This is a genomic window from Janthinobacterium psychrotolerans, from assembly GCF_001677885.1.
Taxonomy (GTDB): Bacteria; Pseudomonadota; Gammaproteobacteria; order Burkholderiales; family Burkholderiaceae_D; genus Janthinobacterium; species Janthinobacterium psychrotolerans.
The window spans coordinates 111,669-166,032 of record NZ_LOCQ01000054.1; the positions used below are offsets into that span (position 1 = coordinate 111,669).

Genomic DNA, 54,364 nt, shown 5'->3' on the forward strand with positions numbered 1-54,364 from the left:
AGCAAGTCGTTGAATTGCCGTCCCGCCACGGCGCCCCAGCACAGATGCTCGGACACCAGCGCCGGTGCGATGCGCTCGCACAGCCTTTGTACCCGCTGCAGATGATCTTCGGAAAAACCGCGTGCCGAGCCCAGGCCCAGGCCCACGCCGTGCAGGCTCAGGCCATAGTCCTGGCGCACGGCCTGCAGCACATGCCAGTCGCGGCCCGAGCAGGACAGATAATTTTCGGTGTGTACTTCCAGCCAGTCGACTTGGGGCCGGCCGCCGAGAAAGTCGCGGTAATGCGCGGCGCGCAGGCCGACGCCCACGCCGCCCAGCGCGTGGACGGGCTGCGCCATGGCTTGCCGGCTTATGACTGCTGCTTGGCCGCAGCGGCTTTCTTGCCTGCCTTGACAGGCTTCAAGGCGCCGCCCGCCTGCTCGCAAGTTCCCTTGGCAACATACGCCCATTCGGTCGGCAAGTTGTCGCTGGCGGCCTGACCGGCGCAGGAATGGGCGCCGTCGGACGAGGCGCAATCATTCTGGCCGGCCTTGGCGACGCCATAGCATTTTTCCTTGTCGCCGGCGGCGGCATCATGGTCGGCAGCACTGGCAACCGAGGTGGCGCACAGGCCGGCCAGGGCGGCGGCAACGAGAGCGTGACGTTTGTTCATGGCAGTCTTTCGTAAAAGGAGTCGTATCCGATTTTACGCTGTCGCAGAAAAAGAAGGGAAGATCCTGCATGCACAAGCGCGCCGCAGCCAGGCCGGCAGCGGCGAAAGTGGCCTCAGCAGCCGGGGCTGCCTCGCAGAATCAGGCCGTGGTATTGATGCGGTTGCCCAGGTGCGAAGGCAGGCTCGGTGCGGCCGGCATCGGCGGCAGGGCTTCGATCAGGGCGGTGGCGGTCGAGCTCTGGATATCCTGGGCTTTTTTCAGGACGGTCATGCCGACTTCTTGACGAATTCCAGTTTCAGCCATCGTGGTTGACAGTTGTGCAATGCTTCCGATGTCCATGAGTCTCTCCTATCAGTGTCTACCTGGATTAACGGCCAGCCGGCGAAATACTTGAGGATTATTTTGACAGCGGTTTTTCCAGCCGCTGCAGCACCCAGCTTAGCACGCCGGCGCGATCATTCAAGTCCAGCCAGGCAACGCCGGCGCGCAGGTCGTGCGGCGCCGGCACGTCCGACGCCACGGCGATCACGGTCACATCATGAGGATACAAGGGCGCCTGCCCTACTGCCGGGCGAAACACTTCCATTTTAGGGATGGGGTCGGTCTTGAAGCCTTCCACCAGGGTCAGGTCGGCCGGTCCCATGCGCGCCAGCTGTTGCGGCAAGGTCGGTTCGGGCGCGCCGCGCAGCTCATGCACGATGGCAAAGCGATACGGCGACGCCACCAGCACTTCGGCCGCGCCGGCCATGCGCAGGCGGGCGCTGTCTTTTTGCGGTGGTTCCAGCGCCAGGTCATGGTGGCTGTGCTTGATCAGATTGACGCGCAGGCCGCGCGCCGCCATTTCCTGCACCAGATATTCCAGCAAGGTGGTCTTGCCGCTGCCGGAACGGCCAACCACGCCCAATACCGGGTGGGCAGGCGCGGGGGCGGATGTCGCATGGTCCATCGTGGGCTTCCTTCCGTGAGATCGCCCATTATACCGGCCAGCCCACTTGCGGCCAGGCCACTACAAGCGCTGGCTTGATGCAGACAAAGGGCCTCAGCCTTCGTGCGCCCTGTCGCCGGTGTCAAAGCCGTCAAGCCAGTTGACGGCGCGGCCATCGCCATGGTTGTCCTTGCGCCGGCGGCGCGCGATCGATTGCGGCGCCTTTTTGCCGTGGGTGGCGATGGCGTTGCGGGCGCTGCGGGCCAGGTGGCGGTGCGCGGCCACCGCACCGGCCTCGGCATCGGGCATGGGCATGGCCGGCCTGGCAGCGTCAAACCCGTCAAGCGCATGCCGTTCGCGCAACTCGTCCTCCCAGCACCTGCGCTGCGCGTGGACGCTGCCGGGCAGCGCGGGCGCCGGCCGTGGCAGGTCCAGGTCCAGCGCCATGCCCAGTCCTTTGGCGGCGGCCACCCGCGCACCCATGGCCGGCAAGGCGCCGTCGGCGCCACGGCAAAAGCGCTGCAGGATGGTTTTCAGGATCGAGGTATGGTCGAACAGCTCATGGCAGACGCTGCCGGCGCTGATCAACGGCGACACCAGCAGCATGGGCACGCGCACGCCATACTGGCGAAACGCGGCGTCGTCGTCGACGGCGGCCGGTGGCGGCACATGGTCGAAAAAGCCGCCATGCTCGTCGTAGGTGATGACCAGCAAGGTGCGCTCCCAGCTTGGCCCGCGCGACAGCGCCTGGTAGACCTGCGCCACCAGCGCCTGGCCGGCGCGCACGTCGGCCGGCGGATGATCGTCGTTGGCAAAGAAATGCGGGTCGATCCAGCTGACCGATGGCAGGCTGCCGGCCAGCGCATCGCCGACAAAGCCATAGCGGCGCCCATGCTCGCCGAACGGTTCGTAGAACTCGGACGAGCGGTAATGCTCGTCCGTCAGGGCCAGGGTCCACGGCTTCCAGAAGGAATAGAACTTCCAGCTGACCATATGGCGTTCGAGCTGGCGCACGAACGATTTGTTTGCATACAGCGGCACGCGCTTGCTGTCCTTGCTGCCGGCCGCGCGGCCGCTGACGGCGTACAGGCGGTTCGGCCAGGTGGCGCCAGGCACCGAACTATGGCAACGGTCGCAGACACAGAACTCGCGTGCCAGGAAATCGTACATGGGCAGGTCGGCGCCGTTGTAATAGCCCATCACCAGGCCGGGATCGGGGTCGTCGGGGTGGTGCAAGGCATAGTCGCTGACAAAGCCGCCGTTATGGCCGTGCACCTGACGCGCCACCGACGCGCCCGTATTGCGCGGCTGCTGCGACGGCTGCAAGGCCGTGCGCTGCAAATGGTGAACACCATACGCCTTGCCCGCATGCAGGTTGACATGCTCGCTGCGCAAGCCGTCGATCTCGCCGCGCCCGCCTTCCAGGCTCAGATAACCGAGCATATGGTCGAACGAGCGGTTTTCCATCATCAGCACGACGATATGGTCGATGCGGGCCAAGCTGTTGATTGTCATGCCTCCTCCGGTGCGCGCCCGCGGTGGCGCGTCCCAGGTTCGACTGGCGCCACACCAGCGGGTTCAGGGGCTCACGGCATTGCTTGACATGCAACAATCAACGGCCAGCCATCAGTACGGCATGCGGTAGCGATAGCCCTTGAAACTGAAGATGGCCGCCTTCGGCTGCAGTTTTTCCAGCACCAGGCCCGGCGCCACTTCCTCGCCCTCGTGGCGCAGCACCTTGTCGATCAACAGCAGGCGGTCGGCCGGATCCTTCGAATAGATATAGCCACCGAGCGCTACCGGCGGAATCTGCCGCTGTATCGGTTCAGGCAAATCGCGCAGGCCGGGCGTGGCTTCTTCGGCCGGGGCCGTTGCCACGGCTGGCGCAGGTGGCGGCGTGACGGCCTTGACCATCGGCGCTGGCGGCGCTGCCTTGATGACCGGCGGCGCGGCCTTGACAACCACCGGCGCGGGCGGAACAACCGGCACCGGGACCGGCGCGACAGCCACCGGCGCCGCTGCCGGGACCGGGACCGGGGCCGGGGCCGGGGCCGCCACCGTCTTCGCCTGCCACCACCAGGCTCCCGCCGCCGCGCAAGCCAGGCTCAATCCCAGCCACAACGGCCAGCGCGGCGCGGCGCGCGTCGATGCCGCCGGCTGCAGTTGCACCTGCGGCGCATGGATGGACGGCAACTCGCCAAGCTGGCGCTCGGCTTGCGATTTTTTCAGTGCTTCAAGAATATAGGACATTTATTTCCCCACCACCGCGGCCGCCACGGCTGGCGCAGGCGACAGGCGCGGCTCCGTGTTGTCGCCCAGCTGCATCAGGCGCATGAATGTTTTCGGTCCCGGCAGGCCATCGGCCTTCAGGTTCTGGCTGAGCTGAAATTCGCGCAGCAGCCGCTGCATGTCCGCATCGAGCGGCAGGTTGGCGGCAGGCAGAGGCAAGCCATGCAGCTGCGCCAGGCGCGCCGCCAGCCAGTCCACATCCGGCCCTCGCGCACCTACCGGCACTTCGTCGCGCCAGTTGCGCGGCGCACGCCAGAACGTGACGAAGCTGCCATCGCTGCGCTGTGCCAGTTCGGCCACGCCGATGGTGACGGGCTGGCCATCGATGTTGACGCTGGCGGTGTCGCCCTGCACTTTGGCCAGCAGCGCCGGTTGTTCAGCGCCGCCATCCTTGCCATGCAGCACCAGCATGGCGGGACGGTCGAGCACGCGCAATTCGGCCATGCCGCCACGGCTTTGCAGGCAGCGCAGGCCAGCGCGCGCGGCCGCCTGGCAGGCGTCGCCGGCCGGCAAGTGTTCGCCCCACAGTGCCGCCAGCTGGCGCAGCACGGCATTGCGGTCGAGCACAACGCCAGCCGGAGCCGGGACAGGATCTGGAGCCGATGCTGCAAGCTTGGCAGGCGGCACGGCCGCCACTGGCGCGGCGGCCTGTTGAACCGGCATAAAATGCCAGGCCAGTGCACCGCTGAGCACGGCGCCGGCCAGCACGCCGCCGGCCAGCTGCGGCCAGCGCCAGCCGCCAGCCATGGTCGCCGGCGCGCCAGCGCCCGCTTCGCCAAATACCTCCGCCGCCGCGCGCCGCAGGATCTGGCGCGTTACTTGCGGCTGGTTTTCCACATAAGCGCCCAGCAGGGCGCGGTCGCACAGCAGGTTGATGCGGCGCGGCACGCCATGGCTGAGCTTGTGGATCCGCGCCATCAGGCGTGGCCCGAACGGCGCGCGCGCCGTGCTGCCGGCCACGGCCAGGCGGTGGTGGATATAGCTGGCCGTCTCCGGCTCCGACAGCGAACCCAGGTGATAGCGCGCGATCACGCGCTGCGCCAGTTGTTCCAGTTCGGCCCTAGCCAGCATGGCGCGCAGTTCCGGCTGGCCGATCAGGATAATCTGCAGCAGCTTGCGCTCGCTCGTTTCCAGGTTGGTCAGCAGGCGCAACTGCTCCAGCACCTCGGCCGACAGGTTTTGCGCCTCGTCGATGATCAGCACATTGTTCTTGCCCTGCGCGTGGCTGGCCAGCAGGTGCGCATTGATGGCGTCGACATGGCTCTTGACGCTGGCCGTCGCCGCTCCCGCAGCGGCCGGCGGCGCAATATGGAACTCTTCGCAGATCGACAGCAGCAACTCCTCGACCGACAGCTTGGGATTGAAGATATAGGCCAGCTGGCAGTTGTCGGGGATCTGCTCCATGAAGCAGCGGCAGACGGTGGTCTTGCCGGCGCCGATCTCGCCTGTCAGCAACACAAAGCCGCCGCCGCTGCCCACGCCATACAGCAGGTGGGCCAGCGCTTCGCGGTGGCGTTCGCTCATGAACAGGTAGCGGGGATCGGGGGCGATCGAAAACGGCGATTGCTTGAGCTGGAAATAATGCGTGTACATGGAGACCCTGCGGTGGAACGATCAAAATGCGCAAAAACAATGGCAAACGGCCATACCTAGCGGGTTTGTGCCGGCGGCAATGGCTTGTACTTGGCGCAATAGACTTTGGCCTTGGTGCGAAAGTAGACAATTTTACTGCCAGGCACCGAGCCACGGACGGGATAGGCGGAATAATCGAGTTTGCCGAAGCGCAGGCCGGACGCGGCGCGGATGGCCGGCTCCAGCTTTTCCGGCGTGGTATCGGCCACCACGCCCATGAACACCAGGGGGCTGGTGTCGTCGCTGACGATCACGTCCGTTACTGGCGCACCCCACAGCACGGCGTCGGTGCGAAACCAGTAGGCGCCGCCCTCGTGCTTGTAGGCCGGGCCAAAGGCCGTCAGCAGATAGGCATAGAAAGACTTGTTGTCGATCTGGTCCAGGCACAGCACGGCGTTGCCCACCACCTGCCCGAAGGTCGATGGCGGCGGCTTGGGCTGCGCCTGCGCGGCCAGCGCCGGCAGCAGCGCCAGCACGGCCAGCGGCCGCCAGGCGGACGGCAAGCGGTGCGCGCGCATGGCTAGCGCTTGCGCTCTTCTTTCTTGACCTTTTTCGCTTCCTTCTTTTCCTTCATGGTCTTTGCCGGTTCCTTCTTGGCTTCCTTCTTGCTGTCTTGTGCCTTGCTCATGGTGTACTCCGTACGTGGGCGGGGATGCCTCGGGCATTATGACACTGCGCCGTGGAAATGCACGCAATCGCCCCATAAATAAGCGGCCGCACAAGGCGGCCGATGCATCAGTGCAGGCAGAGGCGGCGCTTGGTCTTGTCGATCAGCGCCGTATCGTAGGGATACAGGTTTTCGATAAAGAACAGTTCCGTTTCCGCCTCGTCTTCCAGGCACATGGCGATCATCACTTCGCCATCGCTTTCGCGGCCCAGGAAATCCTTGGGCCAGCGGTTCTTGCGATGCGTGCGCATCAGTTCCATGCCCAGCGCCGCCAGGGGCTTTGAGACGCCGGCGGCCAGCGCCGCTTGCTGCCAGTCATCCCAATAGTCGCTTGTTGCTGCCTTGTCGTTCATGTGCTCTTCCAGCTTCCGGTGTAAAAGGCGGACTCTACTCCGGACGGCGCGCGCTGCCAAGCAGGTATTTGCGGGCGGTACGCGGCCAGCGGCACTGCCAGCATGAAAAATGGCCTTGAACAAGTCCACCTCAATACCATTATTAATCACAAGATAAAACCTTTTAAAACAAATACTTATATCAATAAAAGAGAACCGTGAATACGCCAGATACAATACCACTTATATACCTGTTGACAGTCTCTCGCACCAACCCTATAGTGCTTTCAGCTTTTTCGCCGGCCGCAAAACAACAAGGCAGGCGCCATCCACCAGGGCTGGACCACACATGATCGAATACATAATCGGCGTCGACGGCGGCGGCAGCGGCACCCGGGTACGCCTGGCGCACCCCGACGGACAGGAACTGGCGCAGGGCCACAGCGGTCCGTCGGGCCTGGCGCACGGCATCGCGCACGCCTGGTCCGCGGTAGCGCAAGCCGTCGCGCTGGCCTTTCACGAAGCCGGCCTGTCGCAGCCGCCACTACGGCAGCTGGCCATCGGCCTGGGCCTGGCCGGCGTGCACAACAAGCAGTGGGCCGCCAGCTTTATCGAGCATAACCCCGGCTATGCCCTGGTGGCGCTGGAATCGGACGCCCTGACCACCCTGCTCGGCGCCCATGGCGGCCAGGCTGGCGCCATCGTGGCGATCGGCACTGGCAGCGTGGGCGAAGTGCTGCATGCCGACGGCAGGCGCCAGGAAGTGGGCGGCTGGGGCTTTCCGTCGGGCGACGAAGCCGGTGGCGCCTGGATCGGCATGCGCGCGGTCAACCATGCACAGCAGGCGGTCGACGGCCGCGTACCGGCCAGCGCCTTTTCCAGCGCCATCGTCGACGCCTGCGGCGGCCACCGCGACGCCATGCAGGCCTGGCTGGCGGCAGCCACGCAAACGACCTATGCGCAACTGGCGCGCGTGGTGCTGGAACATGCCGCCAGCGACGCCGTTGCGCATGGCATGCTGATGGAGGCGGGCCGGCAGGTCGCGCTGATCGCCAGCGCGCTCGATCCTCAAGCCACCTTGCCGGTGGCGCTGTGCGGCGGCCTGGCGGCGCCCCTGCGCGCCTGGCTGCCCGAGACCCTGCTGCAAAGGGTGGTGCCGGCGCAGGGCGACTCGGCGGCGGGCGCCTTGCGCCTGGTGCGCATGACCTATACGCAAGGGAGCCAATCAGATGAGTAGTACTACGATCAAAGGCAATATCCTCACCCCAGCCGGCTGGGTCCACGGCGCCATCGCCTTCGGCGAGCGCGTGACCGGCGTCAAGGGCTCGTCGAGCCACCCGTCGCGCAACGACGAGGACTATATCCTGCCCGGCTTTATCGACCTGCACGTGCATGGCGGCGGTGGCAGGGACATCATGCAGGGCGGCGACGCGGTCCATGCGATCGCCGCCATCCATGCGCGCCACGGCACCACCAGCCTCCTGGCCACCACCATGACGGCGCCGGCCGAAGACATCGACATGGCCTTGAGCGCCATCGGCGCGGCGGCCAAACAGCGCCGGCCGAACGCGGCGCGCGTGCTGGGCGCCCACCTCGAAGGCCCGTATATCAACTCGGGCAAACTGGGCGCGCAGCCGAACTACGCGCGCGCCGCCACCATGGCCGAAATCGAACGCCTGCAAACCCTGGCGCAGCTGCGCGTGATCACGGTGGCGCCGGAAATCGCCGGCCACCTGGACCTGGTGCGCCAGCTGGCCGAGCGTGGCGTGCGCGTGCAGATCGGCCACACGCTCGGCTCGTACGAAGACGGCGTGGCAGCGCTTGAACACGGCGCCTCCGGTTTTACCCACCTGTTCAACGCCATGAGCGGCCTGCATCACCGCGAACCGGGCATGGTCGGCGCCGCCCTGGCCCACGCGCAGTATGCGGAACTGATACCCGACCTGCTGCACGTGCATCCGGGCGCCATCAAGACGGCGCTGCGCGCAATTCCCCACCTGTATTGCGTCACCGATTCGACCTCCGCCACCGGCATGCCGGACGGCGAATACATGCTGGGCCGCCACATGGTGCAAAAGTGCATGGGCGGCGTGCGCCTGCCCGACGGCACCCTGGCCGGCAGCACCTTGACGCTCGACCAGGCGCTGCGCAACCTGGTGGGGCTGGGACTGGACCTGGCCGACGCCTCGCGCCGCGTGTCGACCAATGCCGCCGATTACCTGGGCCTGCAGGAACGCGGCCGGCTGGCTCCCGGCGCCTGGGCCGACATGGTCGTGCTCGACCGTGACCTCAATCTCAAGGCCGTGTATATAGAAGGAGCATCCTGTGACCTCAATGATGCTTGAAGAAGCCATGTCCGCCGCCGACTGCGTCGCCCTGCAACTGGCCAGCGACACGGAACGCTATGCGGAACTGGGCCGCAAATTGAGGAGCACGCAGTTTTCCACCGCACTCACCATCGCACGCGGCAGCTCGGACCACGCCTGCAATTACGTGGCCTACCTGATCATGGCGCGCCTGGGCCGCGTGGTAGCGTCTTTGCCGATGTCGCTGGTGACCTTGAACAAGTCGCCGCTGAAAACCCGCGACACCCTGGCCATCTCGATCTCGCAATCGGGCCAGAGCCCGGACGTGGTCGAACCGATCACCTACTTCCGCGATGGCGGCGCGACCACCGTGGCGCTGGTCAACGATATCGATTCGCCGCTGGCCAACGCCGCCGAATGGGCGATGCCGCTACGCGCCGGCAAGGAAAAAAGCGTGGCCGCCACCAAGAGCTTTATCGCCAGCCTGGTGGCCGGCGCGCGCATGGTGGCGCAGTGGCAGAACGACCCGGAACTGCTGGCCGGCCTCGAAGCGCTGCCAGAATCGCTGCTGGACGCGACGCGCGTCGACTGGTCGCCGGCCGTCGAGGTGCTGGCGCCGGCGCGCAACATCATGGTGGTCGGCCGCGGCATCAGCTTCCCGGTGGCGCTGGAGTCGGCGCTGAAGTTCAAGGAAACCTCGGCCCTGCAGGCCGAAGCGTTCAGCGGCGCCGAGATCAGGCACGGCCCGATGGCGCTGATCGAGGACGGCTATCCGCTGCTGATCTTCGCCACGCGCGGCCCGACCCAGGCCGGCCTGCTGCAACTGGCGCAGGACATGCGCGGACGCGGCGCGAAAGTGCTGCTGGCCGCACCGGCCGACGTGCCTGATCGCGACCTGACCCTGCCCGTCGCCGCCAACCCGGACCTGGACCCCATCCTTGCCATCCAGTCCTTCTACGTGATGGCGGCCCGGCTGGCGCAAGCGCGCGGCATGGATCCGGATGCGCCGCGGCATTTGAGCAAAGTCACCAGGACCAGCTGAGCGCCGGGGCGCACGCCAGGCGCCCTGCCCGGCCCGTTTATGTGACAATAGGCCATGTTGATCATGCTGCCCCTCTTGGCCCCGCGCCTGCGGAGTGGCAGAATGCCTGTTTTTCGCAAATATCCCTGCCCCCAAGCACAGCCGCCGCGCGATCCGCGGCAGAGCGTGCCGGAGCGTCTTTTTGTTATTGATTGAAGGATTGACCATGTCCAATTTCCGTCTCGCCCGTATCAGCCTGCTCCTGGCCGCCATCGGCCTCAATGTCCTGCCTGCCCTGTCGCACGCCCAGGATGCCAAGCCAGCCGCCGCAGGTACGCCTGCCGCCGCGCCAGCCGATACCGTGCGCCCTGAAATCTTCAAGCTGCTCGATCCGACGGCCGTCAAGGCATCGATGGACGCCAAGAACTACGCCGACGTGCAAAGCCGGATCGACCAGGCAGCGGCCATTCCAGCCCTGACGCCATACGAAACCTTCGTCATCAACCGCCTGCGCGTGGCGCTGGCCTCGACCACCAACAACGCGGCGATGGCCATGCCGGCGCTCGAAGCGGTGATCGAATCAGGCAAGCTCGACAAAAAATCGATGGGCGACTTCATCCAGGCGCTGGCCAACTACCACTACAACGCCAAGGATTATGCGAACGCGATCAAGTGGTTCACCCGCTACCAGACGGAAACCGGCGACGTGGCCACCGTGCGCCCCTACATCATCCGCGCCTACTACTTCAATAACGATTTCGCGCGCGCCAAGCAGGAACTGATGGCCGACCTGACCGCCAAGCAGCAGGCCGGCCAGGCGCCGACCCTGGAAGAACTGCAATTGCTGGCCAATACGGGTTCGAAAAGCAAAGATCCGGCCACCTACCTGATCGCCATGGAAAACCTGGTGCGCTACTACCCGTCGGACGACTACTGGACCGACCTGCTGGGCCGCACGCAGGGCAAGGCCGGCTATTCCGACCGCTTCGCGCTCGACGTGCTGCGCCTGCAATACAAGGCCGTCGGCACCATGTCGCCTGAAGACTACAGCGACATGGCCGAAATCGCCCTGACCGACGCCTTCCCGACGGAAGCGAAAAAAGTGCTCGACGACGGCTACGCCAAGGGCGTGCTGGGCAAGGGCGCCAACGCGGCCAAGCACAAGAAACTGCGCGACCAGGCCAACAAGGCTGCCGCCGACGATGCGAAAACCATCGCCACCGGCGAAGCGTCGGCCAACAAGAGCAAGGACGGTACCGGCCTGGTCAACCTGGGCTACGCCTACGTGACGATGGACCAGTTCGACAAAGGCATCGACCTGATTCAGAAAGGCATCGCCAAGGGCGGCCTGAAACGCCCCGAAGACGCCAAGCTGCGCCTCGGCTATTCGCTGGCCATGGCTGGCAAGAAAGACGAAGCGATCAAGGTGCTGGAAACGGTCAAGGGCGGCGAAGGCGTGGGCGACCTGGCCCGCTACTGGATCCTGTGGCTGAACCGTCCTGCCACGGCAGCGGCGGCACCGGCGGCAGCCCCTGCGGCCCAGTAAGTTTCAGCCATCACCGACAACAAAGCGGCCCCGGTCAACACCGGCGCCGCTTTTTTCATGCCTCTTTATTCATGCGGCACCCCATAAAAATGATCAACCCGACTCATTCCGAAGACAAGCTGACCGCTGCCTGGCAATTTCCTGACGCTCCCGATACCGCCTGCTACGCGACGACGGATGTAATGAACGGTGCGCCGGTCCAGCAGGTGTACCATGATTACGATGGGGACTGGCAATTCCATGGCGCGTCCCATGACGACACGGCGAGTTCGGTCCAGATAGTCAGCCTGGCGGAGATGGTCAAGCATCACGACCTGCTCACGGACCTGCACGACTTGCCGTACGGATGGCGGGCGCAGTGGAACGACGGCGCGAGAAACTGGGATCGATTCAAGGACCATCCGTTTCCCACATTCGCAGACCATGGCTATTACCTGGAAGATGCCGTCTGGCTTGCCCGGTATCTGACGGACATACAGCCGCCGCCCGCCGAAGTGCGCGAGCATCTCGGCATCGCCTGCCACGTGAAAATCGTTTTCCGCTTCGCCCCGGAAGAGGCCGACCGAGGCGATGACCAGTGCGAACGGTTGTGGGTGGAAGTGACGGCGATCGACCAGCAAAACGATGGCTATCTCGGCAGAATCGACAACCATCCGCATCATGCAGCGGCCAGGCACGGCGATCTCGTCTCATTCCATTCCTTGCATGTGGCCGGTCTTTACAGCAAAGAATGAGTCGCGGCCAAAGCTTGCAGCTGCCATTACCGCAACATGCTATAAGGGTGTTCGATTACAAATGGACTCGATATGCTCGACCACGTTTCCCTGACCGTTGTAGACCTGGAGCGCGCGGAGCGCTTCTATGACGCCATCTTCGCCGCGCTCGATGTGCCCAAGGTGGGCAGCGACCATGCCGACGCCTGGATAGGCTATGGCGAGCGCAGCGATGCCGACTATCCCGGGCGCAGCTATTTTTCCGTGCGTCTCGGCCCCGCTCCTGACGACGCGCCGCGCCGCCACTATTGCTTCAAGGCGCCGTCGCGCGCCGCCGTGCAGGCATTTTGGCGAGCCGGCCTGGCACACGGCGGCCTCGACCTGGGCGAACCCGGCCTGCGCGACTATCACGCCAACTATTATGCCGCCTTCCTGTTCGATCCCGACGGCAACCGCATTGAAGCCGTCTGCCACCGCGCTGGTGCCGGCTGACAGGAGGTGAAAGCTTCTGTCGATTGCCGGCCAAAAGAAGCAAGCTGGTAGCGGCCGGAAGCGCAGGGAGCGTGTCAGTTTGCTGGTTCAGTTCACGGAGATTTTATGCCATCAATAATTTCGCATGCTGTTGTTCCACTCGCAGTCGGCCTTGCCCTGGGCAGCAAAGCGATTCCGGGTCGCCTGCTTGTGATCGGCATGATTGCCGCGATGCTTCCTGACGCAGACGTCCTCGCATTTCACTTCGGCGTTCCCTATGCCCACCAGCTGGGACACCGGGGCATCACGCATTCCCTGGCATTTGCGCTGCTGCTCGCCACGCTTGCCTGGATTTTTGCCAGGCAACTGGCTGCATCGCGCAAGCACGCATGTTTGTTCATGTTTTTTGCCACCGCTTCGCACCCCTTACTCGATATGCTGACAAACGGTGGACTCGGTGTCGCCTTGATTTGGCCGTTTTCAAATGAACGATTGTTTTTCCCGCTACGCGTCATAGAAGTAAGTCCTATCGGTATTCGACGGTTTTTCAGTGCCACCGGCGTCCGGGTTCTTCTGTCCGAGCTTCAGTGGATATGGATACCGTCGGCCATCGCCGCCGTCATTATTGTTGCCTGGAGGCGGATTTTTTATGCGTCAGAATGCAGAACGCCACAGGGTCCCGTCTCATGAGCCATGCGCGATATCGCCGCACGGCCAGGCGCGGACATTCCTTATCCACAGAGAGAATTGATGAAGTTTCTTGATGAAGCCTTTGATCGCGCGTGCAGTCGTTACAGCGGCAGTAACTTCGATCAGCTCGATGAAGCTGACAAGATTTTGGTCACGATCTGGGGCCTGGAAGGCGACGTCAATAACGGCGGCTTCGACCAATACTATTTTAATAGTTCAGGCGATCTTGCCTTCCATGCGCCGGTGGCGCTACGGAGAATCGGCGCTCATCACATGGCACAAATTGCCGATGACGCAAACAAGCTGTTTGGGCCAAACGGCCCCGCACGCAACCCTGACGAGCGCGAAGCTCAGTTGCTCGCGATGGCGACGAACGGCAGCGAGCCGCACCGTTGGGACGAGCTTACGCGGGCGTTCCAATCCTACCCGGACGACATTTCTGCGCTGCTGGCGGCCTTTCTCGAAGCACGTAGTCATATACCAAAATGACTGCCGGCCCCGCTGTTGGCTGAGGGTACCGTCAGTGGTTGCCTTGGGGCCGAATGCAGCCCGATGCTGCCGTTAGAAAGAAAATATGAATACCAAAACTCCTGCTGATTCAACCCAATGTCGCGCGGCCCTTCGGCTTGCCGTTTCGCTTGCGTTCGCGACAGCCCTGGCAGCGTGTGCCAGCAGCCCGACTATAGGGACCGCTATTACCCAAGCAAAGCTGGTGTATGTAGAGGACGCGACCATGTTCCGATCACGGCTTGATGAGACGCGACTGGCACAGACGGGATGCACATATGAAAGCCGCGATCCCGCCGCGATGCTGGCACTGCGACGTCTGCTCGGGTCTGAGCAATTTGAGAATGAGTCCATCGTCCAGATGATTGAACCGCGCTATGCCTTGTACTTTGAAAAAGAGGACGGCAGCAAGCACTCGCTTCTTCTCGACCGCCAATACAGCGATTCACTACGACGACACGGAACATTTGACGCAAAACCGATAACCGTCGGAGGCAATTTCGCTTCGCAGTTAGTGCAATGGGCAGTGCAAGCGAACATCTCTCAATCAAACCCGCACTGCAACAGCCCTATTCTCCGTAAAACCATGTAGACAGCGGTTGAATACGTTTTCGCACCTGACGTGCAATAGCGCGTAACCGTCCGATTAGGGGCGAATCCAGCCTGCAGATGCAGCCGCTAGATTTGCATCCTGACCACCTGCTATGCTGGGCCGAACGGTCAGATTCGGCCAGAAGCGGCCACCCGCACCAACAGTCGTCACACAAGCGTGACATTTGGAATATTTACACGATTGAACTGCACCATATGAGCATGTTGAGAGCAAAAGGGAACCTACAAGATCTTATCGCCGACCGCGAGGTCAGAGTCATGGCACTGTCTGGAAAATGGGGCACGGGCAAGAGCCACATGTGGGACAGCCTCCGCAAAGCGTCAACGGATAGCCATATACAGGGGGCACTGTACGTTTCCTTGTTTGGCGTCGCCACGATCACCGAGTTGAAGCTGAAGCTTGCCCAATCAGCGGTGCCAATGATCAAAAAGAGCGGTCCTCAGGCAGATGCGGTTAGGGGCGCGATTAGCGCCATAAAGAACGGTGCACAGGGCTTTTTCAAACTCGGCACAGCCCTGGACGAATTCGCCCTGCTTGCCGTCCCAGCCATGGTGCGAGAGAAGTTCATCGTAGTCGATGACATCGAGCGCAAACATGAGAAACTGACAATCGACGAAGTCTTGGGCTTCATCGACGACTTCACACGGAACTACGGCTGCAGGATCCTGCTGATACTGAACACCGACCAGCTCGCCGACAGGACTGTCTGGGAGAAATTCAGAGAGAAGGTCATTGATGAAGAGTTGCGGCTGGACACGACGGCGGCCGAGGCCTTCGACATCGCCATCCAGCTCTCGCAGAGCCCGTTCGCAGCAAAGATCAAACCGGCGGTCGAAGCCTGCGGCATCAGCAACATCAGGATCATTCGCAAGGTCATCCGCGCGGCAAATAAAATCCTTGCCGCGCATTTGACGCTTCCGGATGACGTCCTGGACCGCGTCATTCCCTCCACGGTACTGCTTTCCGCCATCCATTACAAGGGGATCGAGGACGGCCCGACCATGGCCTTCGTTCTCGACTCCGAGTCTAATGTGGGCCGCCAAATCGCACGACACGAGCGCGAGCGCCGTGGCGAGGAAGCAAGCGATGAAGACAAGCTACATGCGCGATGGATGCTCCTGCTTAATCGCCTCGGCATCGCGTACTCCGACGAATACGAAAAGCTTGTGTCCGACTACCTGAACGCCGGCCTTGTTGACCGTTCGGCAGTCGATGCGATCGTCGGTCGCTATTATCGGGAGCGGCAACGCGCCGGAGCAGAGGCACGCGTGCGCGAGTTCTTCCAAACCACGATATGGGATCCTGAACTAATGCCCGCGCAGATCGTGGAGGCAGCGGGTGTATTGCTCGCCGATGTGCCGCATGTGGACTGCTATAGCGTCAGCTCACTGCATTATTACCTAGTCGAATTGCAGGGAGGGGCGGCGATTGCTGAACAGATGGTATCCTTGTGGGTCGATCAACTGCGGGAGATGGCAGCGGCGCCTGGCGCGAATCCCAGAGAATTCGTACTCGATAACTGGACGGGACGCGCATTGCACCCTTCGATCGTGGCCGCTTTCGCAGAGGCGCGCGTTCGCGTCGAGCAGCCTAGAACCCTGTTGGACGTATGCCTGTACCTTGCCAATAGTGACGGATGGAACCATTCCGATGAGGCAGTCATGCAGGCAGCGACCGTGGACGACTTCACGCGCACAGTCTTGAGCATCCGTGGCCAACAGCTCAAGGTGTTCATGCTCAAGAACCTCGACATGTACGCCAACCGTGGCACTTACGCGCGGCACTTCGGTTCTGGCCCTCAGCACTTCCTTGAAGCATGCAAGAGAATTCAAGTCGAACGCGCCGGAACGCGCTGGGCGAGCCTGATCGAGGATTTGTTCAAAGAGGCGAAGCTTGATACCGACCTCAATGTGGGGCAACCGGCCGCCGACACGACAGCAGTTAATGAAGCAACCAGATAGGCTGGGGCTCACCTTGGGAACAGTCCGCTTTGGGGCGGAAGCTACCATTCAACGATGGGCCATGGCGCTTTCCTGCTTCATGCGCGAACCAGCAAAATCTGTCACGAGCAAAGTCAACAGCAAAGGCTCTCCGGGCCAAGCGGGCCTGAAAAATGTCGAGGGCAAGGCGCGGCGACGAAGACAGTACGCATGTACGGCGAGGAGCTGCAACGCGGCCATCGGCATTTTCTCGGGCTCGCGTTTCCGGCCCGCTGTTGATGGTGACATAGCCAAGAACTTCGCCAAGCTGATCTCGTTTTAGGAAGACATGCGCACACGCGGGCGCACGCCGCGCAGCGTTTGGCTCAAGCGTTCGGAAGGCACGGTCACGCCGGAAGAAGCACTGCGGCTACGCTTGCGGCCGGGCGCGCCCGTGTACCGCTTTCAGCGCATCGGCTATGCGGACGAGTTGCCGATGTGCCTGGAATACGCCACCATCGCGGCCGGCTGCCTGCCGTCGCTGGCGTCGGTCGATCTGTCTGGAACAGGCCGGCAACCGCCCGGTGCGGGCCTTGCAGCGCCACCGGACGACTGGTTGGCACCCAGGGTTTCAATCACCGCTCGCCGCAGCATGGCCAGGCCGAGCTTGCGTATGACCTGGCGCCGGCGTGGTGGGGCCGCGGGATCGCCACGACGCTATGCCTGGAGGCCAGCGACTGGGCGCTGCAGGCGCAGCACTGGCTGCGGGTGCAGGCGGTGGTGCTCGACACGAATGCGGCGTCGATACGGGTACTGGAGAAAGCGGGATTTGAACGCGAGGGCTCGCTGCGCGCGTGGCGCAGGGCGCCGGCCTGTAGCACACCTGGCGCGGCGCTGACGGCGGCAGGAAGTGCTTACTTGCCGTCTTTGGGCGGCAGGAAGCACGCTTCGACGATCTGCAGGTCGTTGTCCTTGGCAAACTCGCGCACGAAGTGGAAGGCCATCGGTTCGATCTCGCGCAGCTTGCTGTTGACCACCACCGACTTGACGCCATTGACGATGGTCGGGCGCACGTAGGGAGAGTATTGCAGGTGCGCATTGCGCCCACCACCCTCGGGGTTGAAACAGGACATCACTCCGCACAGGCGTTCGGCCCAATCACTGGGGCGAAATTGCTTGCCATTGCTGGTGAGACCAAGGATGAAGAACTCGTCTGAGAGCTCTCCTTTGTTTTGAGATAACTCGGCCATGTGGCTTGTCGGGACTGGATTGCGTGAATGGCCCCGGCGGGTAAGCCGGGCTGGTAGTTCAGTGCGTCTTGCGGACAGTCAGTATTATATCTTATAGAAGACTTGGGTTCTAGCGCGATCTGCGGCGCCTTGACGGCCGCATGCAAAAAGGGCCGGCACATCCGCTGCGCCAGCCCCTTATTCTAATCGAATTGCACTTGCCGCATGCTGCGCATCAGCCGAGGAGGACGGCGCCCGACAACAGCAGCAGCAACAGCATCCACAGCAGCAAGGCGCGCCAGACCAGGCCGACCGTGCTTTGCAGCGCGCGCGCGCCCGGCTCTTCGCCAGGCAGGATATCGCTTTCGCTGTCGCTGTCGTCGACCGCCATGTCGGGCGTGATGACCACGCGCGCCGCGGTTTCCGCTGGCGTGCCCAGCCGTACGCCCATGGCGCCGCCGCCGGCCGTCAAAATGATGCCGATCGCTTCGTCATGCCAGCGGTGGGCGAAATTGCGCCAGGCGTAGATGGCGTCCTCGAAGTTGCCGACCACGGCAAAGGCGACCGCCGTCAGGCGCGCCGGTATCCAGTCGATCCAGTAAAAGGCGCGCGCGGCGAACTGGCCGAACGCTTCATTGCGCATGTGTTCGGGTTCGTTCCAGGCGCGCGCCAGGTATTCGGCCACGCGGTACATCACGGCGCAGGCAGGCCCGACCGGCATCATGAACCAGAAAAACACGCCGAACACATTGCGATGGGTGGTAATCAGGGCGCGTTCGACGGCGATGCGCGAGATTTCGCCGGCATCCATGCCGGCCGTATCGAGCTTGGTCCAGTCGGCCAGCAGCGCGCGCGCGGCCGGCTCGTCACCGGCGCTCAGGGCCAGCTGTATCGACGTGAAGTAATGGCTGTAGTGGCGAAAACCGAGCGTCAGGTAGACGATCAGCACGTTCCAGGCAAACATCACCAGGGTCAGCTCGTAGTATTTCAATACCCAGTAGACGCCGGCCGTGGGGATCATCAGCAAGCCCATCATCAGGAACCAGCCGATGCGGCCGTGGCTGGCGTGGCCAGCGTTGAACCAGGTCTCCATGCGCATCGCCATGCTCTTGATTTCGGCGTAGATGATATTGTCCGCGCGCAAAGGCTTGAGCTGCTCGATCAGTAGTGCGCAAAGTATGGAGAAAAATGTCATCGATGGTCCTTTTTGTCTTTTACAGCAATACCGCAATGCCCGCTACGATAACGCAGTGCAGTGCTGGAATCAAACTTATTACAATTGAAGCTGATATTCGGACAGTTGTCTACGCGCGCAACAGGTGAAAGAGGTTACGCAGCATGCCGGCGGTGGCGCCCCAAATGTAAAATCGCTCGTAGGGCATGGCGTAGAACGAGCGGCGCCCGCCAGGCAATTCCACCGACAGGCGCTGGTGATTGACACCGTCCATCAGAAAGGCCAGCGGCACTTCGAACACTTCCGCCACTTCCGCCGGATCGGCGCGCAGCTCGAACGGCGGCGTGACCAGCCCCACCACCGGCGTGACGCGATAGCCGGTGCCGGTCAGGTAATCGGGCAGCTGGCCCAGCACTTCCACGTGAGCGCGCGCCAGGCCCACTTCTTCTTCCGTTTCGCGCAGCGCCGTGGCCACTGCCGAGACGTCATAGACTTCGCTGCGCCCGCCGGGAAAGCTGACCTGGCCGGCATGGCTGCTCAGGTGATCGGTGCGCATGGTCAGCAGGATGGTCAGGCCTGCCGGGCGCTGCACCAGCGGGATCAGCACGGCGGCCGGCACCGGTTCGGCGCGGGCCGACAAAAAATCCTGGGTGATCTCGGGCTGCCAGTCGGGCGGCGACAGCAGGCGCTGGCGCAAGGCCTCGGGTGTCATGCGCGCCGCATCGAGCGCGGCTTCGCCGGCAATCGAATCGACGGCCAGCTTTTTCGGATCAAACGCGATTGTTGCCATGCTAACAGCCTCCAGCTCCAGAAACGAAAAAGGGGCACCTGATGGCACCCCTCTTTACCAAAACAGACGCTAGTATTAAGCGCTTGCTTTCGCCACAACGCGGCGGTTTGGCAGTTTTTCCTTGATACGCGCCGATTTGCCCGAACGCTCACGCAGATAGTACAGCTTGGCGCGGCGAACATCACCACGGCGTTTCACTTCGATCGAAGCGATCAGCGGCGAGTACAGCTGGAACGTACGCTCGACGCCTTCGCCGGACGAGATCTTGCGAACGATGAAGTTCGAGTTCAGGCCACGGTTACGACGGGAGATAACGACGCCTTCGTATGCCTGGGCGCGCTTGCGCGTACCTTCGACCACGTTGACGCTGACGATCACGGTATCGCCTGGTGCGAAGTCAGGAATCGATTTACCCAGACGGGCGATCTCTTCTTGCTCTAATTGTTGAATCAGATCCATTTTTAACACTCCGAAAACCATCATGCCGGCGCACTGTGGATAGCTGGCTATCCGCCCGGTAGAGGATGGGTAAGACACAAAAGGGCAACATGCCCGGCACTACGGGCCAGCCTGCGGCCTTCCGGAGAAGGCTTACAGGCTGGCCAGGAATTGTTCGTCGGTCTTGCTGAGCAAGCCGGCGGCACGCGCGCTGATCAACAGATCGGGGCGCTTTTTCGCGGTCGCTTCCAGCATGCGCTGGCGGCGCCACTTGACGATCTCGGCATGGTTGCCCCCCATCAGGACGGGCGGCACGGCCACACCTTCATACGTTTCCGGCCGCGTATAGTGCGGCGAATCGAGCAAGCCGTTGACAAAACTGTCTTCGACCGCCGACGCCTCGGTGTTCAACACACCGGGCAACAGCCGGATCACCGCGTCCATCAGCGCCATGGCGGGCAACTCGCCGCCCGACAGCACGAAGTCGCCGACGCTGATTTCCTCGTCGACGCAACGGTCCAGCAAACGCTGGTCCACGGCTTCATAGCGGCCACACAGTATCACCAAACCAGGTTCGGCTTTCAGTTGCGTGACACGCTCATGCGTCAGGGCGCGGCCTTGCGGCGACATGAACACCACGCGCGGCGCGGCAAGACCGAGGTCTTGCTGGCGCTGCTTTGCGGCGTTGATGGTCGCTTCGAGCGGCCTGGCCATCATCACCATGCCGGGGCCGCCGCCATACGGGCGGTCATCCACGGTACGGTGATTGTCGGTCGTGAAATCACGCGGATTCCACAAGGACAAGCCACATCTTTGCTGCTCGAAGGCGCGCCGGGTGACACCCGACTGCGTCAGCGCGGCAAACATTTCCGGGAACAGGGTCACGACATCAAATTGCATCGCCGCCCCATCCTGAAAGTCTGCCCGGCGCAATCAGCGCAGCCGGCTTAATAATCAAGGCCCCAGTCCACCGTGATCTTGCCGGCGGTCTTGTCAACATTGATGACAAACTGGCCGACAAACGGGATCAGGCGCTCGGGCGCCTTTTCAACGGACTCATCGGCAGTGGCGACAGGCGTGACGCGCAGAATCGACTGCGGACCGTTGCTCATCATGTCGTGCACTGTGCCGAGGCACTGGCCTTGCAAATTCTCTACTGTCAGCCCGATCAGATCGGACCAGTAAAACTCATCGGCATCCAGCGTCGGGAAATGGCTACGCGGAATTTGCACGGCAACGCCTTTCAGCGCTTCCGCGGCATCCCGCCCGACCACACCCACCAGCTGGGCCACGACGTCGCCGCCGTGTAACTTCGCCTGCCTGACTTGAACGTCATGCAAGCTCGGTTTATCAAGCCACCAGGTTTTAACGCTTAACAATGCATCCGCGTCGTCGGAGAAAGGAGTGACCCTGATTCCGCCAGCGATGCCATAGGCACCGGAGACATAGCCTACCTGTACCAGGTCATCGGGGACTTTCACCCCGGATGCAGTCTTGACCGTCAAACCAGTGATCTGATATTAAGCTGCTGCTTTGCCGTTGCTGGCAACCAGGCGAGCGACGGTTGGCGACAATTGTGCGCCAACGCCTTGCCAGTAGGCCAGACGGTCTGCGGTGATACGCAGTGGAACTTCGCCACCTTGCGCCATCGGGTTGTAAAAACCGATACGCTCAATGAAGCGACCATCGCGGCGATTGCGCGAGTCAGTAGCGACGATGTTGAAGAACGGGCGCTTCTTGGCGCCTCCACGAGCTAAACGAATAACGACCATAATAATTCCAAATAAGTGTGCTGAGGCGGAAAAAGCCGCAAATTATAGCGCGCTTTACCGCCATGCAGCAAGCGTTATGATGACGGGCGTGTAATTTGGGCTAATCAAACATTATGACCAGTCAGCGCCAAAGACGCAATAGGCGCGTGCGCTTATGGCCCGTCGCTGACCCGTCGCGCCACACCGCAAGACTGTTTTAATCACCACAAACGACCCGCTTTGACCGATACTGACCTTCCTTACCGCTGCGCAACCGGAACGCCATGACCACCACGACGATCTTGCAACACTCGCACAAGAACAAGGCTGTTACCTCACTGCTGGCCTTCCTGCTGGGCATGCTGGGCGCGCACCGCTTCTACCTGCACGGCGCCGCTGACCGCTGGGGCTGGATGCACGCCGCCACCCTGCCTGCCAGCCTGGCGCTGCGCCAGCTGTTTCCCGACGCCGACTGGTTCTACCAGCTGCTGCCCTTGACCGTTTCCGCCCTGGTCGGTTTCCTCGAAGCGCTGGTGCTGGGCTTGATGCCTGATGAAAAATGGGACGGCCGCTATAACGCCGGCTCCGGCCGGACCTCGGACACGGGCTGGCCGCTGGCCGTGGTATTGGTCGCCACCCTGATGCTGGGCGCGGGCACGTTGATCGCCACCATGGCGCGCTTGTTCGACCTTTTGTATACGGGCGGCGCCTACGGCTGACAGGCTGGCCAAACCCGCGCACGACTGTGTTGGCAAGCAATTATGCTTTTCCTCTATACTGCGGTGATTACCAGCCTCGCTGGTTGCTTACTGGAGAAGATCATGATTCGTCGCCCTATTATTATCACCCTGGCGCTGGCCGGCCTGTTCAGCACGCCCGCCTTTGCCCAGAACAATCTGTCGCCGAAGGCGCAATACGCCTACGACAGCAAGCAAGCCAATACCCGCTATGCGGATGACAAAAAACTGTGCGCCGAGGAAACCTCGTCGAAAGCACGCATGCAGTGCCTGCGCGACGCCAAGTCCGAATACGACCAGGCCATCATCAACGCCAAGGCTGCGCAAAAAGCCGGCAATTCCTACGCCAGCCAGCCTGCCAAACAGCAGCAACAGATTTGCGCCGATTGCGGCAAAGTATTATCAGTCAATGTCACCGAGAAAGCAGGTGAAGGCGGCGCGCTGGGCATGATCGGCGGCGGCGTGGCCGGCGCCCTGCTGGGACGCCAGGTCGGTAGCGGCCGCGGCAAGGACCTGGCCACCCTGGCTGGCGCCGCCGGCGGCGCTTACGCAGGCAAGCAGGTCGAAGGCCACGTGAAAAATTCCAAGGTATGGACCGTGACGGTGCAATACGAAACCGGCGCCCGCGCCGATTTCGCGTTTGACCAGGATCCAGGCTTGCAGTCGGGCGACCTGGTGCGCAATTCCGGCAACGGCATCACCCGCCGTTAAGAACTAGCCCAGCTGCAAAGGTAACAACAAGCCCGAGTCCTGAATCAAGGCACTCGGGCCTCCGGCCTGCCATTTTCCAGATTCAACACTCTCAAAACTGCTCTTCGGACAACGCCATCACGCCGGCGCTGCCATCGACGATAGCCGCCCGCAAGCCCGGCGCCTGCGACAGGACATGGTCGGCAAAAAAGCGCGCGGTGGAGATCTTGGCCTTGTAGAAGGCCGCATCGCCGCTGCCCTCGCCCAGCCTCTGCTGCGCCGCCACGGCCGCGCGCGCCATCTGCCAGCCGCCCAGCACGATGCCGGCCAGTTTCAGGTAGGGCACACTGCCCGCGAACACCGCCTTGATGTCGGTCTTGATGTTGGCCACCACGTACTCCACCACGGCTTCGAGCGCCGCGCTGCCTTCGGCCAGGTGCCGCTGCATGGCCTGGAAGTCCGCGCCCGTGAATTCACCGAGCTGGGCTTCGGTGGCGCGCACTTGGGCGATAATGGCTTTGGCCACCGCGCCGCCATCGCGCACCGTCTTGCGGCCCACCAGGTCGTTGGCCTGGATCGCCGTCGTGCCTTCGTAGATCGTCAAAATCTTGGCGTCGCGGTAATGCTGGGCGGCGCCCGTCTCTTCGATAAAGCCCATGCCGCCGTGCACCTGCACGCCATCGCGCGCCACGTCCTGCGACATTTCCGTAGCCCAACCCTTGATGATGGGCACCAGGTATTCATAGGTGGCCAGGCTTTCCGCGCGCACCTGCGCGTCAGGATGGTGATGGGCGACGTCGCTGATGGCCGCGCCCACATAGGCCAGCGCGCGCGCCGCCTCGGTTTGCGAACGCATGGACATCAGCATGCGGCGCACGTCCGGATGGTGGATGATGGACACCGGGCCAGCCGAGCCGGCCAGGTCGCGCGACTGCACGCGCTCTTTCGCGAACGCCACCGCCTGCTGGTAGGCGCGCTCGGCAAGACCGATGCCCTGCAGGCCGACGCCGAAGCGGGCCGCGTTCATCATGATGAACATGTATTCCAGGCCGCGGTTTTCCTCGCCCACCAGGGTACCGATGGCGCCACCGTGGTCGCCGAACTGCAGCACCGCCGTCGGGCTGGCCTTGATGCCCAGCTTGTGCTCGATCGACACGCAGTGCGCGTCGTTGCGCTCGCCCAGGCTGCCGTCCGCATTGACGAGGAATTTGGGCACGATGAACAGCGAAATGCCTTTTACGCCAGCCGGCGCGTCGGGCGTGCGGGCCAGCACCAGGTGGACGATGTTTTCGGCCAGGTCGTGCTCGCCGTAGGTAATGAAGATCTTGGTGCCGAACACTTTATAGGTACCGTCGCCCTGCGGCTCGGCGCGCGTGCGCACGGCGGCCAGGTCGGAGCCGGCCTGTGGTTCGGTCAGATTCATGGTGCCGGTCCATTTGCCCGACACCAGCTTTTCCAGATACGTCGCTTTCTGCTCGTCGCTGCCGGCCGTCAGCAGCGCTTCGATGGCGCCGTCGGACAGCAAGGCCACCAGCGCGAACGAGATGCTGGCCGCATTGAGCATTTCGATGCACGGCGTGGCCAGCAGCTTGGGCAAACCCTGGCCGCCAAATTCGGTCGGATGCTGCACGCCCTGCCAGCCGGCTTCACCATAGGCCTTGAAGGCTTCCTTGAAGCCTTTCGATGTCGTCACCTGGCCGTCGTGCCAGAAGCTGGGCTCCTTGTCGCTGGGCCAGTTCAGCGGGGCCACCACGCCGCCGCAGAACTTGGCGTTCTCTTCCAGCACGGCCTCGGCCGTATCGGGCGTGGCGTCCTCGCAGCCCGGCAAGGTATGGATGTCGGCCAGGCCGGCCAGTTCGTTCATCACGAACAGCATGTCTTTCAGTGGGGCTTGATAGCTCATCTTATTTTCTCCAAGAAAAAAGCCACGCGGCTCGCCGTGTGGGGCGGGCCGGCGTGGCTTCGTCAATCACAAAACCGGGTCGGGCAGGACTTAACCCAATTCCTTGACCAGCTGCGGCACCAGTTCGAACAGGTCGCCGACGATGCCGTAGTCGGCCACGGCAAAGATCGGCGCTTCCGGATCCTTGTTGATGGCGACGATGGTTTTCGAATCCTTCATGCCGGCCAGATGCTGGATCGCGCCGGAAATACCGACGGCGATGTACAGCGACGGCGCGACGATCTTGCCGGTCTGGCCCACTTGCCAGTCGTTCGGCACGAAGCCGGCGTCGACGGCGGCGCGCGAGGCGCCCATGGCGGCGCCCAGCTTGTCGGCCAGCGGCTCGAGGATCTGGAAGTTCTCGGCCGAACCGAGGCCACGGCCGCCCGACACGATGATTTTCGCGGCGGTCAGTTCAGGACGGTCGGACTTGGCCAGCTCGCGGCCCACGAAAGCGGACTTGCCGCTGTCGGCCACGGCCGTGATGGTGTCGGTCGAGGCCGCACCGCCGGTGGCGGCGGCGGCATCGAAACCGGTGGTGCGCACGGTGATGACCTTGACCTTGTCGCCCGACTGCACGGTGGCGATCGCGTTACCGGCGTAGATCGGACGCTCGAAGGTGTCGGGCGAGTCAACCTTGGTGATTTCCGAGATCTGCGCCACGTCCAGCCTGGCGGCCACGCGCGGCAGAATGTTTTTGCCGTAGGCGGTGGCCGGCGCCAGGATATGGCTGTAGTCGCCGGCGATCGCCAGCACCTGTTCGGCCACGTTTTCGGCCAGGCCGTCGGCAAAGTATGGCGCGTCGGCCACGATGACCTTGGCCACGCCGGCGATTTGCGCGGCGGCGGCAGCGGCGGCCGAGGCGTTCGAGCCGGCGATCAGCACGTGCACGTCGCCGCCGCACTGGACGGCGGCCGTGACGGTGTGGTGGGTGCTACCTTTCAAGGTAGCGTTGTCGTGTTCAGCAATAACTAATGCGACCATGATATGTCCTGTAATTGTTCTGGAGAGGCGGCGGGCCGCTTAGATGACTTTGGCTTCGGTACGCAGCTTGGCGACCAAGGTGGCCACGTCCGGTACCTTGATGCCGGCCGAGCGCTTGGCTGGCTCCGCCACTTTCAAGGTTTTCAGGCGCGGGGTGACGTCGACGCCGAGGTCTTCCGGCTTGACGGTTTCCAGCGGCTTTTTCTTGGCCTTCATGATGTTCGGCAAGGTCACGTAGCGCGGCTCGTTCAGGCGCAAATCGGTGGTGACGATGGCCGGCAGGGTCAAGGCCAGGGTTTCCAGGCCGCCGTCGACTTCGCGCGTGACGGTGACTTTGCCGTCTTCCAGCACGACTTTCGAGGCGAAGGTGGCTTGTGGCCAACCGAGCAGCGCCGCCAGCATCTGGCCGGTCTGGTTGCTGTCGTCGTCGATCGCCTGCTTGCCCAGGATAATCAGTTGTGGCTGTTCTTTTTCGGCCAGCGATTTCACCAGCTTGGCCACGGCCAGCGGTTCGAGTTCGGTGGCGGTTTCGACCAGGATGCCGCGGTCGGCGCCGATGGCCATGGCCGTGCGCAGGGTTTCCTGGCACTGGGTCACGCCGCAGGAGATGGCGACCACTTCGGTGACCTTGCCGGCTTCTTTCAGGCGCATGGCTTCTTCGAGAGCGATCTCATCGAAGGGATTCATCGACATTTTGACGTTGGCGGTATCGACGCCAGTGCCGTCACTCTTGACGCGTACTTTGACGTTGTAGTCGACCACGCGTTTGACGGGTACCAAGACTTTCATAGCTATGCCTTTGGGAAATTATAAAAATGACGGATCAGATGCTGAGTGTGACGTCGATTATAAGAGAAATTTGAATCTCGGACCGAATTTAAGCACGATCGTGCGATTTTTAGTTAGAGCAAACCATCTAAATTGTTTGCGGTAAGGGCGAACCAGGGAATCTGGCGCTACGCTGCACGGCAGCAAAACTGCCGCGCCCACGCGCCGTGCGGCCCGCCTGTCGCGGCGGACCCGGTGAATTACTTGCGCTGCATCAGGAACACAAACTCGGTGCCCGTCTGCACATGCGACAGCAGGGCATTGCCCGTCTGCTTGGCAAAGGCCTGGAAGTCGCGCACGGAACCGGGATCGGTTGCCATGATGCGCAGCACTTCACCGCTTTGCAGCTCTGCCAATGCCTTCTTTGCTTTCAGAATCGGCAAGGGGCAATTCAGGCCCCGCGCGTCGAGTTCTTTATGAAATTCCATAATCTCGGTATCAAGTAGTGTGTCGCTCATCAATATCCCACCATTGTTTTGTTGTACTGATTTTCGACATACTACGCTAATTCACGGCCATTGACGCGCTGCACCAAAATAGTTCACCGGCTGTTGTGAGGTCACAACGAGATGCTTCAAAGCAAAACGGCCCGCCAAGCAGGTCGACGGGCCGTTTTCAGGCAGCTACGGGGCATGCACCCCGCATGGACTGTGGCTTGCGCCTTATTTCACCTTGTCGCCAACCCAGGCCGGCACGCCGGCCAGCGCGTTCGGCAAACCGCTGGCGTCGGTGCCGCCGGCCTGCGCCATATCGGGGCGTCCGCCGCCTTTGCCGCCCACTTGCTGTGCAACGAAGTTCACCAGCTCGCCCGCTTTCACGCGCGAGGTGGCGTCGGCCGTCACGCCGGCGATCAGGCTGACCTTGCCGTCCATCACGCTGGCCAGCACGATGGCGGCCGTCTTCAGCTTGTCCTTGAGCTTGTCCATCGTCTCGCGCAGGCGCGCCACGTCGGCCCCTTCGAGCACCGCCGCCAGCACCTTGATGCCGTTCACGTCGACCGCCTGGCTCACCAGTTCATCGCCCTGGCCCGAGGCCAGTTTCGATTTCAGGGCCGCCAGTTCTTTCTCCAGCGCCTTGACATGATCCTGCACCTGGCCGATACGTACGGTCAGCTCTTCCGGATTCGATTTGAGCGCCGCGGCCGCATCGAGCAGGCGGCGGTTCATGGTTTGCACCAGCGCCAGCGCGCCCTCGCCCGTCACCGCTTCGACGCGGCGGATACCGGCCGCCACGCCGCTTTCGGCGATGATCTTGAACAGGCCGATGTCGCCGGTGCGCTGCACGTGCACGCCACCGCACAGCTCTTTCGAGGTGCCGATATCGAGCACGCGCACTTCGTCGCCGTATTTCTCGCCGAACAGCGCCATCGCGCCGTGTTTCACGGCATCGTCAAACGACATGTGGTGCGACTGCACCGCGTGGTTCTCCAAAATCTCTTTGTTGACGATGGTTTCCACCGCCGCGATCTGATCAGCCGTCATCGGCGCATTGTGGCTGAAGTCGAAACGGGTTTTGTCCGGGTCGACCAGCGAACCTTTTTGCGCCACGTGGCTGCCCAGCACTTCGCGCAAGGCCTTGTGCATCAAGTGGGTGGCCGAGTGGTTGCGGATGGTGCGGCCGCGCTTGGCCGTGTCGACGTTGGCCGAAACCGTGTCGCCTACTTTCAGGGTGCCGGTGGCCAGCACGCCATGGTGACCGAACACATCGGCCTGGATCTTCAGGGTGTCGTCGACCTTGAAGGCGGCGTCGCCAGCGCTGATCACGCCCTGGTCGCCCACCTGGCCGCCCGATTCGGCGTAGAACGGCGTGGTGTCGAGCACCACGATGCCGGCCTGGCCGGCCGCCAGCTGCTGCACTTGCGTGCCAGCCGCGTACAGGGCGACGACCTTGCTGCCGAAGGTGAGCTGTTCGTAGCCGACGAATGTGTTTTTCTCGCCCGCGTATTCGACCTTGCTGTCCTTGTGCGACTTGCCGCCCTTGCGCGACAGTTCCTGGCTTTCCTTCAGGGCCGCGTCGTAGCCTTCCTGGTCGAAACTGATATTGCGTTCGCGGCAGATATCGGCCGTCAGGTCCGGCGGGAAACCATAGGTTTCGTACAGCGTAAAGGCGGTGGCGCCGTCGATGCCGGTGGCATCCTTGGCCAGCTGGGCTTCCAGCACTTTCATGCCGGTTTCCAGGGTTTCGCCGAAACGCTCTTCCTCCGCTTTCAACATGTTGGCGACGTTGACCTTGGCTTCTTCCAGCTCGGGGTAGGCGGCGCCCATCTCGATAGCCAGGTCCTCGACCAGCTTGTAGAAGAACGGCTTGGTCTGGCCCAATTTATGGCCGTGACGCAGCGCGCGGCGGATGATACGGCGCAGCACATAGGCGCGGCCTTCGCTGCCGGGAATCACGCCATCGACGATCATGAAGGCGGCGGCGCGGATATGGTCGGCGATCACGCGCAGCGACTTGTTTTCCAGGTCCGTCGCGCCGGTTTCACGCGCGGCGGCGCGGATCAGATGCTGGAACAGGTCGATCTCGTAGTTCGAATGCACGTGCTGCAGCACGGCGGCCAGGCGCTCCATGCCCATGCCGGTATCGACGCATGGTTTTGGCAGCTTGTGCATCACGCCCGCTTCGTCGCGGTTGAACTGCATGAACACCAGGTTCCAGATTTCGATGAAGCGGTCGCCGTCTTCGTCAGGCGAGCCCGGCGGGCCGCCCGGAATGTCGGCGCCGTGGTCGTAGAAGATCTCGGTGCACGGGCCGCACGGGCCGGTGTCGGCCATCTGCCAGAAGTTGTCCGACGCGTAGCGCGCGCCCTTGTTGTCGCCGATGCGGATGATGCGTTCGGTTGGGACGCCGATTTCTTTCGCCCAGATATCGTAGGCTTCGTCATCTTCGATGTAGACCGTGACGGTCAGCTTGTCGACCGGCAGGCCGTACACCTTGGTCAGCAGTTCCCACGCGAAGTGGATCGCGTCGCGCTTGAAATAGTCGCCGAAGCTGAAGTTGCCCAGCATTTCAAAGAAGGTATGGTGGCGCGCCGTGTAGCCGACGTTTTCCAGGTCGTTGTGCTTGCCGCCGGCGCGCACGCAGCGCTGCACCGAGGTGGCGCGGGTGTAAGGGCGGCTGTCCGTGCCCGTAAACACGTCCTTGAATTGCACCATGCCGCTGTTGGTCAGCAGCAAAGTCGGATCATTACCCGGCACCAGCGAGCTGGAACGGACGATGGCATGGCCCTTGGACTCGAAAAACTTGAGGAACTTGTCGCGGATTTCAGATGATTTCATGTTTTTTGGCAAAAAGTGGCGGCAGCTTGAAAGGGAAGATTATACGTGATATGGCTGCCTGCAATTAAGGCAGGCAGCGGCCTGTTGCGCGCAGGCCCCGGATATTTTTCGCTGGCGCGCGGCTCAGCCGTGGTCTGCGCAGCTGTGCGATGAAGGGCTGGCGGCAGCCGCCGCCACTTCGCCGGCCGCATTGCAGTCGGCGCAGCGGCCATACAGGGTCAGCTCGTGGCGCTCGACCACGAAGCCCTGCGGCGCCATGCGTTTCAGGTCGCCCGGGCAATCATGCACGTCGAACACGCGCTGGCAGCTGGTGCACTGGAAGTGATGGTGATGGTGATTGGCCACCGTGTTCGATTCATAGCGCGGGTTTTCACCGGGCAAGGTGACCACATGCACCTTCTCTTCCAGCACCAGCGACTTGAGGTTGCGGTACACCGTGGCGATGCCCAGCTGCGTCACCTGCAGGCTGGCTTCTTCGAGGATTTCCTGCGCCGACAGCGGGCGCCGAGCCGACTCGATGGCGGCTTGTATAGCGGTTTTTTGACGTGTTGTGCGTTCCATGACAACAGAATACACCATCCACCCGCGATCAATATAGCGCCGGGAGGTTCACACACTAATGATAATGCGATATCATTATCAAATTAACGCTTGCCCAGCCCCTGCAAACACCGCTACACGACAAGGAATTGATCCATGACCGCACCGCACTACCATCACCGCCCTACGCCGTTGACCCTGGCCCTGATGCTGGCCTTTGCCGCTCCCGCCAGCGCGCTGGCCCAGCAAGCGCCCACCTTGCCCGCCGTGACGGTGTCGGCCAGCGCCCTGTCGCTGGGCAGCGACGACATGAGCACGCCGGTGACCGTGCTCGAAGGCGATGAACTGGTGCGCGCGCGGGAAGCTACCTTGGGCGAAACCCTGGCCGGCCAGCCCGGCATCCATTCCAGCCATTTTGGCGCCGGCGCCAGCCGCCCCATTATCCGCGGCATGGACGGCCCGCGCGTGAAAGTGCTGTCCGATGGCGCCGAAGTACAGGATGCGTCCACCATCAGCCCCGACCACGCGGTAGCGTCCGAGCCGATGCTGGCCGAACAGGTCGAAGTGCTGCGCGGCCCGTCGGCGCTGGCCTATGGCGGCGGCGCCGTCGGCGGCGTGGTCAATGTGATCGACAACAAGATACCGACCCGCGTGCCGGCCAGGGGCGTCGAAGGCAGCGCGGAAGTGCGCGCCAGCTCGGGCGCGCGTGAAAAAGCCGGCGCCTTCGAAGTCACCGGCGGCTCGGGCAATGTTGCCTTCCACGCCGAAGGCGTGAAACGCGACGCGAAAGAATACAAGGTCGGCAGCGGCTGGCAAGGCGGTTCCAAAGTGGCCGGCAGCTACAACGACACCGACACCGGCAGCGTCGGCGCCGCATGGGTGGGGTCGCGCGGCTTCCTGGGCCTGGCCTTTACCAGCCAGCGCGCCGAATACGGCCTGCCCGGCCACAACCACGAATTCGAAAGCTGCCACCCGCACGGCACCCACCTGCACTGCGGCGAGCACGAGGAAGAGGAAGGCAGTGACCACGATCACGGCCACGAAGAAGGCGGCGCCGTCCCGTATGTAAAACTGAAAAGCGAGCGCTGGGACGTGCGCGGCGAACTGCGCGACCCTGTGCCCGGCTTTACCCGCTTGCGCCTGCGCGCCGCGTTTACCGATTACAGGCACGATGAAATCGAAGGTAGCGAGATCGCTACCACCTTCAAGAACAAGGGCCATGACGCGCGCCTGGAAATGGAACATATGCCGCTGGCAGGCTGGCGCGGCGTGGTCGGCCTGCAAACGACCAAGCGCGATTTTTCGGCGCTGGGCGAAGAAGCCTACGTGGCGCCAACCGTCACCAAAAAGCACGCGGCTTTTCTGGTCGAGGAATACAACCTTGCGCAGTGGCGCTTCGAAGCGGGCCTGCGCCACGAATGGCAGGATATCGATGTCGACAGCGCGACCTTGAAGGACCACAGCGCCAGCGGCACTTCCATTTCGCTGGGCGCCGTGTGGAAATTCGCGCCCCAGTATTCGCTCGGTGCTACCGCCTCGCGCACGCACCGCCTGCCCAGCGCCGAAGAGCTGTACGCCAACGGCGTGCACATGGCCACCGCCACCTATGAGCTGGGCAATGAAAACCTGGGCAAGGAAACCTCGAACAATATCGACCTGACCCTGCGCAAATACGCTGGCAACACCACCTTTTCACTGGGCGCCTACCGCAACAGGATCGACAATTATATTTTCGGCTCCACCCTGGACAGCCATGAAGGCTTCCAGCTGATCGAATACGCCCAGCGCGACGCCACCTTCACCGGCGTGGAAGGCCAGATCCGCCAGCAACTGAACCCGATCTTTGGCGCCAGCGTGTTCGGTGATTATGTGCGCGCCAGGCTGGACGATGGCGGCGGCAATCTGCCGCGCATTCCCGCCCAGCGCCTGGGCGTGAAATTCGACGCCAGCTGGCAGGCCTGGAATGGCGTGGCCGAGTTCTACCGCGTCGGCAAGCAGGACAAGGTGGCCGCCTTCGAAACGTCTACGCCTGGCTACAATATGCTGAACCTGTCGGCCAGCTACAACACCCGCATCGCCGGCACGCCGACCCAGTTCTACCTGAAGGCGAATAACCTCACGAATGAACTGGCATACAGCCACACCTCGTTCATCAAGAATGCGGCGCCTTTGATGGGGCGTAATCTGACGGCGGGGGTGAGGGTGACGTTTTAAGCCATCACCGGTACGGGCGGGATGATATCTATCCTGTCCGTACAAAACCCATCCACGCCCCACCCCAGCAACTCGTCAGCCCTTGCCTGCGTATTGACGGTATAGCAGAACACGCCATATCCCTGCGCCTTGATGGCAGCTACCTGCTCGCGGGTCAGCGGCGAGTGGTCGCAATGGATCGCTACCACGCCCAGCGCGCGGGCCTGCGCCAGCCAGTCCGGCGGCAGTTCCTCCACCAGCCAGCCACGCGCCAGCTCCGGTGCCGCCTCGCGTGCGGCCTCCAGGGCGGCGATGCTGAACGATGACAGCAAGGGCAATTGTCCGCCACCGGCAAAATGCCGGCGCGTGCGCTGCGCCACCACCGTGCCGGTCTCGACCTCGAAGCCCGGCGCCGGCTTGATTTCGATATTCATCCAGATGCCGTGCGCCTGGCAATATGCGACCACCGCATCGAACGCTGGCACGCGCTCGCCCGCAAACTGCGGGCCGAACCAGCTGCCCGCATCCATTGCCTCCAGCTGTGCGGCCGTGTAATCGGGAATCGCGCCGCTGCCGGCCACGGTGCGGCCCAGTTCCACGTCGTGCACCACGACCGGCACGCCGTCGCTGGCCAGCATGACGTCGAATTCGACGGCGCGGTAGCCGTGCTCCAGGCCGCAGCGCAGGGCGGCAATCGTGTTTTCAGGGGCCAGCGTGCCGCCGCCGCGGTGCGCCACAGTGCGTGGATAGGGCCACATGGTTGTCCTTGCTTGATTGATTGAGATAGCTGCCATCATCGCGCGCCCGCGCGGCCATGTAAAGGACGCACGGGCGCGATTGGCGCCGTGCCAGAGCTGTTTCGTCGCAGCGGCGTTGCGCTTGGCGCACGCAGCAGACACAATGCCTTATCCGATCACATGCAAACATCACACAACCACCATGTCCAGCCCGACCATTGCTCCCGCCAGCCGGCCGCGTTCACGCTACCACCGCATGCTGCACGATATCCGCTACGCGCTGGCCATCAATGTGCTGTGCGCACTGGTGATTACCTACCTGCTCAATCCGGGCAGCCATCTGGGGCAAAACCTGATCGCCTCCATGTGCATCGGCGGGATTGCCTTCGTGCTTATCGATGGTGCGCGCCTGACCTTCTGGAATCCGGGACAGCGGCCCAAGGCGCTGCCGTTTATCGCCATCATCGCGGTGTCCGTGCCGGTGGCGCAGTGGCTGGGCATGCAGATGTTTGTCTGGCTGACGAACGTCAAGGTAAAAGCCATGACCACCCTGGAGCCGGCCGAGGTGGCCGCCAACCTGGTATTTACCCTGATCGTGACAGGCGTGGCCGTACTATTTTTTTCCAGCCGCGAACGCATTTCGCGCCTGCAGACGGCGGCCGCAGAAGAAAAGGCGCGCGCCGAATCGGTGGCGCGCCAGGCCATGCAGGCGCAGCTGCAAATGCTGCAGGCGCAGATCGAACCGCACATGCTGTTCAACACCCTGGCCAACCTGCAGGGACTGATCAGCTTTGACCCGGACCGCGCCCAGCTGCTGCTCGACCAGCTGATCCAGTACCTGCGCGCCACCCTCAGTTCCTCGCGCGCCAAAGCGACCACCCTGGAGCAGGAATTCAAGCTGATGCAAGCCTACCTGGGGCTGATGGCCGTGCGCATGGGTGCGCGCCTTAACTACACGCTGGACCTGCCCGACGACCTGCGCGGCACACGGCTGGCGCCCATGCTGCTGCAGCCGCTGGTGGAAAACGCCATCCAGCATGGCCTGGAGCCGAAGATCGAAGGCGGCCATATCACCGTGCAGGCCAGCCACCAGGGTGGCCAGCTGATCCTGACGGTGGTGGACGACGGCCTGGGCCTCGATCATCCGGGCCAGACCAAGGGCATGCACAAGGGTACTCAGCTGGGCGTGACGAATATCCGCGAACGGCTGCAGGTCATGCATGGCGACAGCGCCAGCCTGTCGCTGTCCGCCAACGACGCCGGCGGCGTGACCGCCCGCCTGGCCCTTCCTTTCAACCTTCCATTGAGCAGCACACCATGACAGATACCGCCAGCACCACCGCACCCGCACGTGCCCTGATCGCCGAAGACGAACCGATACTGGCCGCCGCCCTCGCCCACGCCCTGCGCCGCCTGTGGCCGGCACTCGAGATTGTTGCCACCTGCGCCAATGGCGTGGAAGCGCTGCAGCAGGGCCTGGCCTTGCGCCCCGATATCCTGTTCCTCGACATCAAGATGCCGGGCAAGACGGGCCTGGAAGCGGCCGAAGAGCTGGCCGAACAGTGGCAGGATGGGCAGGACGGGCCGGATGGCACGCCGTTTCCGCAGATCGTGTTCGTCACCGCCTATGACGACTATGCGCTGGCGGCCTTCGAGCAGGCGGCCGCCGATTATGTGCTGAAACCCGTCAACGACGCACGCCTGGGCAAGACGGTGGAGCGTTTGCAGCAGCGGCTGCAGGCGGCAAAGCCGGCAGCCACGACCAAGACGGCAACAACGCCCGCGCCGGCCGACGACAACCTGGCCCGCCTGCTGACGCAGCTACAGGCGATGACGCCCCCTGCGCCGCGCCTGCAAATGATACGGGCGGCCGTCGGCAACAGCGTGCGCATGATCCCCATGGCCGACGTGGTGTACTTCGAAGCGCTGGACAAATACATCAACGTGGTCTGCCGCGACGGCGAAGCGCTGATACGCACCAGCCTGAAGGAACTGCTGCCGCAACTGGACCCGCAGCAGTTCTGGCAAATCCACCGCGGCACCATCGTCAACGCCGGCGCCATCGCCAGCGCCGTACGCGACGAGGCCGGCAAGCTGTCCCTGACCTTGCGCCAGCATCCGGCGCATCTGCGCGTCAGCCCGCTTTATGCCCACCTGTTCCGGCAAATGTAATCAATGCAGCTGGTGCTTGAGGTCCGACAGTTCATCGTGGACCCTGATCACCGCGTTTTTCACTTCCGGCGTCAGCTTGGGCGCCGTGCCGCAGGCGCGCTTGGCGCGGTCGCCCAAGGACTCCATATTGTCGACCGCCTGGCGGATGCGCGCATCGTCATGCGAGTCGATCGCCTGGCGCACCGATGCCTTTTGCTGGTCCAGCTGGTTGATGCAATCCTTCAGGTCCATCGGCATTTCCTGCGCGCTGCCGCACAGCTGCGCCGCCTGGCCGATCGCCTGCTCGATGGCGCCGAAGCGCCGTGCCACTTCGTTTGCTTGCAACATGATCTCTGCTCCCCAATGATATAGACGTTGGATCATGACGGCGCCGGACAGTTCCAGCGGCAACGCAATTCACTTCAAATTTCCGCAAGGAATTATTTGTAAGGACCTGTGACATTTCAGATAATTATCAAGTGACTCAGATACATTGGCTCACTTCTTTAACCAAGCTGATCATGACGCCATCGACACTGTCCCGCCACGCGCCCAGCCTGTTGCTGGTGGCCCTGCTGCATCTGCTGGCGATTTATCTCTTCCTGCAATCGAAGCCCCGGCCCGTGACGGAGACTCCTGGTCCACAGGGGCCGCGCATACAGTGGTTACGTACATCGGCGCCCAAGGCAGTACCTGCGCCAGCCCGTCCCGCCGTCAAGCCTGAAGCGTACCGGGTCTTTCGGCGGCCGTCAGCAGGCTTGCCGCGCCAGACCGTCGCGGCGCCCATGACCGAGCCAGCGCCGGCAGCAACGACCATAGCCGACATCGCGGCAGAAGCAGCACCACCAGCCTTGGCGAGACCGACTGCGGCCGATATCCTGGCGCAGGCCAGGCGCGACGTGGGCCAGATTGACAAGGATTTACGCAAGGAGTTCCCACAGCAAGGTGGACAGAAATTCGACGATACAGCTTTCAAGCGCATGCAGCAGGGCTTTGCCGATGCCTACGCGGCCGTGCCGCCAAAATGGTATGAGGCGTCAAGAATCGAGGAAATCGGCGCGAATGCGGCCAGGGGCAGCCACACATACAAGATCACCAGCGCGCTGGGCACCCTGTGCGTGACCACGGGCGCTGGCAAGAATGGAGAAACGATGATAGGCAATTGTCCCAAATAGCCGCCTCAACCCGCCGCTTCGCGCGCGCCCAGCGGCTGCAAATGGCGCAGCTTCAGGGCGATCAGCACGCCGCCCCCGAGACAAACACCGAGCATGGCCACCACGCCGGTCCAGCCGTCGAAGCCCCACATCATGCCCGAGGCGGAACCGATCAGGCTCGAACCCAGATAATAGAACAGCAAATAGAAGGCCGAGGCCAGCGCCTGCGGCGCGCGGGCGCGGCGGCTGACCCAGCTGCTGGCGATCGAGTGCGAGGCAAAGAAGCCGAAGGTGGCCAGCGCCATACCGATCACGATCAGCGGCAGCGAGTCGAACAGGGTCAGCAAGATACCGCTCAGCATGATGGACAGCATGATCCACAACACGCCGCGCCGGCCCAGCCGGTCCACCAGGCGGCCGGCCCAGACGGAGCTGAAAATACCGATCAGATACAAGAATGCCAGCAGGCCGACCGTGCTCTGGCGCAAGCCGAACGGCGCGGTCAGCAGGCGGTAGCCGATATAGTTATACAGGCTGACAAAGCAGCCCATCAGCAAGAACGCCAGGCAGAACAGCCACGGCAGGCCGCGGTCGGAAAAATGCTGCTGGACGGCATGCGGCAGCGCCTGCCAGCCGCGTGTCGAAGGCACGAAGTTTTTCGATGCCGGCAGGCTGCGCCAGAATTCCGCCGCCGCCAGCAGGCCGGCCACGCCCAGCACGCCCAGCGCCCAGCGCCACGACAAAAAGTCGCTGAGCATGGCCGCGATCAGCCGCCCCGACATGCCGCCAAAGGCGCTGCCGGCAATATACAAGCCCATCGACAAGCCCAGCGACGGGCCTTCGATTTCCTCGCCCAGATAGGCCATGGCGACGGCCGGCATGCCGCCAAGCGCGATGCCGAGCGCGGCCCGCAGCGCCAGCAGCTGCGCATAGTCCTGCGCGAACGCCGACAACACCGTCAATAGGGCGGCCGAAAACATCGACGCCACCATCAGCGGTTTGCGGCCCACGCGGTCCGACACGGCGCTCAGCAGCACCAGCGAGATGGCCAGCAGGCCGCTCGACACCGACAGCGACCAGCTGCTTTGCGCCGGCGTCAGATGAAACTGCTGCGACAGCAGCGGGAACAAAGGCTGGATGCAGTACAGCAGGCTGAAGGTGGAAAAGCCGCCGAAAAACAGCGCGCGGTTGCTGCGCTTGAATGCGGCCGTGCCCTTGGCGATCGCCGCTCGCGCGGCAGGAGCGGCAGGAGAAACAGTGTTGGCGGAGGCGGCAAAGGCCAGCGATGCATCGGACATGACGGTATATGGAGACAGGCGAGAATTCATCATAGGATTGCCAACTCATATCGTCCAATATATATTTCAGTGCCAACTCATACTTTAAAACGATTACTGGACTAGTCATGGAATTGCGCCACCTGCGTTATTTTGTCGCCGTCGCCGAGGAGCTGCACTTCACGCGCGCGGCCGAGCGCCTGCATATCGGCCAGCCGCCGCTGAGCCAGCAGATCCAGGCACTGGAGGCCGACGTGGGTGCGCAGCTGTTCGAGCGCAACAAGCGCTCGGTGCGGCTGACGGAAGCGGGCCGGCTGTTCCTGGACGATGCGCGCCGCATCCTGGCGCTGTCGGAACAGGCCGGCGCGACGGCGCGCCGGGCCCAGCGCGGCGAAGCGGGAGAATTGCGTATCGGCTTTACGTTTTCCACGCCGTTTACGCCTTATTTTGCCACCGTCATCAACCGCTACCGCCAGCTGTTTCCGCACGTGACATTGACCCTGCACGAGATGGCGACCCTGCATCAACTGGAGGCGATTTCCGCGCGCAGCATGGACCTCGGTTTCGTGCGCCCGCCCGAGCTGGCCTATCCCGGCGACATCAAGCTCACGCAGCTGCGCCAGGACCCGCTGTTCCTGGTGCTGCCGGTGGCGCACCGGCTGGCGGCCCAGGCCTCGATTGCGATTGCCGACATGGCCGGCGAAGGCTTCGTGATGTACCCGAAGGACGCCGGCACCGGCATCTATCCGCAGATTTTTCGCCTCTGCAAGGCGGCCGGTTTCGTGCCGACCGTGGCGCAGGAAGCGGGCGAGGCGTCGACCATTATCGGCCTGGTGGCAGCCGGCTGCGGCATCTCGGTGCTGCCGTCCTCGTTTGACCGCATCCGCATGGACGGCGTGTGCTACCGGCCCATCGCCGATCCGCAGGCGACCACCAGTTTGCTGCTGGCGCAGCGCCAGGAAGAGACCTCGCCGATGGTGGCGGCGTTTGTCAAACTGGCGGAAGAAGCGGCGCCGCAAGGCGGTGCCTAACCGACCTCATGCAAGGCAATCCGCCGCTGCCCCACCGCCCGCGCAATCTGCGCATCATGCGTCACCAGCAGCACCGCGCAGCCGCTCTCCCCGGCCACTTCCAGCAGCAGGTTCAAGGTCTGCTGCTGGGTGATGGGATCGAGCCGCGAGGTCGGTTCGTCGGCGAAGATCAGGGCGGGTTTGAGCAGCAGCACGCGCGCCAGCGCAAAGCGCTGCAGTTCGCCGCCCGAGACCTGTGACGGCAGCCGGTCCAGCAACGTTTCAGCCAATCGCAGGCGCGCCAGCAGCGGCGCCATGTCTTCCCATTGCAAGCCATGCAGCGCCAGCACATCGCGCAGCGCGGCGCGCAAGGTCAACGTGGGCGCAAAGGCCGCCGCCGGGTCCTGGTACAGCTTTTGAAACGCCGTGCGCGGCAAGCCGGCAGCGCGGGTGACCGTGCCCGCATCGGGCCGCAACAGTCCCAGCAGCAGATTGCCAAACGTGGTCTTGCCAGCGCCGCTGTCGCCCGTCACCGCCACCACTTCGCCACGCCGGATGTCGGTAGTGATACCGTCGAACAGCCGGTGCTTGCCGAAGGACTTGGCCACGTTATCTACCTGCGCAACGACTTCGCCCGGCGCCTGCAAGGCGGACCGCACGGGCCAGTTGGCCGGATCGGCCGCCAGCAGCGCGCGCGTATAAGCGTGTGCTGGCCGCGACAACAATTGCGATGACGCACCGTGTTCGATGACACAGCCATCCAGCATCACGGCCGTGTCACCGCCCAGCGCGCGCGCCAGCGCCACATCGTGGGTAATGCACAGCACCGCCATGCCATCGCCTTGCGCGGCGCGCAGCATGGCCAGCATCTCGTCGCGCTTGCCGCTGTCGAGACCCTTGGTCGGCTCATCGACAATCAGCAGTTTTGCGCCGGCCGCGTGGGTGGCCAAAAACGCCACGCGCTGGGCCATGCCGCCCGAGATCTGGTGCGGATACAGCCGCGCCGCGTGCCGCAGGCCCAATTGATCGAGGTCGCGCAGCGCCGCTGCGCCTGCCTGGTCAGCGGTCTTGCCGGCCACCAGTTCATGGGTTTCCGCGATCTGATGCAGCACGCGCATGGTCGGGTCCAGCGCCAGCCACGGTTCCTGCGGCAGCAGCGCCACCGCCCTGCCCCACAGGCGCTGGCGCGAACGCTGGTCGGCCGCATCGAAACGTTCACCGCCGATGCCGATGGCGCCTTCGGCGCGCAGGCCTGATACAAGTGTGCCCATGATGGCTTGCGCCAGCAGCGACTTGCCGGAACCGCTTTCACCGAGCAAGGTCAACACGCCGCCGTTGGCGACGCGCAGCTTGACACCATCGACAATCGCCTTGCCACTGGCGGCGTCAAACACGCGCAGGCCCGCCACATCGAGGAAAAACTCACTCATGGATGTCACCGATCAGCATCAGTCCCAGCATGGTGAAAAACAGCAGCGCCACCGGCGCGCCCACCAGCCAGGGCGCTTCGCTGTAATACGGCAGCAGTTCGATCATCATCACCCCCAGTTCGGGCGTGGGCGGCTGCAGGCCGACGCCGATAAAGCCCAGCGCCGCCATCGCCAGCACGGCGCCGCCCAGGCCGAAGCGCATCAGGGTGGCCAGGCGCGGCAGCAACACCGGCGCCAGGTGGCGGCGCACGATATACAGCGTACCAAAGCCCAGCAGGCGTGACGCTTCGACCTGCGGACCGGCCAGGAGCAGCACGCTAGCGCTGCGCGTGACGCGAAAATACTCGACCCACAGCGCCAGCGAAATGCCCACATACAGCGGCCAGAACTGGCCCGGCGCAAACGCGGCCAGCAGCAGCACCAGCAACAGGCCCGGCAAGGCCAGCACGGCGTCGGCAAAGGCGCTCAAGCCACGCTCGAACCAGCCGCCGCGCCAGGCCGCCAGCACCCCCAGCACGGTGCCCGGCACGGCCGCGCTCAACACGCTCAATACCGCCATCGCCAGCGACAGCTGCGCGCCATGGGCCAGGCGCGAGAGCATGCTGCGGCCCAAATGATCGAGGCCCAGCGGATGGGCCAGGCTGGGCGCTTCGAGGAAGCGCGACAGGGTCTGGCTGGCCGGGTCGATGCCGACCAGCGCCGGGCCAAACAGGGCAAAGCCGGCAATCGCCAGCAGCAGCACCACGCCAAATCGCCTCATGCGCGCCTCGCGCGCGGGTCGAGCGCGGCGCAGGTCAGATCGACCAGGCAGTTGAACAGCACGAACAGCAATCCCAGCACCAGCGCCGTGCCCTGGATCATGGTCACGTCGCGCGCGAAGATGGCGTGCACCAGCGCGTGGCCGATGCCGGGCCAGGCAAAGATGGTCTCCACCAGCACCACGCCTTCGACCAGGTACACCAGTTGCACCGCCGTATAGGCCACCACCGGCGTGGCCACATTGCGCGCGCCATGGCGCAGCAGGGCGTCACTGGCGCGCAGGCCTTTGCTCAGTGCAAACGCATAGTAAGCCGAGGCTCTGACATCCTGCATGGCGTCGCGCGCTACCCGCGACGACACGGCCGCCAGGCCCAGCGCCAGGGTCAGCGCCGGCAGCAGCAAGCTGCCATGGCCGGCGTGGCCGGCGGCCGGCAGCGCCTGCAGTTGCACGGCAAACGCCAGCACCAGCAGCAGCGCCAGCACGAACGGCGGCAAGGCGCGCAGCAGCACCGACAACAGCAGGTTGACCCGGTCGAACCAGCCGCCGGGACGCAAGCCGGCCAGCACACCCGGCAAAGGCCCCAGGGGCAGCGACAACAGCACCGCCATCAATGACAGGCGCAGGGTCTGGCCCAGCTGCAAACGGATTTCATCGATGACCGGTTGCGCGGTGACCAGCGACACGCCCAGGTCGAAGCGCAGCAGCCTGCCCCACCAGTCGGCCAGGGCAGCCAGGGGCGCGCGGTCCAGTCCCAGCTCGATGCGCACCGCCTGCGCGGCGGCCGCGTCGACCATCTCGTAGCCATAACGGCCGGCGGCGATGCGGTACGCCGTGTCGCCGGGCAGCATGCGCGTCATGAAGAAGCACAGCGTGCCCACCAGCAGCGCCACCAGCAGCGCCTGTATCAAGGCTTTGGATATCGTCTTCATGCGGCCTTCCAGGTCAAGGCTGAAATACGGTAGCTGCGCTCGAACGGGTCGATGCTGGCGCCGGCCACCCGGCGCGAGACGGCCATGGTCTGGCGATACCAGACGACGGGGATTACAGGCAGGCCCTGCTGCAGTTCGCGCGCGATGTCGGCGCGCAGGGTGGCCGCTTGCGCGCTGCCGGCCGGCACGCCGCCATTCGACAGCCGTACCAGCGCATCGGTCAAGGGCGCGCTGTGCCAGCCCATCGCGCCCCAGTCGCCGCCTTCCACGCCGTAATCGTCGGCCAGGGTGGCGACCGGATCGGGCAGGCTGCCGAAATTGCGCGCGACCAGACCGATCTGCAGTGCGCCGCTGCGGTGGCCGGCCGGGATATCGCTGGAGTTGCCCACCACGACTTTCACGGCGATGCCGACCTGGCGCAGTTCTTCCTGCACCGCCGTGGCGATCAGCGGCAGCTCGGGGCGGTCGACAAAGGTGGTCAGGTTGACTTCGAAGCGCCGGCCATCGCGCCGCACGATGCCGTCGGCGCCCGGTACAAAGCCGGCCTGGCGCAGCAATGCGCGCGCCGCCGCCGGGTCGCCGCGCAAGGGCGCCAGCGCCGGCTGGTGCCACAAGGCCATCGCCGGCGGAAACAGCTGGCCCGCGCCCAGGTCATCGTCGCGCAGCAGCGCGCGGGCAATGCCGGGACGGTCCAGCGCCAGGCTGACGGCGCGCCGCACGCGCACGTCGTTCAGCAAAGGATGGCCGGCGTTCAGCTTCAGGAAGGTGGTGCGCGGCAGGGGCGCGGCCACCAGCCGCACCTCGCGCCGGCCCTGCAGGCGGCGGATGCTGGGCGGGTCGAGCGAAAAAGCCAGGTCGGCCTGGCCGCTTTGCACCATCAGGGTCCGCGTTTCGGCGCGCGAGACGCTGATATAGCGCGCGCGCCGCACGGCAGGCGGCTCGCCGCGCCACCGCTCGAAAAACGCCACCTCGAACTGCTGCGGCAGCGAGATGGACGTGATTTGATAGGGGCCGCTGCCGACGATGCGCAGCACGCGCCCATCGGTGCCATAGGACGACGGCGCGAGGATCTGCGTGCCGGAATGGGTAAACAAAAAGGGCAGCGGCGCATATGGCTGCGCCAGGGTGACAAGAATGGCGCCGCGCGACACCGCCATGCTGCGGATGCGCGCCAGGCGCAGCACACCGGGCGCGGCCGCCGCGCGTTTCAGCGACGCCAGCACGGTGCCGGCCGTCACCGGCGAACCATCGTGGAACAAGCGGCCCTGCGCGACAAAGAAGCGCCATTCCAGGCCGTCGTTCGACACTTCCCACGCGCTGGCCACGGCCGGCAGCAAGCGGCCCTGGTCATCGGCGTCGAGCAGGGTCTGCGTCACTTCCATGCGGGTAAACATATAGCCGCCACGCGAAGGCTCCAGCCCCGTCAGCTCCCACGGCCCGACCACGGTCAAGGTATCGCGGCTGGCCGGAGCAACGGCCGCGTGTTCGCTCAGCGGGCCATCATGCGCGCGTGCCTGCGGCAGCACCAGGGCGGCGCCGGCCGCCAGCAGTGCGGACAAGCGCAGCAGCGCCTGTCGCCTGTCGTGTTCTGTCATAGAATGAAGTCCCTGATAGTTGATACGAACGGAGCGAGCGCATGATCTTTGTTTTTCACCTGACCGACAAGCCCGACAGCGGCCAACTCCGCACCAGTGTGCGGCCCGAACACAAGGCCTACCTGGGCCTGCAGGCCGAACGCATGGCCTTTGCGGGACCATTGACCAGCGACGACGGCGCGACCATGATCGGCAGCCTGCTGGCCATCGATTTCCCCGACCGCGCCGCCGCCGAAAGCTGGCTGGCCAACGAGCCATTTACCAGGGCGGGATTGTATGGCGCGGTGAGCATCCACGCCTTTAATAATCTGTGGCCGCAGAAGGTGGGGTTTCCCGCGTGATCTGATATACGTCGGTGTCGGCTTACGCTGCGCTAAGCCGACCTACGAGTGCAACATGGCACATGCGTAGGTCGGATTAGCGGCGGCACGCTGCGTCATCCGGCAACAGCGTTGGATCAGGAATAATCGGCATCCAGCTCCGAGCCCGCATAATTTTCCAGATCCTCGAACAGGCTTTTCATGCTGGCCCGCGTGAGGATCTTCTGCACCACGGTGCAGCTGCGGCGATACGATTCGATCCGCTCCAGCAGCACCGGGTGGTGCTGCACCGGCACCTTGGCCACCAGCGCCGCCCAGCCTTCTTCGAAGTCGGGCTTGTTCTTGCGCACCGAGCGCACGAAGCGTTCGAATTCCTTCTGGCCCGTGCGCGCGATGATGCGCCCGCCGCCTTCGATGGCGAAGATGACGGCCAGCGCGATCACGCCCTCGGCATTGAGGTCGCTGTCGCTGACGGGGCCATGGTCATGGTGGCGGCGCAGCCAGCCGGCCAGCCGCACCACGGCCTGCACTTGCTTGCGCTGCTGCAGCTGCACGGCATACTTTTCGGCGCCGGACCAGTTCTGGTTCGGGTCGGCCTGGCAGATGTCGACGAACAGCTCGCGCAGGCGGCGCGCCATGTAGACCGGGTCCTGGTCGTACTCGCCGACCAGCGCGTCCTCGGGCAGCTGAGACAATTCCTTGATCAGGCGAAAACCGACCTGGAACGCATGTTCGGCGCCATGCTCGACGAGGAAGTCGAGTGCGGCCTGGTCGTTTTCCAGGTGCAGCGCGTTTTCCAGGCCCAGCGAGACGCAGCCCACCGTCAGGTACAAGGCCTTCTGGATGCCGTCGGCCGTGCGCTCATTGGTGAACTTCTCGGCCACCATGGCCGTGATGCCCGTCAGTTCGTCGGCCAGGTTCAACGCCGCGTCCTCGCGCGGGTCGCCCGGCAGCAGCTTGATGGCGCGCACCAGGCGCGGCAGGTTTTCTACAACTATTGCTGGCAGCATCGATGATTCCTTGCTTGATTACGAGAAGATGCCGGTGCCCAGGCTGCGGCGCGCACCGGCGCGTGGCGCGCTGCGCGTGCTCGGCACTTGCTTGCGCAGGCGGTACAGCAGTTCCTTGGTACTGCGCTGCAAGATCGTCGGCTCTTCATCCGGGTCGTCCGAGTATTCCGCGTCGGCCAGGTCGGCGCTGTGGCGGAAGTCGGGGAACAGTTCGAACAGCGCGCGGTCCCAGCCATCTTCATTGGCCTGCGCCAGTTCGATCGCCAGCGGCACGACGTCGTTGTCGGACGACGTCACGCCCGTCACGTACGGTCCCTTGATGACGATCTCGCCCGCCACTTCGAGGATTTCCTTCGGCGCCATCGAGAACAGGATGGCAAAGGCGGTCGCGCCCCAGTCGGTGGCCGAGGCTTCCTGCAGCAGTTCGCGGCGGCGCTCAAGATCGTCGGTGGAAAACACCACGCCGTGGATATGCGCGAACAGCGACTCGGCGATGCGTTCCGGATCGTCCTCGATCTGGTCGTCGCTCCAGGTGGCGGCGATAAAGGCCAGGCTGTCGGCCCACGCCTTGGGCGGCACCAGCAGGGTCGCCAGCGACATCTTGCCGCCGTCGAAACCGGCCAGGTGCAAGGCCGTCACTTGCGGCGGAATCGCGCTCAGCACCTCGACCACGGCCAGGTCGCCATACTGGTCGGCGGCGTCGGCAAAAGCCTGCTCGGCGTGGCCCAGCGAACCTGACAGCACCAGCTCGGTGACCTGCCTGGTCAGCGCCGGCAGGTTGCTTTTCTGTTCCGCGTTGTCTTTGTTATCGGCCATGGTCATCTCCATCCTGGTCAAACATCTGGGCGAAATCGTCGGTGGCCTGGTCATCGTCGTGGTCGTCGTCGCCGTCGTCATTGGCGGCCAGCTGGTCGAGCGACTGGTCGTCGTCGTCCCACAGGCGCGGGTTCTTGTGCAAAAAGGCCGTGATGATGGCCTGGCGCGCCAGCTCAGGGAAGCTCTCTTCGATGGCGGCGTACATCTTGGCCGCTTCGGGCGCGGCGCAGGAGGCCATCGCAAACACATGGGCCGTGTCGCCGAATTCGTAGTCTTCGCTTTCGGCCAGCAGGCCCTTCGGGTCGTTGAAGGTGATATGGTCGACCAGCGCGAAGGCCAGCATGTTCACGTCTTCGATGCCGCCGCCGCTGGCGTATTCGCCAACGAGCGCGTCGACCATGCTCTTGTAGTTCTTGCGGTTCGGCGGATCGCCGAGGATGCCTTCGATCTGGCCTTCCAGCTCACGCGACTGATAGGCGAATTCGGGGTGTACTCTTCTCATGATGTGCTTTCCAATGTCATGCGCGGCGCTGGTTGATGGAAGCGCCGTTGTTGTTGTTTTCAGGGGGTGCGGCCGCGGCCGCGCGCAATCAGTCCGCGGGCAGCGAGGTGCCGTGCAGGCGGAACACGCCGCTCCACAAGGCATAGGCTTCCGCTTCCGGATCGATGATGATGCGGTGGTTGACGCTCTGGTCGTATTCGGCGCGCTTGGCCGGATCGGCCAGGATCTCGTACGCCTTGGTCACGCTCTTGAAGCGCGCCTCGGCGCCGGGAGCCTGGTTGCGGTCGGGATGAAAGCGCATCGCCAGCGAGCGGTAGACCTTCTTGATCTCGTCGTCGCTGGCATTGGGGGCGACACCGAGGACGTTGTATAAATTTTCCATGGCAGGCTCCGGAGGCACGTTTTTTGCAGGTTTTTGCAATTCAAAGCGAGATTATCCTATAGAACGGCCTGCGCGTCGCTGCCACGCTGCTTTCCGGCTGAAAATTGCGCCTGATAAAGCGGCGTCGGTACGGTAAAATGCTCTTTACTGTCACTCTACCCGCATTGATCAATGAGCAACGATAAACCGAATACCGCCGCGCCCGCGCTGGCGCCCAATTTTTTGCGTAACATCATCGAAGCCGACCTGTCCTCGGGCGCCCACGTGCGTCCCGGCCTGCCACAGGTGATCACGCGTTTCCCGCCCGAGCCGAACGGCTACCTGCACGTCGGCCACGCCAAGTCGATCTGCGTCAATTTTGGCCTGGCGCGCGATTACGCCGGCCAGTGCAACCTGCGCTTCGACGACACCAACCCGGCCAAGGAAGAGCAGGAATACGTCGACACCATCATGGACAGCGTGAAATGGCTGGGCTTTGACTGGGAACCGAAAAATGGCGACGGCCAGAGCCATCTGCACTACGCCAGCGACTATTTCGACCAGCTGTACGCGATGGCCGAGTACCTGATCACGGCCGGCTTCGCCTATGTCGACAGCCAGAGCGCCGAAGACATGGCCGCCAACCGCGGCAACTTCGGCCAGGCCGGCAAGAATTCGCCGTTCCGCGACCGTCCGCGCGAGGAATCGCTGGCGCTGTTCCGCGCCATGAAGGCGGGCCAGTTCAAGGATGGCGAACATATCCTGCGCGCGAAAGTGAGCGAAGACGCCATGAGTTCGCCCAACATGAACTTGCGCGACCCGGCCATCTACCGCATCCGCCATGCGCATCACCACCGCACGGGCGACGCCTGGTGCATCTACCCGATGTACGATTACACGCATCCAATCTCGGACGCGCTGGAAAACATCACCCATTCGATCTGCACCCTGGAATTCCAGGATCACCGGCCGTTCTACGACTGGCTGCTGGCGACCCTGTCCGACGGCGGCTTCTTCGCCAGGCCGGTGCCGCACCAGTATGAATTCTCGCGCCTGAACCTGACCTATATCGTCACCAGCAAGCGCAAGCTGCGCCAGCTGGTGGAAGAAAAAATCGTCGACGGCTGGGACGACCCGCGCATGCCGACCCTGGTGGGCATGCGCCGCCGCGGCTACACGCCGGAAGCGATTCAATTGATGTGCGAACGCACGGGCGTGACCAAGTCCGACGGCTGGATCGACTACAGCGTGCTCGAAGGCTGCTTGCGCGAAGACCTCGATCCGAAGGCGCCGCGCACGGTGGCCGTGCTGCGCCCGTTGAAACTGATCATCGACAATTTCCCTGCGGGCGAGAGCGTGGAATGCACGGCGCCCGCGCACCCGCACTTCCCCGAGCGCGGCCTGCGCACCTTCCCGATCTCGCGCGAGCTGTGGATCGAGGAAGACGACTTCATGGAAGTGCCGAACAAGGGCTATTTCCGCCTGTATCCGCCGCTCGACGGCAAGCCGGGCAGCCGCGTGCGCCTGCGCTACGGCTATGTCATCGAATGCACCGGCTACGACAAGGATGAAAACGGCAAGGTCATCGCCGTGCACTGCAATTATTTTGAAGACAGCAAGTCGGGCACCGAAGGCAGCTCCACCTACAAGGTCAAGGGCAATATGCACTGGGTCAGCGCGCCGACCGCGATCGCCGCCGAAGTACGCCTGTACGACCGCCTGTTTACCGATCCGCAGCCGGACGCGGGCGGCAAGGACTTCAAGCTGGCCCTGAATCCGCTGGCCAAGGAAGTGGTGCAGGCATGGCTGGAACCGGGCGCCGAGCTGGCGCAGCCGGAAGAGCGCTTCCAGTTCGAACGCCACGGCTATTTTGCGGCCGACCGGGTCGACAGCCAGCCAGGCAAGCCGGTGTTCAACCGCATCGTGACCTTGAAAGACGCCTGGCAGGCAACAAAGTAAGCTGCCGGACAAGCTGTTGCTTGTACAACAAAAAAACCGCTGCGGCGGTTTTTTTCATTTCAATCACGCTTTTCTTGATCAAAAATATTGCCAATTGTCTACAACACCAGTCTTTTTGTATATGATGGTACGGTTAAGAAATTCACAATTATTTTGATGCTGGCGCACAGCACACCGCGCCGCCACCGATTTCACCTCCGATGCGGATTGCGATGCCTGCTGCTGCCAATGGCGAGAACCTGCGAACATCTGAAAAAAAGCCGCTCTGGCTGCTCAGTTGCGTGCTGTCGCTGTGCGTCGGGCTGCTGTTCCACATGGCGGCATCGATATCGATCGACAACGACGCGCGCGTGCTGTTCCACAGCCTGGCAGACGCCACCAGGCAAAATATCGATATGCGCGTCAAGTCGTATACCGATTTGCTGCGTGGCGCGGCCAGCCTGTTCCGTGCCAGCGACCTGGTCAGCCGCGAACAATTCCACGATTATGTGAATAACCTGGATTTGCGGAAAAACTTTCCCGGTGTGATGAATCTCAATTATTGCAAGGCGATCGACCAGGCCCAGCGCCCCGCTTTCGAAGCGGCCATGCAGCGCGATTACCCCGCCGGGCGCGATGGCTATCCCGCTTTTGCCATCGATCCGCCCGGTCCGCGCGACTGGTATTCGGTGCTGCTGTATATCGAGCCGATCAGCAGCGCACCGGAAAAATATGGCCATGATATCGCCGTGCGCCCGGCCGTCGCCGAGGTGCTGGCGCAGTCGCGCGACTCCGGCGAGATCAGCAATTCCGGCCTGTCCGTGCCGATGCCGGGCCGCCCGCACCTGACCGGCATGGCCATGCGCCTGCCCGTCTACCGCAATGGCATGCCGGTCGGCACGGTGGCCGAACGCCGCGCCGCCTATCAGGGCTCGGTCGGCCTCGGCTACGACCTGGCGCTGATGGTGCGCGGCGTGCTGGCCGCCATGCCGGTACGCAACGTGCGCCTGACCCTGTTCGATATCGGCGCGCAGGCCACCGAACCACAGGTGCTGGCACGCGACACCCGCCCCGTGTTCGACAGCGCGGCACCGGGCCGCCCGCTGCCGTGGTGGCAGCCGGGCGGCTCGAGCAAATACCTGAGCAGCACCATGCTGATCGACTACAACGGCAGGGTCTGGCAAGCACTGTTCAGCGTGCGCAAGAGCGACCTGTACACACCATTCGAAACCTATCTGCCCTGGCTGGCCCTGCTGGTGGGCTTTACCAGCAGCATGCTGCTCTACACCGTGTTCCATACCCTGGCTTCGTCGCGCCTGCGCGCCATCCGCATGGCCACCGTAATGACCGAGGAATTGCGCGCCAGCCAGCTGCGCCTGCAACAGTCGCACCAGAAGCTGCGCCGCCTGGCGGCCCACGCCGACCATATCAAGGAGGAGGAACGCAAACGGATCGCGCGCGAAATCCACGATGACCTGGGACAAAACCTGCTGGTGCTGCGCATCGACGCCGACATGCTCGCCTCGCGCACCGAGCTGCGCCACCCGCGCCTGCATGCCCGGGCCCGCGCCACCCTGGGCCAGATCGACGCCACCATCAAGAGCGTGCGCCAGATCATCAACGACTTGCGGCCCACCGTGCTGGACCTGGGCGTGAACGCCGCCGTCGAATGGCAGGCGGCGCAGTTCCGGCTGCGTACCGGCATTGCCTGCGAGATCAGCGAAAGCCATGGCGACATCAGCCTGAGCGACCAGTGCGCCACCGCCCTGTTCCGCATCCTGCAGGAATCATTGAGCAATATTTCGCAGCACGCCAAGGCCAGCCGGGTGCAGATCAAGCTGGAAAAATACCGCGACAGCGTGTCGATGACGGTCAGCGACAACGGCGTGGGGGCCGGCGCCGACCGGCGCAACAAGCAAGGCTCCTTCGGCCTGGTCGGCATCGAGGAACGCATCAAGCTGCTGGGTGGCACTTTCCTGATCGACAGCAGCCCCGGCGCCGGCATGAGCGTGCAAGTCACCGTGCCGCTGGGTGCGGGCAAGCAAGACTCGCCGCATGGGAAAGGCCAGCCCGGGTAACTATCGAATTGCAAGTTGCGAGTCCGGCACAGGCGGCGATGGCGGCTTGCGCCGAGCTCGATTCGATGCAATATTAGTGCTTGCCCAACTCATGTTCCAGGAGTACCCGCGCCCAGCCAGCACGGACACCACACCCTTGCGCACTCTTTGCAGTCTTTCCAGTGACACTCTTAAAGGATATTCATGGATACGAACGTTGATTTCAAGGCAATTGCCGATCTGAATCTGGACGCCATCAAGGTCAAACTGATGCACCGCGAGTCCGGCGAAGGCTGGAGCCTGGAAAAGGCCAATGCGGTGGAGTTCGAATACCGCCGCTTCCTGATCCTGATGAAGCAGTTTCCGGAAGAGGAAACGGCGCCATTGATGGATGTCGACACCTTCTGGCACTACCATATCCTCGACACCCTGAAATACGCGGCCGACTGCGACCAGGTGTTCGGCTACTTCCTGCACCATTTCCCGTATATCGGCCTGCGCGGCGAAGACGACGAAGCGGCCCACGCGCGCGTCGGCGAGCGCATGAAGCAGTTGTATGAACAGACGTTCGGTGAAGATTACGTGCGCGCCGAAACGGCCTACTCGGGCCGCGCGGTGCAGGCGGCGTATTCGGGCCGCGCCGTGCAGGCCGCGTATTCCGGGCGCGCGGTGCAGGCGGCCGCCTATTCGGGGCGCGCGGTGCAGGTAGCGTATTCGGGACGGGCAACCGGTGCGGTCACGGCGTTTTCCAGCGCGCCAGCTTCGCTCGGCGCGGCGCTGGTAGCCACCTCGACCGCATCGTTGGCCGATGGGGATGTGAAGCGCTTCTATATCGACCGGCCGGTATTGCGCCAGGATCATGCTTAAAGTTTGACGGCGGATTCACCGTGCTGGCTGCCGCACGCGGCAAACCCGTTTGAAACCCAGACGGCAGCTCTCAGTTTGCCGTCTGTCCGGCAGACTCAGGCTGCCATCAGTTCGCGCAGTTCGCGAATGCTGAAGTCGCTGATTTCGTGCATGCGAATCAGGATGGTGGCGCCGATCGGCAGGGTGTTGTGACGAATCTTGCTGATGACCGGTGGCGCCACTTCCAGCGCACGCGACAGGGCCGCGTCGTTTTTCAGTTGCAGCTTGTCGATGATGGCATCGAGCACGCGGTTAGGATTGTAGGTAGGCAGGGAGGTAATTTGTTTGAGAGACATGGTGAGAAATCCGTACTTGTTGTATTAAGGCAAAAAAAGACTGGTCGTCGCTTTTGCGCTAATTCAGGGTCAACACACTAAAAAGCGCCATTGCTTGTGCGGCTTTTAGCCGACAGGCAATATAATACACTTATTTGTTGATTTTTGCTTAACTAGAGGCAAAAATGTGACAATTGAAGAGAATTTGCGCGTCTGGAATGTGCTAGAGGATAACTCAAAACATAATACTTTGCTGCAAGTCATCCATTTTCAACAAAGCTGCCCTCGATATACCAGGACAGCAGCAGCAAGGTGCCCAGCCACGCCAGGTCGACCGACACCAGCCAGCCCTGCAGCGCGATGCTGGCGGGGCTCGGCGGCGCGCTGCCGCTGTGGCGATGGCGCCAGGCCAGCTGGCGGCGGATCTCTTCAGGCGCCGGCGGTGGCTGGCGTGCGCCCAAGCGCCGCCGCATGTAGGCGCGCACCTGCTCCTTGCTCGGCTGATTCAGAGCGGGCATGGCAGGCGGCCGCCAGCCAGGCGGCAATCGGCTGATAAGGACAATGGCTGGTGCATGAGGGCCACCATAGCGCCGGCGCGCCGCAGCGCGTTTGCGCCGGCTCAAGCGGGCAACCGCACAGGCCAGGCGCCGCAGCGCCAGAACGGCTTACTTGTTTTTCTGGCGCACGCGCTGCTGTTGTTTTTCCTGCGTCTGCTGGCGGTTCTGCTTGCGCTCGAACAGGGTCACGGCGTCTTTCCCGGCCTGCTCCACGGTACGCATGGCTTCGTGGTCGTCGTGCGGCACGAAAAATTCGGCGTCCTGCGCCGCCATGACCAGCTTGATGGCGGCCTCGTCATCAAGGTCATACAGTTCTGTCAGGACAGTGGTGACTTCGTCGAGGAAGGCTTCGTAGGTCAGGGTACTCATGGTGATCCTTAGGTAATCAGGCGCGCGGCAGACAGGCCATGCAAGCTTGCGGCCTGTGGAAAATGCGGAAACAACCGGGCATTTTAACTGATGCCGGCCTTGCCGTCAGTCAGTAACTGCAAGGCATCGGCCACCCGCGCATGGCGCAGGCGCACGCCCAGTTCGCGCTTCATGCGGCCATTGTCCAGGCGCCGCGATTCGGACATGAACGACAGCAGCATCGGCGTGACCACGTGCTTCAGCGCTTCACGCGGCAGCCGCGGCGCCCGCGCCAGGCCGAAGGCGTCGGCCACCGCATCGAAATACGCGGCCATCTTCATGTCGCTGTCGTCGCTGGCGTGGTAGACGCGCCCGCCCGCCTGCATGTGCCACAGCGCGCGCAGCACGATCGCCGCCAGGTCATCGGCATGGATGTGGTTGGTGTACACGTCGTCGGCGTCAACCAGCGCCGGCGTGCCTTCGCGCAAGCGTTTCAGTGGCAGGCGGTCGGCCGCATAGATGCCGGGCACGCGCAAAATCGCCAGGCGCGCGGCACGCCTGGCGCCCCAGGCGCGCAGCACGGTCTCGGCGTCGAGGCGGCGCCGCGCGCGCGCATTCGACGGCGCCGGCGTGCGTGTTTCATCGATCCGGGCGCCGCCGCAATCGCCATACACGCCGCTGGTGCTGACATACACCAGGCGCGCATGCTCAGGTAAAATGGCGGCCAGATTGCGCGTGCGCCGGTCCAGCAGGCCGCTGGCCTGCGGCGGCGCCAGGTGCAGCACCCAGGGCGCGATGCCGGCCAGGCGGCGCAAGCTGGCGCGGTCGTCGAGGTCGGCCACGATGGGCACGGCGCCGGCGGCGCGCAATTCGGCACAGCGCTCAAGCTGGCTGGTCACGGCAAACACGCGAAAACGCGCGCCCAGCAGGGGCAGCAGCCGCATGCCGACATCGCCACAGCCCAGTATCAGCAGGCGCGGCAGGCCCAAAGGTTGGCGCAAAGAGTGCTTTAACATATTTTTCATCTCAAGGATTGTATGACTTTTCAAGTAACTGTTCAGCCCAGCGGCCACCAATTCAGCTGCGAAGCGGACGAAACGGTGCTGGCGGCGGCGATCCGCGCCGGCGTCGGCCTGCCTTACGGCTGCAAGAATGGCGCCTGCGGTTCCTGCAAAGGCAAGGTCGTATCCGGCAGCGTACAGCACAAGGCGCACCAGCAGCGCGCCCTGACGCCGGAAGAAGAAGCGGCCGGCATGTCGCTGTTCTGCTGCGCCACCACCAATGCCGACCTGGTCATCGAGGCGCGCGAAGTGGCCGGCAGCAGCGATTACCCGATCAAGAAAATGCCGTCGCGCGTAACCACGCTGGAAAAAGTC

At 63.5% G+C, this 54,364-nt stretch carries 58 protein-coding genes and 3 pseudogenes (2 of these 61 only partly in view); 24 read left to right on the forward strand and 37 right to left on the reverse strand.

The genetic code is table 11. From position 1 onward, the window contains the following. The 9 genes and pseudogenes from bufB to ASR47_RS12300 all read right to left on the reverse strand — a co-directional run. On the reverse strand, positions 1 to 338 hold the 5' end (the start) of the coding sequence (gene bufB / locus ASR47_RS12260; protein ID WP_065308063.1) for an MNIO family bufferin maturase. It extends 1,303 nt beyond the left edge of the window; 338 of the gene's 1,641 nt are visible here — the first part of the coding sequence; the start codon lies at positions 336 to 338; its stop codon lies off the left edge, out of view. Positions 339 to 349: 11 nt separating this feature from the next. Next, positions 350 to 652, reverse strand: a complete 303-nt coding sequence (locus ASR47_RS12265; RefSeq protein ID WP_065308064.1) for a BufA1 family periplasmic bufferin-type metallophore — start codon at positions 650 to 652, stop codon at positions 350 to 352. 139 nt (positions 653 to 791) lie between these two features. Next, on the reverse strand, positions 792 to 992 hold the full coding sequence (locus tag ASR47_RS12270; RefSeq protein ID WP_065308065.1) for a YjfB family protein: 201 nt from the start codon (positions 990 to 992) through the stop codon (positions 792 to 794). Positions 993 to 1,050: 58 nt separating this feature from the next. Next, complete coding sequence (mobB, locus tag ASR47_RS12275; RefSeq protein WP_065308066.1) at positions 1,051 to 1,599, reverse strand: molybdopterin-guanine dinucleotide biosynthesis protein B; 549 nt, start codon at positions 1,597 to 1,599, stop codon at positions 1,051 to 1,053. Between the two features lie 552 nt (positions 1,600 to 2,151). After that, positions 2,152 to 3,093, reverse strand: a pseudogene (locus ASR47_RS12280) (alkaline phosphatase family protein); the annotation flags it as partial. Between the two features lie 111 nt (positions 3,094 to 3,204). After that, a complete protein-coding gene (locus ASR47_RS12285; protein WP_065308068.1) occupies positions 3,205 to 3,828 on the reverse strand; it encodes a general secretion pathway protein GspB in 624 nt (207 codons plus the stop codon). Next, the gene (locus ASR47_RS12290) at positions 3,829 to 5,460 is read right to left on the reverse strand and encodes an AAA family ATPase (RefSeq protein WP_065308069.1); all 1,632 of its coding nucleotides are present in this window, start codon (positions 5,458 to 5,460) and stop codon (positions 3,829 to 3,831) included. A 56-nt stretch (positions 5,461 to 5,516) separates the two neighbouring features. Next, a complete protein-coding gene (locus ASR47_RS12295; RefSeq protein ID WP_065308070.1) occupies positions 5,517 to 6,017 on the reverse strand; it encodes a hypothetical protein in 501 nt (166 codons plus the stop codon). A gap of 217 nt (positions 6,018 to 6,234) precedes the next feature. Next, the gene (locus ASR47_RS12300; protein WP_065308071.1) at positions 6,235 to 6,519 is read right to left on the reverse strand and encodes a hypothetical protein; all 285 of its coding nucleotides are present in this window, start codon (positions 6,517 to 6,519) and stop codon (positions 6,235 to 6,237) included. A gap of 328 nt (positions 6,520 to 6,847) precedes the next feature. Here ASR47_RS12300 and ASR47_RS12305 point away from each other — a divergent pair, with 328 nt between their 5' ends. The 12 genes and pseudogenes from ASR47_RS12305 to ASR47_RS28345 all read left to right on the forward strand — a co-directional run. Continuing rightward, positions 6,848 to 7,735, forward strand: coding sequence for a glucosamine kinase nucleotide-binding domain-containing protein (locus tag ASR47_RS12305; RefSeq protein WP_065308072.1), 888 nt, complete (start codon positions 6,848 to 6,850; stop codon positions 7,733 to 7,735). After that, on the forward strand, positions 7,728 to 8,843 hold the full coding sequence (nagA, locus tag ASR47_RS12310; protein WP_065308073.1) for an N-acetylglucosamine-6-phosphate deacetylase: 1,116 nt from the start codon (positions 7,728 to 7,730) through the stop codon (positions 8,841 to 8,843). Before ASR47_RS12305 ends, nagA begins: the two co-directional genes overlap by 8 nt. Continuing rightward, positions 8,833 to 9,846, forward strand: a complete 1,014-nt coding sequence (locus tag ASR47_RS12315) for an SIS domain-containing protein (RefSeq protein ID WP_065308074.1) — start codon at positions 8,833 to 8,835, stop codon at positions 9,844 to 9,846. The genes nagA and ASR47_RS12315 overlap by 11 nt, the downstream gene beginning before the upstream one ends. Before the next feature lie 205 nt (positions 9,847 to 10,051). Continuing rightward, a complete protein-coding gene (locus ASR47_RS12320) occupies positions 10,052 to 11,371 on the forward strand; it encodes a hypothetical protein (RefSeq protein ID WP_065308169.1) in 1,320 nt (439 codons plus the stop codon). An 89-nt stretch (positions 11,372 to 11,460) separates the two neighbouring features. After that, positions 11,461 to 12,105 (forward strand): hypothetical protein, encoded by a 645-nt coding sequence (locus ASR47_RS12325; RefSeq protein WP_065308075.1) that lies wholly within the window; start codon positions 11,461 to 11,463, stop codon positions 12,103 to 12,105. Positions 12,106 to 12,177: 72 nt separating this feature from the next. Continuing rightward, entirely contained in the window at positions 12,178 to 12,576 is a 399-nt protein-coding gene (locus ASR47_RS12330) for a VOC family protein (protein WP_065308076.1), read from the forward strand. Between the two features lie 105 nt (positions 12,577 to 12,681). Next, positions 12,682 to 13,245 (forward strand): metal-dependent hydrolase, encoded by a 564-nt coding sequence (locus ASR47_RS12335; RefSeq protein WP_065308077.1) that lies wholly within the window; start codon positions 12,682 to 12,684, stop codon positions 13,243 to 13,245. 3 nt (positions 13,246 to 13,248) lie between these two features. Continuing rightward, entirely contained in the window at positions 13,249 to 13,734 is a 486-nt protein-coding gene (locus ASR47_RS12340) for a DMP19 family protein (RefSeq protein ID WP_065308078.1), read from the forward strand. Positions 13,735 to 13,819: 85 nt separating this feature from the next. Beyond that, on the forward strand, positions 13,820 to 14,344 hold the full coding sequence (locus ASR47_RS12345) for a hypothetical protein (RefSeq protein WP_065308079.1): 525 nt from the start codon (positions 13,820 to 13,822) through the stop codon (positions 14,342 to 14,344). Positions 14,345 to 14,565: 221 nt separating this feature from the next. Beyond that, positions 14,566 to 16,326: a P-loop NTPase family protein gene (locus ASR47_RS12350; RefSeq protein ID WP_150127781.1), complete on the forward strand. Its 1,761-nt coding sequence runs from the start codon at positions 14,566 to 14,568 to the stop codon at positions 16,324 to 16,326. Positions 16,327 to 16,591: 265 nt separating this feature from the next. Further along, positions 16,592 to 16,886, forward strand: a pseudogene (locus ASR47_RS27895) (UTRA domain-containing protein); the annotation flags it as partial. Positions 16,887 to 16,896: 10 nt separating this feature from the next. Further along, positions 16,897 to 17,058, forward strand: a pseudogene (locus ASR47_RS28345) (GNAT family N-acetyltransferase); the annotation flags it as partial. Positions 17,059 to 17,198: 140 nt separating this feature from the next. Here ASR47_RS28345 and ASR47_RS12355 read toward each other — a convergent pair. From ASR47_RS12355 to rpsP, 7 genes are all read right to left on the reverse strand, one after another. Further along, positions 17,199 to 17,534: a DUF3579 domain-containing protein gene (locus ASR47_RS12355; protein ID WP_065308081.1), complete on the reverse strand. Its 336-nt coding sequence runs from the start codon at positions 17,532 to 17,534 to the stop codon at positions 17,199 to 17,201. 214 nt (positions 17,535 to 17,748) lie between these two features. Further along, positions 17,749 to 18,708 carry a CobD/CbiB family protein gene (locus ASR47_RS12360; RefSeq protein ID WP_065308082.1) on the reverse strand — a complete coding sequence of 320 codons (960 nt, stop codon included), beginning with the start codon at positions 18,706 to 18,708 and terminating at the stop codon, positions 17,749 to 17,751. Between the two features lie 109 nt (positions 18,709 to 18,817). Continuing rightward, positions 18,818 to 19,477 carry a CoA pyrophosphatase gene (locus tag ASR47_RS12365; protein ID WP_065308083.1) on the reverse strand — a complete coding sequence of 220 codons (660 nt, stop codon included), beginning with the start codon at positions 19,475 to 19,477 and terminating at the stop codon, positions 18,818 to 18,820. A gap of 75 nt (positions 19,478 to 19,552) precedes the next feature. Further along, on the reverse strand, positions 19,553 to 19,936 hold the full coding sequence (rplS, locus tag ASR47_RS12370; protein ID WP_035825414.1) for a 50S ribosomal protein L19: 384 nt from the start codon (positions 19,934 to 19,936) through the stop codon (positions 19,553 to 19,555). A 132-nt stretch (positions 19,937 to 20,068) separates the two neighbouring features. Further along, positions 20,069 to 20,815, reverse strand: coding sequence for a tRNA (guanosine(37)-N1)-methyltransferase TrmD (gene trmD / locus ASR47_RS12375; protein ID WP_065308084.1), 747 nt, complete (start codon positions 20,813 to 20,815; stop codon positions 20,069 to 20,071). Positions 20,816 to 20,862: 47 nt separating this feature from the next. Continuing rightward, a complete protein-coding gene (gene rimM, locus ASR47_RS12380) occupies positions 20,863 to 21,420 on the reverse strand; it encodes a ribosome maturation factor RimM (protein ID WP_065308085.1) in 558 nt (185 codons plus the stop codon). A 15-nt stretch (positions 21,421 to 21,435) separates the two neighbouring features. Next, positions 21,436 to 21,687, reverse strand: a complete 252-nt coding sequence (rpsP, locus tag ASR47_RS26480) for a 30S ribosomal protein S16 (RefSeq protein WP_076567307.1) — start codon at positions 21,685 to 21,687, stop codon at positions 21,436 to 21,438. Between the two features lie 263 nt (positions 21,688 to 21,950). Here rpsP and ASR47_RS12385 point away from each other — a divergent pair, with 263 nt between their 5' ends. Together ASR47_RS12385 and ASR47_RS12390 are read left to right on the forward strand one after the other, a co-directional pair. Next, positions 21,951 to 22,385: an NINE protein gene (locus ASR47_RS12385; protein ID WP_065308086.1), complete on the forward strand. Its 435-nt coding sequence runs from the start codon at positions 21,951 to 21,953 to the stop codon at positions 22,383 to 22,385. Positions 22,386 to 22,487: 102 nt separating this feature from the next. Further along, on the forward strand, positions 22,488 to 23,114 hold the full coding sequence (locus ASR47_RS12390; protein WP_065308087.1) for a glycine zipper 2TM domain-containing protein: 627 nt from the start codon (positions 22,488 to 22,490) through the stop codon (positions 23,112 to 23,114). 91 nt (positions 23,115 to 23,205) lie between these two features. Here ASR47_RS12390 and ASR47_RS12395 read toward each other — a convergent pair whose 3' ends face one another. The 6 genes from ASR47_RS12395 to ASR47_RS12420 form a co-directional block, all read right to left on the reverse strand. Beyond that, positions 23,206 to 24,996: an acyl-CoA dehydrogenase gene (locus ASR47_RS12395; RefSeq protein WP_065308088.1), complete on the reverse strand. Its 1,791-nt coding sequence runs from the start codon at positions 24,994 to 24,996 to the stop codon at positions 23,206 to 23,208. 90 nt (positions 24,997 to 25,086) lie between these two features. Then, on the reverse strand, positions 25,087 to 26,019 hold the full coding sequence (locus tag ASR47_RS12400; RefSeq protein WP_065308089.1) for an electron transfer flavoprotein subunit alpha/FixB family protein: 933 nt from the start codon (positions 26,017 to 26,019) through the stop codon (positions 25,087 to 25,089). 39 nt (positions 26,020 to 26,058) lie between these two features. Beyond that, positions 26,059 to 26,808, reverse strand: a complete 750-nt coding sequence (locus tag ASR47_RS12405; protein ID WP_065308090.1) for an electron transfer flavoprotein subunit beta/FixA family protein — start codon at positions 26,806 to 26,808, stop codon at positions 26,059 to 26,061. A 239-nt stretch (positions 26,809 to 27,047) separates the two neighbouring features. Next, positions 27,048 to 27,305 carry a sulfurtransferase TusA family protein gene (locus ASR47_RS12410; protein ID WP_245714338.1) on the reverse strand — a complete coding sequence of 86 codons (258 nt, stop codon included), beginning with the start codon at positions 27,303 to 27,305 and terminating at the stop codon, positions 27,048 to 27,050. A 204-nt stretch (positions 27,306 to 27,509) separates the two neighbouring features. Beyond that, complete coding sequence (alaS, locus tag ASR47_RS12415; protein ID WP_065308092.1) at positions 27,510 to 30,122, reverse strand: alanine--tRNA ligase; 2,613 nt, start codon at positions 30,120 to 30,122, stop codon at positions 27,510 to 27,512. A gap of 123 nt (positions 30,123 to 30,245) precedes the next feature. Next, positions 30,246 to 30,683, reverse strand: a complete 438-nt coding sequence (locus ASR47_RS12420; RefSeq protein ID WP_065308093.1) for a Fur family transcriptional regulator — start codon at positions 30,681 to 30,683, stop codon at positions 30,246 to 30,248. Positions 30,684 to 30,818: 135 nt separating this feature from the next. Here ASR47_RS12420 and ASR47_RS12425 point away from each other — a divergent pair, with 135 nt between their 5' ends. Continuing rightward, the gene (locus tag ASR47_RS12425; RefSeq protein WP_425402732.1) at positions 30,819 to 32,876 is read left to right on the forward strand and encodes a TonB-dependent receptor domain-containing protein; all 2,058 of its coding nucleotides are present in this window, start codon (positions 30,819 to 30,821) and stop codon (positions 32,874 to 32,876) included. On the opposite strand, the gene ugpQ is transcribed toward ASR47_RS12425, so the two are convergent. Then, entirely contained in the window at positions 32,873 to 33,613 is a 741-nt protein-coding gene (gene ugpQ, locus ASR47_RS12430) for a glycerophosphodiester phosphodiesterase (protein ID WP_065308094.1), read from the reverse strand. The two genes, ASR47_RS12425 and ugpQ, sit on opposite strands and share 4 nt — an antisense overlap. A 181-nt stretch (positions 33,614 to 33,794) precedes the next feature. Between ugpQ and ASR47_RS12435 the strand changes: the two genes are divergently transcribed. Together ASR47_RS12435 and ASR47_RS12440 are read left to right on the forward strand one after the other, a co-directional pair. Then, the gene (locus tag ASR47_RS12435; RefSeq protein WP_065308095.1) at positions 33,795 to 34,913 is read left to right on the forward strand and encodes a sensor histidine kinase; all 1,119 of its coding nucleotides are present in this window, start codon (positions 33,795 to 33,797) and stop codon (positions 34,911 to 34,913) included. Then, positions 34,910 to 35,764, forward strand: a complete 855-nt coding sequence (locus ASR47_RS12440) for a LytR/AlgR family response regulator transcription factor (protein WP_065308096.1) — start codon at positions 34,910 to 34,912, stop codon at positions 35,762 to 35,764. The genes ASR47_RS12435 and ASR47_RS12440 overlap by 4 nt, the downstream gene beginning before the upstream one ends. Here ASR47_RS12440 and ASR47_RS12445 read toward each other — a convergent pair whose 3' ends face one another. Next, a complete protein-coding gene (locus ASR47_RS12445) occupies positions 35,765 to 36,091 on the reverse strand; it encodes a hypothetical protein (protein WP_065308097.1) in 327 nt (108 codons plus the stop codon). 503 nt (positions 36,092 to 36,594) lie between these two features. On the opposite strand from ASR47_RS12445, the gene ASR47_RS12450 reads away from it, so the two are divergent. After that, positions 36,595 to 36,918: a hypothetical protein gene (locus tag ASR47_RS12450; protein ID WP_150127783.1), complete on the forward strand. Its 324-nt coding sequence runs from the start codon at positions 36,595 to 36,597 to the stop codon at positions 36,916 to 36,918. A 5-nt stretch (positions 36,919 to 36,923) separates the two neighbouring features. Here the strand turns inward: ASR47_RS12450 and ASR47_RS12455 are convergent, their stop codons facing one another. Further along, positions 36,924 to 38,195, reverse strand: coding sequence for an MFS transporter (locus tag ASR47_RS12455; RefSeq protein WP_065308099.1), 1,272 nt, complete (start codon positions 38,193 to 38,195; stop codon positions 36,924 to 36,926). A 107-nt stretch (positions 38,196 to 38,302) separates the two neighbouring features. Here ASR47_RS12455 and ASR47_RS12460 point away from each other — a divergent pair, with 107 nt between their 5' ends. Next, the gene (locus ASR47_RS12460; protein WP_065308100.1) at positions 38,303 to 39,205 is read left to right on the forward strand and encodes a LysR substrate-binding domain-containing protein; all 903 of its coding nucleotides are present in this window, start codon (positions 38,303 to 38,305) and stop codon (positions 39,203 to 39,205) included. On the opposite strand, the gene ASR47_RS12465 is transcribed toward ASR47_RS12460, so the two are convergent. Genes ASR47_RS12465 through ASR47_RS12480 form a run of 4 tightly spaced genes read right to left on the reverse strand, consistent with a single transcriptional unit; the run spans position 39,202 to position 43,898 of the window. Beyond that, positions 39,202 to 40,614, reverse strand: a complete 1,413-nt coding sequence (locus tag ASR47_RS12465) for an ABC transporter ATP-binding protein (RefSeq protein ID WP_065308101.1) — start codon at positions 40,612 to 40,614, stop codon at positions 39,202 to 39,204. The two genes, ASR47_RS12460 and ASR47_RS12465, sit on opposite strands and share 4 nt — an antisense overlap. After that, positions 40,607 to 41,374 (reverse strand): ABC transporter permease, encoded by a 768-nt coding sequence (locus tag ASR47_RS12470; RefSeq protein ID WP_065308102.1) that lies wholly within the window; start codon positions 41,372 to 41,374, stop codon positions 40,607 to 40,609. Before ASR47_RS12470 ends, ASR47_RS12465 begins: the two co-directional genes overlap by 8 nt. Then, positions 41,371 to 42,303, reverse strand: a complete 933-nt coding sequence (locus tag ASR47_RS12475) for an ABC transporter permease (protein ID WP_065308103.1) — start codon at positions 42,301 to 42,303, stop codon at positions 41,371 to 41,373. The genes ASR47_RS12470 and ASR47_RS12475 overlap by 4 nt, the downstream gene beginning before the upstream one ends. Continuing rightward, positions 42,300 to 43,898 carry an ABC transporter substrate-binding protein gene (locus ASR47_RS12480; RefSeq protein WP_065308104.1) on the reverse strand — a complete coding sequence of 533 codons (1,599 nt, stop codon included), beginning with the start codon at positions 43,896 to 43,898 and terminating at the stop codon, positions 42,300 to 42,302. The genes ASR47_RS12475 and ASR47_RS12480 overlap by 4 nt, the downstream gene beginning before the upstream one ends. 41 nt (positions 43,899 to 43,939) lie before the next feature. Here ASR47_RS12480 and ASR47_RS12485 point away from each other — a divergent pair, with 41 nt between their 5' ends. Beyond that, positions 43,940 to 44,239: a YciI family protein gene (locus ASR47_RS12485; RefSeq protein WP_065308105.1), complete on the forward strand. Its 300-nt coding sequence runs from the start codon at positions 43,940 to 43,942 to the stop codon at positions 44,237 to 44,239. 116 nt (positions 44,240 to 44,355) lie between these two features. Here the strand turns inward: ASR47_RS12485 and ASR47_RS12490 are convergent, their stop codons facing one another. From ASR47_RS12490 to ASR47_RS12505, 4 genes are all read right to left on the reverse strand, one after another. Continuing rightward, positions 44,356 to 45,228: a hypothetical protein gene (locus ASR47_RS12490; RefSeq protein ID WP_065308106.1), complete on the reverse strand. Its 873-nt coding sequence runs from the start codon at positions 45,226 to 45,228 to the stop codon at positions 44,356 to 44,358. 18 nt (positions 45,229 to 45,246) lie between these two features. Further along, positions 45,247 to 46,044: a hypothetical protein gene (locus ASR47_RS12495; RefSeq protein WP_065308107.1), complete on the reverse strand. Its 798-nt coding sequence runs from the start codon at positions 46,042 to 46,044 to the stop codon at positions 45,247 to 45,249. After that, on the reverse strand, positions 46,034 to 46,546 hold the full coding sequence (locus tag ASR47_RS12500) for a hypothetical protein (protein WP_065308108.1): 513 nt from the start codon (positions 46,544 to 46,546) through the stop codon (positions 46,034 to 46,036). Before ASR47_RS12500 ends, ASR47_RS12495 begins: the two co-directional genes overlap by 11 nt. Before the next feature lie 88 nt (positions 46,547 to 46,634). Continuing rightward, positions 46,635 to 46,928, reverse strand: coding sequence for a DnaJ domain-containing protein (locus ASR47_RS12505; protein ID WP_065308109.1), 294 nt, complete (start codon positions 46,926 to 46,928; stop codon positions 46,635 to 46,637). Positions 46,929 to 47,099: 171 nt separating this feature from the next. On the opposite strand from ASR47_RS12505, the gene ASR47_RS12510 reads away from it, so the two are divergent. The 3 genes from ASR47_RS12510 (at position 47,100) to ASR47_RS12520 (ending at position 51,769) form a co-directional block, all read left to right on the forward strand. Then, positions 47,100 to 48,866: a glutamine--tRNA ligase/YqeY domain fusion protein gene (locus ASR47_RS12510; protein WP_065308110.1), complete on the forward strand. Its 1,767-nt coding sequence runs from the start codon at positions 47,100 to 47,102 to the stop codon at positions 48,864 to 48,866. A gap of 212 nt (positions 48,867 to 49,078) precedes the next feature. Then, a complete protein-coding gene (locus tag ASR47_RS12515) occupies positions 49,079 to 50,923 on the forward strand; it encodes a CHASE domain-containing protein (protein ID WP_082988890.1) in 1,845 nt (614 codons plus the stop codon). 183 nt (positions 50,924 to 51,106) lie between these two features. Then, a complete protein-coding gene (locus tag ASR47_RS12520; protein ID WP_065308111.1) occupies positions 51,107 to 51,769 on the forward strand; it encodes a glycine-rich domain-containing protein in 663 nt (220 codons plus the stop codon). A 95-nt stretch (positions 51,770 to 51,864) separates the two neighbouring features. On the opposite strand, the gene ASR47_RS12525 is transcribed toward ASR47_RS12520, so the two are convergent. From ASR47_RS12525 to ASR47_RS12540, 4 genes are all read right to left on the reverse strand, one after another. Further along, positions 51,865 to 52,104: a hypothetical protein gene (locus ASR47_RS12525; RefSeq protein WP_029496207.1), complete on the reverse strand. Its 240-nt coding sequence runs from the start codon at positions 52,102 to 52,104 to the stop codon at positions 51,865 to 51,867. A 239-nt stretch (positions 52,105 to 52,343) separates the two neighbouring features. Next, positions 52,344 to 52,601, reverse strand: a complete 258-nt coding sequence (locus tag ASR47_RS12530; protein WP_150127784.1) for a hypothetical protein — start codon at positions 52,599 to 52,601, stop codon at positions 52,344 to 52,346. Positions 52,602 to 52,748: 147 nt separating this feature from the next. After that, positions 52,749 to 53,009, reverse strand: a complete 261-nt coding sequence (locus tag ASR47_RS12535; RefSeq protein ID WP_171898934.1) for a hypothetical protein — start codon at positions 53,007 to 53,009, stop codon at positions 52,749 to 52,751. A gap of 83 nt (positions 53,010 to 53,092) precedes the next feature. Continuing rightward, entirely contained in the window at positions 53,093 to 54,013 is a 921-nt protein-coding gene (locus ASR47_RS12540; RefSeq protein ID WP_065308113.1) for a sugar nucleotide-binding protein, read from the reverse strand. Positions 54,014 to 54,025: 12 nt separating this feature from the next. On the opposite strand from ASR47_RS12540, the gene ASR47_RS12545 reads away from it, so the two are divergent. Continuing rightward, positions 54,026 to 54,364, forward strand: partial view of a CDP-6-deoxy-delta-3,4-glucoseen reductase gene (locus tag ASR47_RS12545; RefSeq protein WP_065308114.1) — the 5' portion only. It continues 687 nt past the right edge of the window; the window shows 339 of its 1,026 coding nt (coding positions 1–339); its start codon is at positions 54,026 to 54,028; its stop codon lies off the right edge, out of view.

Excerpts from the sequence above, each read along its gene's own strand:
- ASR47_RS12500 (WP_065308108.1), bottom strand. The coding sequence starts at position 46,546 with ATGAGAAGAGTACACCCCGAATTCGCCTATCAGTCGCGTGAGCTGGAA.
- ASR47_RS12320 (WP_065308169.1), top strand. The coding sequence starts at position 10,052 with ATGTCCAATTTCCGTCTCGCCCGTATCAGCCTGCTCCTGGCCGCCATC.
- ASR47_RS12285 (WP_065308068.1), bottom strand. The coding sequence starts at position 3,828 with ATGTCCTATATTCTTGAAGCACTGAAAAAATCGCAAGCCGAGCGCCAG.
- ASR47_RS12270 (WP_065308065.1), bottom strand. The coding sequence starts at position 992 with ATGGACATCGGAAGCATTGCACAACTGTCAACCACGATGGCTGAAACT.
- ASR47_RS12395 (WP_065308088.1), bottom strand. The coding sequence starts at position 24,996 with ATGAGCTATCAAGCCCCACTGAAAGACATGCTGTTCGTGATGAACGAA.
- ASR47_RS12360 (WP_065308082.1), bottom strand. The coding sequence starts at position 18,708 with ATGACATTTTTCTCCATACTTTGCGCACTACTGATCGAGCAGCTCAAG.
- ASR47_RS12345 (WP_065308079.1), top strand. The coding sequence starts at position 13,820 with ATGAATACCAAAACTCCTGCTGATTCAACCCAATGTCGCGCGGCCCTT.
- ASR47_RS12325 (WP_065308075.1), top strand. The coding sequence starts at position 11,461 with ATGATCAACCCGACTCATTCCGAAGACAAGCTGACCGCTGCCTGGCAA.
- ASR47_RS12495 (WP_065308107.1), bottom strand. The coding sequence starts at position 46,044 with ATGGCCGATAACAAAGACAACGCGGAACAGAAAAGCAACCTGCCGGCG.
- mobB (WP_065308066.1), bottom strand. The coding sequence starts at position 1,599 with ATGGACCATGCGACATCCGCCCCCGCGCCTGCCCACCCGGTATTGGGC.
- ASR47_RS12425 (WP_425402732.1), top strand. The coding sequence starts at position 30,819 with ATGACCGCACCGCACTACCATCACCGCCCTACGCCGTTGACCCTGGCC.
- ASR47_RS12510 (WP_065308110.1), top strand. The coding sequence starts at position 47,100 with ATGAGCAACGATAAACCGAATACCGCCGCGCCCGCGCTGGCGCCCAAT.
- ASR47_RS12520 (WP_065308111.1), top strand. The coding sequence starts at position 51,107 with ATGGATACGAACGTTGATTTCAAGGCAATTGCCGATCTGAATCTGGAC.
- ASR47_RS12475 (WP_065308103.1), bottom strand. The coding sequence starts at position 42,303 with ATGAAGACGATATCCAAAGCCTTGATACAGGCGCTGCTGGTGGCGCTG.
- ASR47_RS12410 (WP_245714338.1), bottom strand. The coding sequence starts at position 27,305 with ATGAGCGACACACTACTTGATACCGAGATTATGGAATTTCATAAAGAA.
- trmD (WP_065308084.1), bottom strand. The coding sequence starts at position 20,815 with ATGCAATTTGATGTCGTGACCCTGTTCCCGGAAATGTTTGCCGCGCTG.
- ASR47_RS12505 (WP_065308109.1), bottom strand. The coding sequence starts at position 46,928 with ATGGAAAATTTATACAACGTCCTCGGTGTCGCCCCCAATGCCAGCGAC.
- ASR47_RS12335 (WP_065308077.1), top strand. The coding sequence starts at position 12,682 with ATGCCATCAATAATTTCGCATGCTGTTGTTCCACTCGCAGTCGGCCTT.
- ASR47_RS12420 (WP_065308093.1), bottom strand. The coding sequence starts at position 30,683 with ATGGAACGCACAACACGTCAAAAAACCGCTATACAAGCCGCCATCGAG.
- ASR47_RS12315 (WP_065308074.1), top strand. The coding sequence starts at position 8,833 with ATGATGCTTGAAGAAGCCATGTCCGCCGCCGACTGCGTCGCCCTGCAA.
- ASR47_RS12525 (WP_029496207.1), bottom strand. The coding sequence starts at position 52,104 with ATGTCTCTCAAACAAATTACCTCCCTGCCTACCTACAATCCTAACCGC.
- ASR47_RS12295 (WP_065308070.1), bottom strand. The coding sequence starts at position 6,017 with ATGCGCGCGCACCGCTTGCCGTCCGCCTGGCGGCCGCTGGCCGTGCTG.
- ugpQ (WP_065308094.1), bottom strand. The coding sequence starts at position 33,613 with ATGTGGCCCTATCCACGCACTGTGGCGCACCGCGGCGGCGGCACGCTG.
- ASR47_RS12400 (WP_065308089.1), bottom strand. The coding sequence starts at position 26,019 with ATGGTCGCATTAGTTATTGCTGAACACGACAACGCTACCTTGAAAGGT.
- ASR47_RS12445 (WP_065308097.1), bottom strand. The coding sequence starts at position 36,091 with ATGTTGCAAGCAAACGAAGTGGCACGGCGCTTCGGCGCCATCGAGCAG.
- ASR47_RS12340 (WP_065308078.1), top strand. The coding sequence starts at position 13,249 with ATGCGCGATATCGCCGCACGGCCAGGCGCGGACATTCCTTATCCACAG.
- rplS (WP_035825414.1), bottom strand. The coding sequence starts at position 19,936 with ATGGATCTGATTCAACAATTAGAGCAAGAAGAGATCGCCCGTCTGGGT.
- ASR47_RS12440 (WP_065308096.1), top strand. The coding sequence starts at position 34,910 with ATGACAGATACCGCCAGCACCACCGCACCCGCACGTGCCCTGATCGCC.
- ASR47_RS12535 (WP_171898934.1), bottom strand. The coding sequence starts at position 53,009 with ATGAGTACCCTGACCTACGAAGCCTTCCTCGACGAAGTCACCACTGTC.
- nagA (WP_065308073.1), top strand. The coding sequence starts at position 7,728 with ATGAGTAGTACTACGATCAAAGGCAATATCCTCACCCCAGCCGGCTGG.
- ASR47_RS12390 (WP_065308087.1), top strand. The coding sequence starts at position 22,488 with ATGATTCGTCGCCCTATTATTATCACCCTGGCGCTGGCCGGCCTGTTC.
- ASR47_RS12480 (WP_065308104.1), bottom strand. The coding sequence starts at position 43,898 with ATGACAGAACACGACAGGCGACAGGCGCTGCTGCGCTTGTCCGCACTG.
- ASR47_RS12530 (WP_150127784.1), bottom strand. The coding sequence starts at position 52,601 with ATGCCCGCTCTGAATCAGCCGAGCAAGGAGCAGGTGCGCGCCTACATG.
- ASR47_RS12365 (WP_065308083.1), bottom strand. The coding sequence starts at position 19,477 with ATGGCAACAATCGCGTTTGATCCGAAAAAGCTGGCCGTCGATTCGATT.
- ASR47_RS12330 (WP_065308076.1), top strand. The coding sequence starts at position 12,178 with ATGCTCGACCACGTTTCCCTGACCGTTGTAGACCTGGAGCGCGCGGAG.
- ASR47_RS12485 (WP_065308105.1), top strand. The coding sequence starts at position 43,940 with ATGATCTTTGTTTTTCACCTGACCGACAAGCCCGACAGCGGCCAACTC.
- ASR47_RS12490 (WP_065308106.1), bottom strand. The coding sequence starts at position 45,228 with ATGCTGCCAGCAATAGTTGTAGAAAACCTGCCGCGCCTGGTGCGCGCC.
- rpsP (WP_076567307.1), bottom strand. The coding sequence starts at position 21,687 with ATGGTCGTTATTCGTTTAGCTCGTGGAGGCGCCAAGAAGCGCCCGTTC.
- ASR47_RS12265 (WP_065308064.1), bottom strand. The coding sequence starts at position 652 with ATGAACAAACGTCACGCTCTCGTTGCCGCCGCCCTGGCCGGCCTGTGC.
- ASR47_RS12435 (WP_065308095.1), top strand. The coding sequence starts at position 33,795 with ATGTCCAGCCCGACCATTGCTCCCGCCAGCCGGCCGCGTTCACGCTAC.
- ASR47_RS12300 (WP_065308071.1), bottom strand. The coding sequence starts at position 6,519 with ATGAACGACAAGGCAGCAACAAGCGACTATTGGGATGACTGGCAGCAA.
- alaS (WP_065308092.1), bottom strand. The coding sequence starts at position 30,122 with ATGAAATCATCTGAAATCCGCGACAAGTTCCTCAAGTTTTTCGAGTCC.
- ASR47_RS12385 (WP_065308086.1), top strand. The coding sequence starts at position 21,951 with ATGACCACCACGACGATCTTGCAACACTCGCACAAGAACAAGGCTGTT.
- ASR47_RS12465 (WP_065308101.1), bottom strand. The coding sequence starts at position 40,614 with ATGAGTGAGTTTTTCCTCGATGTGGCGGGCCTGCGCGTGTTTGACGCC.
- ASR47_RS12290 (WP_065308069.1), bottom strand. The coding sequence starts at position 5,460 with ATGTACACGCATTATTTCCAGCTCAAGCAATCGCCGTTTTCGATCGCC.
- ASR47_RS12540 (WP_065308113.1), bottom strand. The coding sequence starts at position 54,013 with ATGAAAAATATGTTAAAGCACTCTTTGCGCCAACCTTTGGGCCTGCCG.
- ASR47_RS12405 (WP_065308090.1), bottom strand. The coding sequence starts at position 26,808 with ATGAAAGTCTTGGTACCCGTCAAACGCGTGGTCGACTACAACGTCAAA.
- ASR47_RS12515 (WP_082988890.1), top strand. The coding sequence starts at position 49,079 with ATGCCTGCTGCTGCCAATGGCGAGAACCTGCGAACATCTGAAAAAAAG.
- ASR47_RS12355 (WP_065308081.1), bottom strand. The coding sequence starts at position 17,534 with ATGGCCGAGTTATCTCAAAACAAAGGAGAGCTCTCAGACGAGTTCTTC.
- ASR47_RS12455 (WP_065308099.1), bottom strand. The coding sequence starts at position 38,195 with ATGTCCGATGCATCGCTGGCCTTTGCCGCCTCCGCCAACACTGTTTCT.
- ASR47_RS12305 (WP_065308072.1), top strand. The coding sequence starts at position 6,848 with ATGATCGAATACATAATCGGCGTCGACGGCGGCGGCAGCGGCACCCGG.
- ASR47_RS12470 (WP_065308102.1), bottom strand. The coding sequence starts at position 41,374 with ATGAGGCGATTTGGCGTGGTGCTGCTGCTGGCGATTGCCGGCTTTGCC.
- ASR47_RS12460 (WP_065308100.1), top strand. The coding sequence starts at position 38,303 with ATGGAATTGCGCCACCTGCGTTATTTTGTCGCCGTCGCCGAGGAGCTG.
- ASR47_RS12350 (WP_150127781.1), top strand. The coding sequence starts at position 14,566 with ATGTTGAGAGCAAAAGGGAACCTACAAGATCTTATCGCCGACCGCGAG.